Below are 55676 nucleotides of genomic sequence, written 5' to 3' on the forward strand. Positions count from 1 at the left end.
GGCCTCGTTGCCGTAGGCCGACGCCGTGTCGATGCTGCGGTAGCCGCTTTCCAGGGCCGTGGCGATCTCCCGTTCGCCCACCTGGAAGCCACCGAAGCCCAGCCGGGGCATGGCGACGCCATTGTTCAGCGTGATCTGGGGGCCCGTCTTGGTCATGGCGCTGATCCTTTCGCGCGTCGGCCGGCCCGGTCGGCTCCGGCCCGGAGGGGGCGCTGTGAGTGGGTGTGCGACTGACGCGGGGGTGGTCTGTCATGGGTACAGGGACGGCTGACCGCCGGATTTCCGGTGGATGGGAGCCGGCGGTCAGCGGCCCGGGGTGGCAACGTCAGCCGAGGGTCTTCACCGCGGCGGTGGCGAAGGAGTGGTCCTGGTCGGGAGTGCCTCCGCCGACGCCGATGGCGCCGATCAGCCGGCCGTCGCGGTGGAGGGGGATGCCGCCGGCGATGAACAGCAGCGGCCGGTCGAGGGCGGTGGGCAGCGTGTGCAGGGGCCCGCCCGGCTGTACGGCGCCGACGAGGTCGACCGTGGGGGTGCTCAGCTGGACCGACGTGTAGGCCTTGGCGCGGCTGGTCTCACCCGAGATCAGTACCGCCTGCTCGTTACGGCGGAAGGCGAGGAGCCGGCCACCGGCATCCAGGACGGCGACGCTGACCGCGACACCGGCTGCGTCCGCAGCGTTGCCGGCGGCGTCGATGAGTGCGTAGGCATCCTGGGCGGTGAGGGGGGCGACAGCGGTGGTGCACATGGGATCTCTCCTTGGTAACGGGTTGTCGTCAAGAGGCGGTACTGGTCGTTGATGCGGTGGTGACTGTTCTGCCGGGCGTGATCAACGTGGTTGCCAGGCCCATGCGGACGGTGGCCGTGCTGGGCCGGATCAGTGAGTGACGACCGGGCGTTCGGCCGTCGGAGCGCTAATGACGGCGGTGTGCGAGCCGCCGCGACGTTCCAAGGCGGCGGAGAGGACGGCGATCAGCAGGGCGGCGCCGGCGAGGGCCGCGCCGACCCCGTTGGGGGCGGTGTAGCCGAGCCCGGCCGCGATGACGATGCCGCCGAGCCAGGCAGCCAGGGCGTTGCCGAGGTTGAAGGCGCCGATGTTGACGGCCGAGGCCAGCGTCGGGGCGCCGTGGGCATGGTCCAGGACGCGCTTTTGCAGGGGCGGGACGGTGGCGAAGCCCAGGGCGCCGATCAGGGTGAGGGTGACCGCGGCGGTGATCCGGTTGTGCGCGGTGACCGTGAAGAGGCCGAGGACGAGAGCGAGGGCGCCCAGGGAGACGTAGAGCATCGGCATCAGGGCACGGTCGGCGTACTTGCCGCCGACGAGGTTGCCGCCGACCATGCCGAGGCCGAAGAGCACCAGCAGCCAGGTCACCGATCCGTCGGAGAATCCGGCGACGTGCGTCATCATCGGGGCGATGTAGGTCACGGCCGCGAAGACTCCGCCGAAGCCGAGGACGGTCATCGCCATGGCGAGGAGGACCTGGGCGTTCTTGAAGGCGGCCAGTTCGTGACGCAGTTGGACGCCCTCCGGCTTGGGCACGTCGGGGACGAGGCGGGCGACGCCCGCCAGGCCCAGGACGCCGATGGCGGCGACGATGCCGAAGGTGACGCGCCACCCGGCGGACTGTCCGACCAGGGTGCCGAGCGGGACGCCGATGACGTTGGCGACGGTGAGGCCGGTGAACATCATGGCGATCGCGCCGGCCTTCTTGTCCGGGGCGACCAGGTCGGCGGCGACGACGGATCCGATACCGAAGAAGGCTCCGTGGGCGAGGGAGGCGATCACCCGGCCGATGAGCATGACGGCGAAGGACGGGGCGAGGGCGGAGAGCAGGTTGCCGGCGATGAACAGGCCCATCAGCAGCATGAGCATCCGCTTGCGGGGGACCTTGGTGCCGAGCACGGTCATCAGCGGCGCGCCGAACATGACGCCGAGCGCGTAGCCGGTGACGAGCAGGCCGCCGGTGGGGATGGAGACTCCGAAGTCGTGCGAGACCTGGGGCAGCAAGCCCATGATCACGAATTCGGTCGTTCCGATGCCGAAGGCCCCGATCGCGAGAGCCAGAAGCGCGAGAGGCATGAGGGGACACCCTTCCCGAAGATTGCAGGTGCGCTTATCTGAGTCGACAGTAATTGCACACGCCGAGTATTGCAAGGAGTGCTTGATGGCGTGCGAGGTGTATGGGCAGGAGCTTCCTACTGTCGTGGGGGGGGTCTGTCGTGCAGGGGCCGATGCGTGGACAGAGGAAGCCCCATGACGGCGATGGACCCCGAGGGCATCGGCCTGGCGCGGGGACGGTGCGCCCTGTCCCTGCTGCACGGGCAGGATCGAGACGCACATCGAGCGCGCGAGACGAAGCAGGTCGCACACGCCGTCGTCCTCAGCCAGAGCACCACCACACGCCTGGTCACCCGGCTAGAGGACCGCGCCCGCCCGAGCGTTACCTCTGCCCCGCCGACCGCAGGGGCATCCGCACCGACGTCACGCCGGCCGGGACCTTCTCGTTGACCTTGCCCCAGAGGGTGCCCGCAGCCAACCGATCCGCCAGCCGCATCCGCTGCCCTGCACGAACCGCATGCGGACGGACCCCGGCCGCGGGAAAACCAGGTGCGTCCCACCGCGGGGACCTCCTACCGTTCCCGGTATGCGCGTCGTCTTCACCAAGGGTCCCGGCACGAGCTACGACATCGCGGTGCACCGCGAGACCGGGGCCGAACTCGCCCCGCGCAACGGGCCCGGTGGGCACCGGTATCTGCCGCACGACCTGGTGCACTTCCTCGTGGAGGCGGAGGCCGGCATCAAGCTCGGGGTCTACGGGCGCCTCGCCGCGGGGGACAACGGCCTGTTCTGGCCCGCCGATCCCGCGGAGCGCGCCAAGGCGGCCCGGCGCCGCAAGTCGAAGCCGGTGAAGTCGTCCCCCGAGGCGCAGGCGGACATGGCCCGGTCGGAGCACCTGGCGGGCATCGCCGTGCCCGTGTGGGAGGTCCGGAACGGGCACGCGCAGTCGCTGCCCGCGTACGTCCCGGCGGGCGAGATCCCCGCGGAGGTCGAACGAATCGTGGCCCGGTTCGCGGAATACGCCGACCGCTGGCAGGCGCTGCCGGTAGGGGGTTCGCTGACCCTGACCTGGTGAGGTCGGCCTGGCGTCCCCTCTTCCCGGGCGACCGCCCCGTTGTCGGCGGCAGCGCGTACGCTCGGTGGACGGCTGTCGGTGATCAGGAGGTGGGCGGTGCGGCGGACGTACCTGCTGTGGACGACTGCGGCGGCCGGATTCGCCGTGGACCAGGTCACGAAGGCGATCGCCGCGGTCGCCGTGGAGGGCCACGAACCCAGGCACGCACTGGGCGGTGCGGTGACCTTCACCGCGTTCCGGAACCCCGGGGCTGCCGGCTCCTTCGCGCCCCGCGCGACCTTGGTGTTCGCGCTCCTTGCGGCCGTCGTGCTCGTCCTCGTCGCACGGGTCGCGCCCTCCGTCCGGTCCACGGGGTGGGCGGTCGGTCTCGGGCTGATCTTCGCGGGCGCCGGAGGCAACCTCGCCGATCGCCTGTTCCGCACACCTGGTTTCGGCCGCGGCGCCGTGCTGGACTTCATCCAGGTCGGCTCGTCGGGCATCTTCAACCTCGCCGACCAGTGCGTGACCGCCGGTGCGGCACTCGTCCTCATCCAGACCTTCCGCGGTGTTCCGCTGCGCACCGTCGCGTCGCGCTCCCCCGCGAGCGCGAGCCTGCCGCTGGAGCAGTGAGCACGCCCCGCCACCGTCAGGTGTCGAGACCCTCGAGCGTGGTGCGCAGCAAGGGCAGCAGGTCCTCCAGCTCGGCGGACGCCAGTTCGTCGAGCGTTCCCGCACCCCGGGCCAGCAGCACCCCCAGGAACGCGGCGACCGCGGTCTCGGCCCGCAGTCGGGGCCGGTCCAGACCGTTGGCGGCGAACCGCTCCCGCAGGGGGTCGACGAGCCGCAGATACAACTGGACGCGGGCGGCGTCCTGGACGACTGGGTCGCCTTCGGCCTGGACGGCCGACCGGAAGACGGGGCCCGCGCCGCGCCGGTCCGCCCGCTCGAGGAGTGCACGGAGCCGATCGGGTCGCAGCAGGTCCGGCGGGGCCGCGTCGCCCAGTTCCGCGCGCAGCACCTCCGTGTACAAGCCGCTCTTGTTGTTGAAGTACCGGGCGATCATTGCCGGATCGACACCCGCGCGCTCACCGATGTCGCGGATGGTGGTCCGGTCGAAGCCCCGCTCGCTGAAGAGTTCACCCGCCGCCCGGAGCAGCAGTTCGCGGCTGCGCGCGGAGTCCCGCCTGCGCGACGGCGTACGGTCGTTCACCGCCTCGCCTCCTTCCGGGCCGCGTCCTCGCCCACCGTCCGGGACACGGGCACCACCGCAGACGCGGTGGCAGCGGCACGCTTGAGCCGCGGCGGGAGCACGGCGGTCACCAGGATCATCGCCGCCCACACGCCGCAGGCCAGCAGTGCGGCCGTCCGGTAGCCGTCGCCGGTGGGCAGCATGCCGCCCGCGACGGTGTGAGCCTCCAGGACGGTGGCGCTCAGGACGCTTCCGGTCGAGTAGCCGACGTAGCGCAGCACCTGGTTGAAGCTCATCGCGCTGCCTGTCTCGTGCGCGGGGACGGATCCCACGATCATGCCCGGCATGACGGCGAACATCCAGCCGATCCCGAACCCGGCCACCGCCATGATCGCGAACAGTTCCCACAGCTGTCCGCGCACGAGGGCGAAGGCCAGCACCGCGGCCAGCGAGACCGCGCACCCGAGCGGCAGCACGAGGGCGGTGCCGACGCGCCGGGCCACCAGCGGCACCACGCGGCCGGCGGCCATGCTGGCGAGCGAGAACGGCAGCAGCACCAGCCCGGTGAGGGCCACCGAGGCCCCGAATCCGTAGCCGGCCGCACGCGGCGTCTGCACGAAGCGGGTCACCAGCGACAGCAGCAGGTACATCCCGAGGCCGGCCACCAGGGCGGTCGCATTGGCGGTCAGCACGGTGCGGTCCCTGGTCAGCCGCAGGTCGACCAGCGGCCGCGCGGTGCGCAGTTCGTGCACGACCCAGACCCCGAGCAGCAGTACGCAGACACCCGCCAGGGCGAGCAGCCGCGGCGAGCCCCAGCCCCAGAGCTCGGCCTCGCTCAGGGCGAGCAGCAGCCCGGCGAGCCCGGCGCCGAGCAGCAGCGCACCGGGAACGTCCAGCCGGGGCGCGGCACCACGTGGGGACGGCGGCAGCACCACGACGGCGGCCACCAGCGCGGCGACGCTCACCGCCGCCCCGAACCAGAAGCCGGCGTGCAGCCCGAAGGACTCCGTGATCACGCCGGTGAGCGGGTAGCCCAGACCGACCCCGGCGACGGTGGTGATCGACAGCAGGGCCACCGCGGGCCGCGACCGCCGCGGCGGCAGGGCGTCCCGGGCGGTCGCGATGGCCAGCGGGACGAGGCCGAGCCCGACTCCCTGCAGCGCCCGTCCGGTCACGAGGCAGCCGAAGCCCAGCGGCAGCGCGGCAAGGAAGCAGCCGGTCAGTACCGCGACCAGGGCGCCGAGGATCACCGGGCGGCGGCGCGGGCCGTCACCGAGGCGGCCCATGAACGGCGTGACGACGGCTCCGACGAGCAGCGTGACGGTCAGCGACCACTGGGCGTCGCTGAGGGAGACGTGCTCCTCCGCGGCGATCGTCGGCACCAGCGGGGCACCGAGGCTGCTCACCACGGCGACCAGCATGCCGAGCGAGACCAGCACCGGCACCAGCGCTCGCTGCCGCCCGGTCCGCGGGTCCGCTGTCGCGGGACTGTTCACGTCACTCCTCGATGTCATCAGTCGAAGTCATCAACTGAAGTCATCGGGCGATGACATTTATTCCCGGGCGGCAGGCGGGCAGGTGGCTACGCCGCGCCGGCGCCGGGGGACCGCACGGGAACAGGCCGCCCTGTGAGGAAGTGGAAGCCGCCTCCGGTCACCGTGGTACCCGGTGGGCGCCGGACGGTCGCTGCGGAATCGCCCTCCGTATTCGCCGGCACCGGCCGGCCGGCGACCCTCCTTGTGCCGGCAGGTCCCGGGCGGGCCGCGAAGAAGCACGGGTGGCCCGCGCTCCGCGCAGCGTGCGGCGGCGGGTCGGGTTCCTCTTGCCTGACGTTTTGTCAGAATGTCGTCGGGGGCGATCCCAGGCCCGGGCCACACTCGTGCCCGGGGTGCGAGGAAGGCGAAGGAACGAAGTGGACCTCGGCCAGTACAAGGACAATGTGGCGCGTGCGGCCGAGGAGGCCCGCGACTGGTTCTTCCACCAGTACCTCCCGGCCTGGACCGCCGTGGCCGCGGACCCGTCCGCCGATCCCCGGGTCGTTCTGGACTTCTGGGTCCCTCCGCTCAGCGTCTCGGTGGACGACCCCGACCCGGCCCGCGCCGTGTACGACTGGTGCACCGACCCGGACGCGGTACTGGTCTACCTTGCCGCGCAGCAGGAGCCGTTGCGGGCCGCCGGATACACCCACACCGATGTTCCCGACAGCCGAGTGACCGCCTACAGCTCGCACTCCGCCGGGATCGACGTGATCTGGTCGCGCCGTACTGCCGACAACACCGAGATCGAACGCCTCGGAGTCCACTTCGAGGTCCGGCGTCACTCCTCCGGTACCTGGCGCATCATCGCCATCGCCGCCCACCCGACCGACGCCGACCGCATCGCGGACACCTTCGTCGCCCTGACCCCCTGATCCGCCCCCTACGCGGGGCCCGACGTCAACGGCACGTCCACACTGACCCGTTCACCTCGTACCGCCCCTAGCGGGGGTCGAGCCCGAGCCGGCACGTCGGACAGGTCGCCGCCCGCCGCGCACGGCTGCCCGCCCCGGCCGACACGAGCGCCGCGACGGCCAGAACGGCGGCGGCGGCCACCAGACCGAGCCACGGGGGCCTGACGGCCGACGGCCACGCGAGGTAGAAGATCAAGCCCGCCGTCAGGTGGACGGGCGGCGGGAACGACATCGGGTGGAACAGCGCCAGGACGGCGACGACCACCGCTCCTACCTGTGACACGGCCAGTGTGCCGAAGAACGTGCCGACGCGATGGCGCACCACCGGCGGGACCCGTTGCTCGCAGGTGCGGCAGTACCGCTCGGTGACCTCGACCACCATCCCGGCCACGCCCCACCCCCAGTGCATTCCGGCCAACGGGATCGTCCCAGCGCCCGCCCCGGCGGTCAATGCGCGGCACCCGTCACAACGCCGCGGAACGCGCGGGTGCTAGCGTCCCCGCATGCCCGAACTGAGCGCACCCACAGGCCGGTTGCATGCCTCATGGCTGGCCGCGCGTGACGAGTGGTCTCCCGGTGCCCACCAGGACGGATCGGGCCTGCGCCTGGCTCCCGACGGCGACCTCGGCAGCCCCGAGGTCTTCTCGGAGTGGGTCGCACGGCTGCGGCGGCAGGCGGACAGGTCCGCGCCCGTCGGGGAAGGGCGCGTGCATGCCACCCATTGGTGGATCACCGAGGGCGACACCTACCTGGGCGCCGTTGATCTGCGGCACTACCTGAACGACCTCCTGCTCGATGTCGGCGGGCACATCGGCTACAGCATCCGGCCCTCCGCACGCAGGCGCGGCGTGGCGACATGGGCCCTGGGTGCGGTGCTCGCGGAGGCCCGTGCGATCGGCCTGGACCGGGTCCTCGTCACGTGTGACGACGGAAACGTGGGGTCGGCACTCACCATCGAGCGCAACGGTGGCGTCCTGGAGGACGTCCGCACCACCGGCACGGGCCTCAAGCGCCGTTACTGGATCACCCTGTAGCCACCGGTCCAGGGGGACGGCGAGGGCGCGCCACCCGGAAGCCCGCACAGTGCGGCTTCCGGATGGCTGCCCCCTGCCCCGGTCAGTGGTGCGCGTGCTGCCCCGCGGAGACGTCCGCGTCCTGCGCGGCGCCAGCGGCGTGATGCGGCTCGTAACCCGGGATGGTCCCGTCGGGTTTCGCGACGAGGAACAGGCCGGCCATGCCCATGTCCGAGTGGCTCTGGACGTGGCAGTGGTACATCCACGCGCCGGCGCCGACGTGTTCGCCCGCGATGATCTGGAAGCCGAAGGAGTCGGCGGGCCCGGTGATCTTGTTGTCGACGACCCGGCTGGGGTCGTCCGGGCCGGTCAGGAGGCCCGTCCGGTTGTCGGCCCAGCGATGACCGTGCATGTGGAAGGTGTGGTAGTACTCGCCGTGCGTGATCATGACGATCTCGACCCGGTCGCCCACCGTCGCCTCGAAGTTCGGGGTCTCGTGCGCGGCCCTGTTGTTGATCGTCATGTCGTTGAAGACGATCGTGAACTGCTTGTCCGGCAGGATGTCGCCCTTCCTGCGCACCACGACCGGGCCGTAGAGGCCCTTGCGGATCCCGCCCGTTCCGTGATCGGTGCCGACGACGTGGTCGTGGTAGTGCCAGTAACCCGCGCTGCCCGCCTGCCATGTGCCGTCCTTGCGCCGGCCGGGTGCGTGGGTGCGCCAGGTGTACGTCCGCGTGCCGCCGGGCTCCACGTGGCCGCGGTTCATCCGGGTGCCGTCGCTGGCGACGTCGTAGTCCACACCGTGGACGTGGAGGCTGGCGTCCACGTCCGTGGTGTTCTCGAACTCGATGTGCAGCGTGTCGCCCTCGACGAGTTCGATCAGCGGGCCGGGCACGGTGGCCTTGCCCTTCTCCAGGCCGTATCCCATCCGACCGTTCGGCAAGGTCTCGGCGTAGAGCTTGAGATGGCGGACCTGGCCGCCGGCCGGTGCGGTGGGCGGCGGTGACTCCGCCGAGGAGGCGGGTGGCGCGGACGCCACCGACAACGAGGCCGTCCCGGCGGCGGCGACCACGCCGCCCGCCAGCAGCCGCCGGCTGAAACTCCTTCTGTCCATGGCCATTCCGGACACTCCAGTGCCGTGAGGGGACGGACGGGGCGCGAGGACCCCCAGGGACGGCCACACCGTAGAGCAGTGATCTTCGTTTATCCACACCCAGGACAAAGATGGTGGGATTCCGCCTATTGCTGTTGGCGAACCGTCGAAAGCCGTCTAGCTTCATGCGCTGTTGCTGTGCCACAGAAGTGACCACAGAGGAGTGCGAACCATGCAGAGCGCACCACATCACCGGTCGAGATCGCGGCGCGCCGCGGCCACCGTCCTGGTGGTCGGCACCATGGCGGCGTCCCTGATCGGCGGCAACGCCGCCACGGCCAGGCCGTATCCAGAGCCGGCACCGGCATCGTTATCCCTGCCGTCCCCACCGGGCGGCAAGAACGTCAAGGTCCTGGTGTTCCACGCGTCGGCCACCGAGGAGTCGCCGACCGTCGACGCGGGCATCGAGGCCATCGAGGCGATCGGCCTGTCGGGTCCCGCCGCACAGCGGTTCAAGATCGTGGCGACCGACGACGCCTCGGTCTTCACCAGCCCGAAGCGGCTGGGGACCTTCAACGCGGTGGTCTTCCTGACCGGGGGCGGCGACGTCCTCGACCCCGAGCAGGAGGCCGGCCTGGAGTCCTACATGGAGACCGGCGGCGGCTTCCTCGGCATCCACGACGCGGCCAGGACCGAACCGTATTCGGACTGGTTCACCGGGCTGATCGGAGCCCGGCCGGCCGCCACGAGTCCGGACGGGGTCCAGCGCGCCACGGTCGAGGTCCCCGACCGGGTCCATCCCGCCACCAGGGACCTGCCGGTGGAGTGGAAGCGGCCCGACCAGTGGATCAACTGGGCGGGCAACCCGACCGGCAAGGTGCACACCGTCGCCAAGGTGCGGGAGGCGAGCTACCGGCCGGGGACCGGCGCCAACGGCGCCGACCACCCCGTCTCCTGGTGCCGCGACTACGACGGCGGCCGGTCCTTCTACACCGGCATGGGCGGCACGGTGGAGTCCTTCGCCGAGACCGACTTCCGCGACCACCTGCGCGGCGCCCTGCTGTGGACGACGCGGCTCTCGCGCGCCGACTGCAAGGCCACCATCGACGCCAACTACGCGGCGGTGCGGGTCACCCAGCCCAACCAGCCCGGCCGGCAGGACCAGATCGGCGAGCCCCACGGCATGGTCGTGGCGCCCGACGGACGGGTGCTGTACATCGGCCGGGGCGGCGGCGTGAACGGCGCGCCGGTCGTGACCGACTGGAACAGCCCCGACATGGGGAAGGGTCTCGGCCAGATCCACGTGTACGACCCGGCGACGAAGAAGGTGACGCTCGCCGGCGCGCTGACCGTCTTCGGCAACAAGGGCGGCGGCGACGAACTGACCAAGGTCGAGGAGGGGCTGCTAGGTATCGAGCTGGACCCCGCCTTCGAGAGCAACGGCTGGGTGTACCTGCACTACACCCCGCACTCCGGCCTCGACCGCGACCGCCATGTCGCCGAACGCCGGGTCTCGCGCTTCACGCTGGACCTCGCGAGCAACACGCTGGACCTCGCCTCGGAGAAGGTCCTGCTCAAGTGGCCCGTCCAGGTGCACAGCTGCTGCCACGCCGGCGGCGGGATGGCCTGGGACTCCAAGGGCAACCTCTACATCGCCACCGGCGACAACAACTCGTCCGGATTCAGCGACGGTTACTCCGGCAACAACCCGCAGCCCAACTTCAAGGGCCTGTCCTTCGCCGACGCCCGGCGCACGGCGGGCAACACCAACAACCTCAACGGCAAGATCCTGCGCATCCACCCGGAGCCGGACGGCACGTACACGCTGCCCGAGGGCAACCTCTTCACCGGCAAGGAGCAGGACGAGGGCGGCGGCAAGACCCGTGGCGAGATCTATGTCATGGGGGTGCGCAATCCCGCCCGCATCTCGGTCGACAAGAAGACCGACGTCCTCTACGCGGGCTGGGTCGGCCCGGACGCGGGCGCGCCCAGCACCACCTGGGGACCGGCGAAGTACGACACGTTCGCGGCGATCACCAAGGCGGGCAACCACGGCTGGCCCTTCTGCATGGGCAACAAGCAGCCCTACCGCGACCGCAACCTGCCGGATCCGTCCAGGCCGCTGGGCTGGTACGACTGCGACGCCCCCAAGAACGAGTCGCCGAACAACGACGGCCTGGTGAACCTCCCGCCGGTCACGGGCAACACCATCTGGTACTCCCCGCAGGGCGGCGCGCCCGACTTCCCGCGGAATGCCGCCGGCGTGCCCAGCTACAAGAACGAGGAGGCCACCTACCTGCTGCCGTGGCTCAAGGGCGGCGGTCAGGCGACCATGGACGGCCCGGTCTACCGCTACGACGCCAAGACCGCCGGCGCCGACGCGTGGCCGCGGTACTGGGACGGCAAGTGGTTCGTCGGTGACTTCTACGATGCGGACAACCCGCGGCACGCGGTGCTGACCGACCCCAAGACCGTCGGCAAGGGCGGACTTCCGGTCACGGCCGAGTCGCTGAAGAAGATCGTCCCGGTCGGGCAGGGCGGCATCCGCAACCTGATGGACTGGAAGTTCGCCCCGGACGGTTCGCTGTACGTCCTCGACTACGGGCGCGGCTTCTTCACCTCCGACTCCCAGTCCGCGCTGTGGCGTGTGACGTACAAGGGCGGCGACGCGACCCCCGCCGCCGCGGATCTGGCCAGGAAGGCGGCCGAACAGTGAGACGGCGACCTCTACGCCTGTGGACGGCCCTGCTGGGCACGCTGCTGTTGATCATGGGGCTGACCTCGACGACCGCGTACGGGCGCAGCGACGACCGTACGGCGGCGGGCGGGACCGCGGCCGCGGCCCAGGTGCTCACCTGGACGGCGAGTTCGCGCACCGACCGGTACGCGAGCTTCCCGACCACCGCGGTGGCCGGCCCCGCGACGCTCGTCTTCGAGAACAGCGCGGCCACCGGCAATGACATCGGCATGCCGCACACGCTCACCTTCGACGTGTCGGACCCCGAGTACAACCACGACGTCCCGGTCAACATCCTGGCCAACCCGAACGACGACAGCGACGGCCGGCACACCGTCGACGTGACCCTCACCCCCGGTCGCTACCGCTTCTTCTGCAGCATCCCCGGCCACGGGCAGATGCAGGGCATCCTCACGGTGACCGAGCCGGGTGACGAGGACACCACCGCGCCCACGACGGCGGCCGAGGTCGCGGGCCAGAAGAACGCCGACGGCGCCTATGTCGGTTCGGCCACGGTCACCGTGACCGCGACCGACGACGCGTCGGGCGTGCGCACGGTGGAGTACGCGATGGGCGACGACGGCCCGTGGCAGCCCTACACCACGGCGGTCGTGGTGGACCAGGTCGGCTCGCACACCGTCCGCTACCGCGCCACCGACCAGGCGGGCAACGTCGCGGCCGAGAAGTCCGTCGACTTCGGTGTCGTCGCACCGCCCACCGACGACACCACCGCTCCGGAGACCTCGGCGACCGTGAGCGGGGAGAAGGACGCGCAGGGCGACTACCTCACGATGGCGACCGTCACGGTCACCGCCTCGGACACCGGGTCGGGCGTCAACACCATCGAGTACGCGATCGGGACCGGCGGCGCCTGGCAGGCGTACACCGGCCCGGTGATGGTGCATCAGCTCGGACCGCAGACCGTCCGCTACCGGGCGACCGACAAGGCGGGGAACGCGGCGGCCGAGAAGTCGGTCTCCTTCACCGTCGTGGCGCCGCCCACGCAGGACACGACCGCGCCGGAGACCTCGGCGGCGGTGGCCGGCACCAAGAACTCCAACGGCGCGTACGTCACGAGCGCCAAGGTCACCGTCACCGCGACCGACGCGGGCTCCGGCGTCGACCGGACCGAGTACTCGCTGGACGGCGGCCCGTACCTCGCGTACACCGCTCCCGTCGTCGTCGACCGGATCGGCTACCACACGTTCTCCCACCGGGCGACGGACAAGGCGGGCAACACCTCCGCGGCCCGGCAGGAGGCCTTCACCATCGCGCAGGGCGGCGGCGTGCCGGCGCCCGACTGCCCCGAGTACGACGAGCGGCTGACCGTGATCGTGGGCACGGTGGACTCGGGGGTGCCGAACCGGCTCACCCGCAGCCGCTGCACGATCAACGAGCTGATCGAGGACGAGAAGGACTGGTCCTCGCAGGCGCTGTTCCTCAAGCACGTCGACGGCGTGCTCGACAAGCTGCTGGCCGACAACGTCGTCGACCAGCGGGAGTTCAACAAGATCACCAAGGCGGCCAAGCAGTCGAAGATCGGCAAGCCCGGGCAGACGCAGGGCTACCGCGATCTGTTCGACGGCACGGAGGCGTCCCTGGTGAAGTGGGAGCAGGTCGGCGGCGGGCGGTTCACCCTGTCCGGCGACCGCGCCATCACCAGCAGCACGACGGTGCCGGGCATGGGCATGCTGTGGTTCCCGGAGCGCACGTACGGCGACTTCTCGCTGAAGCTCCAGTTCCGCGACGACGCCCCGGGCACGGGCAACGCCAACGGCGGTGTCTTCGTGCGCTTCCCGAACGTCCACGGCCACCCGGAGGAGTCCCGCCCCGAGTGGGTCGCCATCAACTACGGGCACGAGATCCAGATCCTCGACCGTCCGGACGGCGACATGTACAAGACCGGCTCGGTCTACGGCTTCGACCGCGTGGGCCTGGGCGGTGCCGGCGTCACCGAGAAGGGCACCTGGAACGACTACGAGATCCGCGCGGAGGGCCAGCACTTCACGGTCCTGCGCAACGGCGTCGTGATCAACGAGTTCGACAACGTCGGCGGCCAGGTCTTCACCCCACCGCGCGCGGGTGACCCGGGCACCGACGGCCGGCGGTACGCCACCGGCTACATCGGCCTCCAGGTCCACAGCACGACGGACGTGATCTCCTACCGCGACATCCGCATCAAGGAGCTGTAGCCCGGAGCCCCCTCGGGGGCGGGCACCGTTGACGGACACCGCGCGGGCGGTGTCCGTCGACGGTGCGAACGGGGTCACCGGCCTTGCGCGCCGGGTGGCGTGCGTGCCGCATCGACGGCCAGGCCGTCGAGGAAGACATCCAGCCCGGTGAGGAACCGCCGGCCGGCGTCGACGGCGTACATGGAGCGCAGCGAGGTGTCCGCCTCCTCCGGCGCGTGGCCGGCCTCTGCCTGGGTCAGCAGCGCCTCGAAGGAGGACTCGGGCAGGCTGTCGCGCGCCTGCTCCTCGATCGTGTGGCCGAGCACGTAGTAGAAGAGGGCGAAGGCGAGCGTCGACGCGCGCTCGGGGGCGATGCCCGCGTCCAGCACGGTCGACGTCAGCGCCCGTCCGGCGCGGAGGGTGTGCGGCTGCGTCACGAAGGTCCCGGCGACCAGTTGGGCCCCGTCGCGGCGGGACCGCAGCGCCTCGCGCAGCGCGCCGGCGAGCGCCCTCAGGCGCTCACGCCACTCCAGGGCCGGGTCGGGGAGGTCGACGGTGGACAGGATCTCCTCCGCCATCGCGTCGAGCAGCGCCTGCTTGTCGTCGAAGTGCCAGTACAGGCCCCCGACGCGCACGCCGAGCGAGGTCGCGAGCCCGCGCATGGTGAGGGCGTCGAGACCGACCTCGTCGAGGAGTTCGAGCGCCCGGCTGAGAACTTTCGCCCGACTCAAACGCATGCCTGTTCCCTACGGATGGTGGCCGGTCGTGGAGACCGCCTCTGGTGGCCCGGGAGGACCGGTCGCCCGGTCCTGCGGACGCCAACCCTACTGATCGAGAGCCGCGGCACCGGACGCACCGGCCGGCTCCGTCACAGGGGCTCCACCAGGCCGGCGCGCCACTCCGGCGACGGATCGGAGCCCAGTTGGCTCCAGTACTCACGGCCGGCCACGATCCTGCCGTCCCGCACCGTCCAGAACGACGCCACCCGGTGCACGCCCATCGTCTCGTGCGGAACCTCCACCTCGGAGACGACCTCTTCGCCTTCGGCAACGACCCGCAGCACCCGGATCGACCACCCCTCCGGATACTCCGCGTTGATGCGCACATACCGCTCCCGCCCGACGATCCGCTCGCCGCTGACCGGCCACTCCACCACCAGGTCCTCGGCCAGCAACTCCCCCAGCCCGGTCCAGTCCCGGGCTTCCATGCGTTCCCACAGCGCGCGAACGATCTTCGAAGCATCCATGGCCTCATCCTGGCAGCCGGCACCGACAGGCGTCAGGGCATCGCCGGCGCGGGCCCGGTGGTGATCCGCTCGCGCTGGGTACGGCCGCGGGCCCCGATGAGGACCGTGGCGACGAGGGCCGCGGCCGACACCGCGGCCGCGATGAGGGAGACCTCGTGCATGGCGCCGAGGAACGAGGGCCCAGCGGCCCGGGCGACCACCGGGTTCCCCGTTGCCAGAGCCGAGGTCAGCGAGTCGGTCGCGGCCGCACGCGCACCGGCCGGGACTCCGGCGAGCCGGCCGCTCATCGCGCCCGAGAAGCGCGACCACAGGATCGACCCGAGGACCGCCACACCAAGCGCACTGCCGAGCTGGCGCAACGTGTTCAGCAGCGCGGACCCGGCACCGGCGCGCTCGGCGGGAACGGAGGAGGACGCCAGCGTCGTCCCCGGGGAGAGGACCAGGGCGAATCCCAGCTGCAGCGCGAAGGCGTCGGCCATGAACCAGGCGAGGTTCGTGTGCGCGCCGAGCCCGGCGACCCCGGCGAAGGCGACGGTCATCAGGCCGAGCCCGGCCGCCATGGTGAGCCGGGCCCCGGTCCGGCGCGTCACACGCCGGGACAGCGGGGCTCCCAGGACGAGCCCGGCCGAGAGCGGAATCAGCAGGAGCCCGGTCCGCAGTGGCGAGCAGCCCCGTTCGACCTGGAGGTAGAACGTGGTGATGTACAGGTAGCCGAAGACGACGAACGACCCGAGGGTCAGGGCCGTCGCGGCGACGGTGAACGACGTGTGCCGGAACAGGGCGACGTCGACCAGTGGCTCACGGTGACGGATCTCCATGAGGACCAGCCCCGCGAGCACGACCGCACCGGCGAGGACGGGCAGCCAGGTGCCGGCCGAGCCCCAGCCGCTCCCGCCGACGTGGACCACCCCGTAGACCAGCAGCGCGATCCCGGCGAGCGACCCGGCGACGGGCACCATGCGGAGCCTGCCGGTGCCGCTCCCCCGAATCCCGGGTATCCAGGCCACAGTGGCCAGGAGCGCGAGCAGTCCGAAGCCCGCGACCAGTTCGAGGACCGAGCCCCACCACAGCCCGGCGCTGAGCATCGCCCCGCCGAGCAGGGGGCCGAAGGAGAGGGACAGGCCGGACGCCGCGGCCCAGATCGCGATGGCCCGGGAGCGCTGCTCCGCGGGGAAGATGCGGAGGATCGCGGCGAGGCTGGTCGGCATGATCGTGGCGGCGGCGACGCCCATGAGCGCCCGCAGGACGATCACCCACGCGACCGAGTCGAGAACGCCGCAGACAGCGGTGGTCACCGTGAACGCGGCCGTCCCCAGGACCAGGAGCCGCTTGAGCCCGAACCGGTCGCCCGCGTTCCCCGCCACCAGCAGGAAACCGGCGAAGGTGAGCGTGTAGGCGTTCAGCATCCACTGCTGCCCGCTGCCGCTCGCCCCCAGAGCCGCCTGCATCTCCGGCAGCGCCACGTTCAGGATCGTGCTCCCCAGCAGTACCGCCGACACCGCGAGCGTGAGCGCGAGCAGCGCCCGCCCGGGCCGGGCGGCGATCGCCGCCGCCGTCGCCGTCGTGGTCGGGCTCGTCATGGTGACACCTCTCATCCCGTCACTTGAACACTGTTCTACTTGAACACTGCTCAAGTTACGAGGCCGAACCGCCGAGGTCAAACAGCGGGCAGGACCGGACGCCGCGACGGGGTGAAAACACGTTCGGCGTACAGAGGTCTCAAGCTTTCCTATTCGGCCACCGATACAGCCGGTAGCAAGGGGGGTTACGAGGAAGGTTGGTTCCTGTGACGTCAGCATCGACGCCGCAGTCAGTCGCACGCCTGGACTCATTGCCGGCCGCAATCAAGGACCTGCAGGCGGGCCGGCCCGTCATCGTGGTCGACGACGCGGACCGCGAGAACGAGGGCGATCTCGTCATGGCCGCGCAGTTCGCGACCCCGGAGACCATGGGGTTCTTCGTCCGGTTCACCGGCGGCCTGATCTGCGCGCCGATGGCGCCGGAGATCGCCGACGCCCTGAAACTGCCGCTGATGGTCCCGCCCGGGCCAGGCAGCGGGGCCCACACCCCGGCGTTCACGGTGTCCGTGGACGCCGCCGGTGTCGGGTCCGGGATCTCCGCCGCCGACCGGGCACTCACCGCGCGGACGCTTGCCGCGCCCACCACCCACCCCGACCAGCTGATCCGGCCCGGACACGTGTTCCCGCTGCGCGCCCGGCCCAAGGGCATCGCCGAACGGCGCGGCCACACCGAGGCCACCGTCGACCTGCTGCGCCTGGCCGGGCTGTCACCGGTCGGCATGATCAGCGAGGTGTGCGCGGACGACGGCTCGGTCGCCGCGCCGGACCGCCTCCGCACCTTCGCCGACGAGCACGGTCTGACCATCGTCTCGATCGAGCAGTTGTCGAGCCGGCTGCGGCCAGCCGGCGCCACGACGGCGTGACCGGATGCACCGCGCGACGGTCTTCGACCTGGACGACACGCTGATCGACAGCGGGGACGCGTGGGCCCGTGTCTGCGCGGCGTTCGCCGCCCGCCACGGCCACCGCTGGGGGCCGGCGGACGACATCGCCCTGCACGGCAACGGCGGGTGGCCCGCGTACGTCGCGGGCCTGTGCGGCGGGGCCGCCGGCCCCGCCGAGGTCGTCGAGACCTGCACCACCGCGATGGCCGGCGAGATCGCGGCCGGCCGGGTCCGCGCCCTGCCCGGGGCGGTCGACCTGGTCCTCGAAGCCGAACGCCACGGCCCCGTCGGACTGGCCAGCGCCAGCCCGCGCCGCTACGTCCTGGCGGACCTCGGCAAGCTGGGGCTGGCGGGACGGCTGCGTGCCGTCGTGTGCGGCGAGGAGGTGACCCGGGGCAAGCCGGCCCCGGACGCCTACCTGCTCGCCGCCGCAGACATCGGCGTCCCGGCGTCCGCCTGCCTGGCTGTCGAGGACTCCCCCAACGGCATCCGCTCGGCCGCCGCGGCCGGCATGTCCGTCCTCGCCATCCCGCGCGGCGGCGCTCCGCTCCCCGCCGCCGTCGCCCACCTGCCCGCCGCGCAGGCCCCCGACGCGGCGGCGGCCCTGCCCCTCCTGACCCGCCTCCTGACGCCCCGCCCCGGACCACTGGTCCGCGAAGCCGGCCCCTGAGCCGGCACCCGCCGCCGGTCCGGGGCCCACGCCCCGGACCGGCGCTCCCGGCGCTGCGCCTTCTGAGCCAAGTGCGGCTTCCCCGAGACCGGTGGCACGCGCGCTCACGACTACGGCGACGGCCATCCCGCCGGACAGGCCGAGTACGAACGAGCCTGCCGAACGGGGTGAACCGGCCTCAGGAGCGGGGCCGCACGGCACGTCCCGGCGCCGGTGCGGTAATTCCCTGCGGCCCCTACTTCCCTGCTGTAGGCTTGAGTTACCGACGCGGGGTGGAGCAGCTCGGTAGCTCGCTGGGCTCATAACCCAGAGGTCGCGTGGTTCAAATCCCGCCCCCGCTACGAATATTCGGCCCCCTCCGGCATCGCGCCGAAGGGGGCCGTCTCCGTACGGAACGCGAGGCATCCGTGACCCGAGAGCTGTACAACGTCCGGCTGGTGCCCGCGGAGGACGCGCCCACCCCGCTGACCGACGAGGAGGAGCAGCGGGCGCAGAACACGTTCTTCCACGAGCTCGGCAGCGTGATCGCCGATCGCGGATGGGTGCGCTTCCCCGCCTATTCGCGTGAGGAGCGGCGGCGGCTCGTCGCCGTCGCCCACCGGTTGAGCGCCCATTGGGGCCGCGAGGTCCGCGTGGAGGCCGAGGACCACTGCGCCCTCGTCCTCTTCCTGCCCGGGTACGGCCCGCAGGCACCCGCCGTCCCGCGCGCCGCGGACGGCGAAGCCTGACGGGCCGGCGAGCTCAGCGCAGTGACTCGGGCAGTTCCTCCCGGTGGAGGATGCCCAGCCGCTGCGTCGCGCGGGTCAGTGCCACATAGAGGTCACTGGTGCCGAACCGCCCCGGCTCCACGACCAGGACATGGTCGAATTCCAGGCCCTTGGCCTCACGCGGGCCCAACAGCACCACCGGATGCGTCAGATCGGGCTCCGCGCCCGCCGTCACCCCGTCGAGCGGGGCGGCGATCTCCTCGTGCAGCGCGGTCGGCGCGATCACCGCCAGGCGCCCGTGCTCGGGCGTCAGCTCCTCGACGGCCCGCGCCACTGCGCCCGCCAGGTCCGCGCCCGCGTCCCGGATCCACGGCTTCTCACCGGTGGAACGCACCGAACCGGGCGGCTCGAACGAGGGGTCCTTCGCCTGGACGACCCTCGCGGCGAGCTCCATGACCTCCGCGGGCGTACGGTAGTTGACCCCCAGCCTGACGTGCTCGAAGCGGTCACCGACGTACGGCTCCAGGATCTTCTCCCACGAGCCGACCCCGGCCTCCTCCGAGGTCTGCGCCGGGTCACCGACCAGGGTCAGCGAACGGGTCGGCGAGCGGCGCATCAGCAGCCGCCAGGCCATCGGCGAGAGCTCCTGCGCCTCGTCGACGATGATGTGCCCGAACGCCCAGGTCCGATCGGCGGCGGCACGCTCGGCCGCGCTCCGGTGATCGGCCTCCTCGTGCCGCTCGGCCATCCGCTCGGCGTCGATGATGTCGTGGGCGGCCAGGCGCTCGGACTCCTCGTCCTCGAACTCGTACGTCTCCGAGCCCCGGGACAGCTCCAGGACGCCCTGCGCGTAGGCGACCCGCTCCTGCCGCTCGGCCTCGGCCGCGGCACGGGCGGCGCTGTCGTCCGTCCCCAGCAGTTCCGCCGCCTCGTCCAGGAGCGGCACGTCGGCCGGGGTCCACTCCCCCTCGTCCGGCCCGCGCCGGACGGCCTCGGCGTCCTCCGGCGACAGGTACACCGGCTGGGCCAGGTAGCTCGCGAGGAAGTCCTCGGGCGTGAGCGCCGGCCACAGCTCCGCGACGGCGGAGCGGACCTCCGGGCTCGCGGCGACACCCTTGCCGAGCTGCGCGATGTCGTCGGCGCCGAGGAAGTTCGGGCCGCCGTAGGGGTCCGCGCCGATCCGTTCGGCGAGCTGCGCGGTGAGCGCGTCGATCACGTGGAACGCGAAGTAGGGGCGGGCGAGGTTGTGCGGCAGCCGGGTCTCGCGGGCCGCCTCCCGGGCCTGGTAGGCGATCTCCCAGTCCAGGACGAGTTCCCCGTCGTCGTGTGCGATGACCACCGGCGCGCCGGGCTCCGGCAGCTGCTGCCGGTCGCGGACGGCCAGGGCGAGGACCTCGGCCATCCCCGCCCCGCCCTTGACCGCGGCCGCGCGGGGGCTGTCGGTGCCGCGGGCGTGGACACCCGGGAAGAGCTCGGCCTGCGTGGCCAGCATGACCCCGGTCTCGCCGAGCGCGGGCAGCACTTCGCCGATGTAGCCGAGGAAGGCCGCGTTGGGGCCCACGACCAGCACCGCGCGCTTGGCAAGCAGCTCGCGGTGCTCGTACAGCAGGTAGGCCGCACGGTGCAGCGCGACCGCCGTCTTGCCCGTGCCGGGACCGCCCTCGACAACGAGGACACCGCGGTGCGGCGCACGGATGATGCGGTCCTGCTCCGCCTGGATGGTCCGCACGATGTCGCCCATGCGGCCGGTGCGGGCGGCACCGAGCGCGGCCAGCAGCACGGCGTCCCCGCTGGGGTCCTCGAATCCGCTGCGTTCCGCGTCGCGGAGATCGAGGATCTCGTCGTGCAGCTCGGTGACCGTGCGGCCCTCGGTGGTGATGTGCCTGCGCCGGCGCAGATCCATCGGGGTGTGCCCGGTGGCGAGATAGAACGGCCGGGCGACCGGCGCCCGCCAGTCGATCAGCAAAGGCGTGTGGTCGGCGTCGTCCTCACGGATTCCGATACGGCCGATATGGTGCACGGCACCGTCGCGCAGATCGATGCGGCCGAAACAGAGCGAACCGTCCACCGCGTTCAGGGCCGCCAGCAGACCCGAACGCTCCGCGACCAGCACATCCCGTTCGAGACGCGCTTGCAGACCGTTCCCCACCGGCGTCAACGCGTCCTCGACACCGTGTGCCGCGACCCCGCGCAGGGTGTCGACACGGTCGTAGACCCGGTCGATGAATTCCTGTTCCCTCTGCAATTCAGCGTCCCCGCGAGTTGACAAAACGGCTCCCTGCCCGATACGGTGTTCCAAGTGGCCCCCAGTGAGGGGCCTTTTCTGTTGATGCACAGAACTCCCCAATATACGCGACGAAATCCCCGGCCCGCAATTGCCGACCGGGGATTCACTGTTTCCGGCGGCTTCCCCGGCGGGCCCCGCGCGGGGAAATCGCTTGGTCAGGACCCGGGGCGGGCTCTACTGTCGCGTGCATCGGCGTGTAGCTCAGCAGCAGAGCACCGGGCTCGGGACCCGGAGGGCGCAGGGGCGGAACCTGCCACGTCGGCGTATGGACAACAACGCTGAGCAGCAGCCTCCCTTCGCATCGGATGGCGCGGCCTATCCGCGGAACAGGCGCGCGCAGGCCTTCCTCACCGCGCTGACCCACCACGACGCCGATACCCGGCGCCGTGCCGCGGCCCGCGTCGAGCGCTGGCGGGCGGTGATCGACGGAATGGCCGACGGGCGTCTGGCCATCGGCTCGCGCACCCCGGTGGCCGGACTGCCCGCGTGGGTGACCCCGAAGGTTCTGCGGGGCGGCTTCGCCACCCCGGACCCGAGCGCGGAAGGCCCGCTGCTGCCGTACGAGCGCGAGGCCGCGCGCTCGGCCGGTGTGCCCGCCGACCGCTCGGCACTGTTCGCGCACTGCCTCACCGAACGGGGACTGGACCGGCTCTGGGCGCTGCTCGACAGCGGCCGCTACGAGGTCGCCCTGCCCGAGGAGGCCGCCCTGCTCACGGTGGCCTGGCTGGTGCGCGCCGGCGACGTGACCGCCGCGGCCGGCCTGGTCCGCGTCCTGGAACCCTTCGCAGGACGGCTGCGCTTCACGCCGCGGCCGTCCGCCCTGCCCCCGCCGGACCCCCGCGCGGTGCACCGGTGCACGGTAGGCGACGCCGGTGGGACGCTGGCACGGCGCCGGCCCCACGCCGCCGTCGAGACCCAGCGCGAGGCGCTCACGGTCTGGCAGCCCTTCGGCGACGAACTCCTCACCCACTGGCTGGAGACCGCGGGCACCGGCAGCGTGCTGGACCACGTCCCCGACGGCACCTGGCGGGAACGCGGCGCGGACCTCCTGCGCCGTTACCGGGACCTCGCCGCCGTCCACACCCGCTGCACCAAGCACCGCGACCCGACGGAGAATCTGGGGATCCTGCTCGGCGCCCTGGAGGAGACCGTCGCCGGGCGGCCGCTGGCCCCGCGCCGGCTGGGCCTGCTCCGGCACGCGGTGGAGTCCATGGTGCGCCGTCGCGGCCTTCCCGGCTCCGAGCGCCACACGCGGCTGCGCACCCGGCAGGCGGTCCAAGCGGCCCTGCCCTCCCACCACGCCCTGGCCCAACTCGTGGCGCGCAGACTCTCCCTGCTCCCCCAGGACATCGGCGCGGCCGACACGGCACGGCTGGTCGCGGCCGTCACGGAGCACGAGGCGGACGAAACCGGCCTGCCCGCAGGCACGGCGGTCCCGCCGGCGATCCGGCGTGTCGTGGAGGCGGCGTCGAGCGCGCCCGTCGGCACACTCGTGGAGCGCGGTGTGGTGCCCTCGGCCGAGGTCCTGGCCGAACTGGTGCCGCAACTCGTCGCAGCGGCCGGCGCGCAGGCCTACCCGGACCCCGCGCTGCGCACCCTTGCCGCCGCGAACTACCGGGCGTTCCGGAACCGCCGGTCGCTGCTCCTGCACCACCTCGCCCATCAGGTGCGGATCGAGGAGCTGCCCTGGGTGCAGGCGGTGGCGGGGTACCGTGTCGCGGAGGAGGGCCGGGAGCCGGCGCACATCGTCCTGCGCGAACTGGGGGAACTTGCCGTCCAGGCGTTTCCCGGCACGCTCCTGCCCAATCCGCTGGTTCGCGAACTGAGCGTGCTGGCCCGGCAGGCCGAGTCCGGCGCGCCGTTCGTCGAGGAACTCGCCGCGGACATCTTCGAAGGCACCTTCACCCCGAAGTTCCTCGCGGCGGCGCGGGTCGCCGCCGAACTCCTCGGCGGCACCCTGTACGAGCGGTACTACGCCGTCGACTACGCGGCCGTCCGCAACCTCGCGATCACGGAGACGGGCAGGGCCATGACCCGTACCGGTGGCCAACCGGCCGCCGGTTCGCGCGCGTTCGCCGAGCTGTGCGCCTTCCGGGCCGGCCGCGCGAGCGCGGAGGGGTGGTCGGTGGCGGCGAACGGCATGGTCATCGAGCAGGCCCAGATCCTCACCACGCACAATCTGGCCACGCTGGTCGGCCGTGTCGGCATCACGCCCCGGCCCGGCTGGGACGACCTGGCCCGCCGCTGTTTCACCAGCGTGTGCCGGACCACGGCCCGGATCCACAACAACCCGCGACCGCTGCCCACGATCAAGGACGCCGCCTACGCATGGCGGCAGATGCTGTTCCACCTGTCGCTGTGCCCGCCGGCGGTGCAGGAACGCGTCATCGCGGACCTGGACGAAGAGGCGGCCCGGCAGCCCGGCCATGTCGCGGCCCGGCTCGCCCCGGCGCTCACCGGGCTGCGGCAGGTCGCCGCCGGGGGCAGCGCGGACAGCGGCACCGGACGCCGCTTCCTCGGCTGGACGACCACCGGCCACTGGATGCGGTGAGCGGGACCGGGGCATGCCCCGGTCCCCCTCCTCACAACTCCTGGCGGGCCACGGTGCGACAAGGCCACGGCAGCTCGCGAAGCGGGGGCCGGGCACGTCTCATGGCGAATGCAGCCGTTCAGCCGGCACAGCTGGAAGACGTCGCTCTCGGTGTCGAGTTCGAGCACCCCACTTGCCGAGGGGTCGACGCGCTCACTCGTGGAGCCGGACGTGAAGGGGACAACGATCCGGTCGCCACCGGGCATGGTGACCGTGAGCGCCGGAACCCCACGCGTCCGCGGCGACATCCCTGAACGCGGGTGCGCAGCCGACCGCGTCAGGTCGGCAGGTGCAGGGGGATGATGTCCAGCTTGCCTCGATGACGCAGCGTGGCGGTGTCCGCAGCCGAGAAGGTGCGCAGGACCCGCGAGGCGACCTCCACGCCGCGGGCGAGGTCGTCGCGGATCAGGATAGCGAGGTGGTGCTCCACGAGGACGTAGCTCCCCTGCTCCGGTTGCAGAGTGCTGCCGCCCAGCTCGGCTGTGCCGAGGTCCGCCTCCTGGAGAGCGGCGTTCAACTCCCCTGCGACCTGCGGGCCGAAGCGCTCCGGCCGCCCCTTGACCGGCAGCGTGAGCGACAAACGCCAGGACTGGCTGCCCGACAGCGGGCTTGGGCCGAACCACCGGGCCACAAGCTCGCCTTGGGGCAACCCGGCCAGAGTCTCCACGGCCCAGCAGGCCTCTGTCCGGTCCATGGGATCGCCGACCGCGCGCAGAAGAACCGGGTCGGCAAAGCCGGCCGCGGTGAGCGCATCGGCCAGTGCCGGCAGGTGTTCGTGTCCGTCGGCGGCAAGGCAGCGGTCGAGGGCCCCGCGCACTGCCGGCTCCACGAGCGCGGGTGCAGCGGCCATCGCGGCCGTGCGTTCACGGGCGTACGTGAGGAGTGCCGACCACGCGGCGAAGGGGAACTTCTCGGAGGACGGAGTCCGCAGGGAGTACAGCGGCAGACCGTCGGTGCTGTCCTGGTCGACCGCGTCGTACCCGTCGGCCAGGGTCGTCCACGCCAATCCCGTTCCCCTGAGATCCCGCAGGTCGAACCACTCGCGTGTCTCCTCACGCACCCTGCCGGTGCCGCCGGCCCCGGGACGCATGGACTCGAACGCGGCGTCCACCAGGGGCGTGATGGTGTCCAGGTCGTCGTTCTCGTCCAGGAAGGCGAAGCGGCACAGCAGCGCCAGCATCGGGCCGGGGTGACGTAGTTCCGCGTCGTGGAGGGCAACGGCGCGGCACAGCAGATCCAGTTCCCGCCAGGGCATCACATGCGGGTGGAAGTGGGCCTGGTCGTCCCAGCCGACGTTCGCCGGCTCCGGGAGACCGGGTGCCTCCACATCGAGGTCGACGTACTCGGCGGGGGTGACGTCGAGGACCAGCGCGAAGCCCCCGCCGGTCGGGAACCGCGTGATGTACGCCTCTTCGTCCTCGGCATCGTCGTCGCGGACGTCGGGCGCATCGTCGTCGAAGAGATACAGGGGCCAGAAGTCCGGACCGGCCATGCGGGCCGCCAGAGCGTCATCGAGAGGCATGCGGTCAGGCTAGAGCGCGGGACCGACACAGCTCCCTGCGGAAGCGCCGGAGCCTTCGCGACCGGCCGCATCCTCCCGCCTCCCGGAAGGACTGCGCGATCGACGACCGGGGGCGGCCCCGGCGTTCATCCGCGGCTCTGTCGCCGCCTGGGGCGAGGACGGCGGCACGCCCACAGCGCAACCGGCGGGGCGGAGGCGGAGACCGCGCTCGGCTGCTGCCGGCGGACCTGCTCGCCGCGATGCCCGCACGCTTTCGGCAACTGCCTCGGCAGGACGTCCCGGGCATCCGTGGCCGGCGCACGTTCGGGGCGGGACCGTCGGGCCCTTGCGCGTCCCGGCTGCGGGGACGGGCGGAGGGTCAGCCGCCGCCCGTCCCCGTCGAACCGCCCTCCCCCAAGGACCGGAACGCGAACCCGGCCGGGGACAGCCGACTCAGGCCGTGGACTCGGACGGTGACTGGTGCAGGGAGTTCACCGCGTCCGGGTCCTGCCAGAAGGTCGTGAGCAGGCTGACGAGGGCCGGTGCCGCTTCCAGCAGCGGTGCGACATGACCGGCACCGGGCAGAACGGCCCACCCGCCGCGGGGCAGCCGGGCGGCGGCGGCCGCCGCGGCGTCGGGCAGCCAGGTCGCGTCGTCGGCACCGGCGACGAACAGCGTCGGCGCGGGAACGGAGGTCAGGGTCGGGGTCAGGTCCTCACGCTCGAGGCTCGCCGACCGGATGGCACGGGCCATCCCCCGCCGCGCCGGCCCGGAGAAGGCCTCGGCGATCAGCGCGGCCGCCCCGGGATCGGCGCCCTCGCCCAGCAGGGCCGTGGTGAGCGGGCCGAGCACGGGGCCGACCGCGCCCACGGCACGGTAGATCGGCACCAGCAGGTTGATCTGCCGCCGTTCCGGGGCGGTCAGCGCGTGGACGGGCGCGCCGATGGTGGCCAGGCTGCGGACGTGCCGCGCATGGGCGGCGGCGAAGGTGATGCCGACGTGTCCGCCCCACGCGTTGCCGACCCAGTCCACCGGCTCGTCGATGCCGAGGTGCCGGAGTACGTCGAGGGCGGCGCCGGCGCAGTCCTCGAGGGTGAACAAGTCCTCGGGAGCGGCACTTCGGCCGTGGGCCGGGCCGTCGACGATCACGAGCCGGCGCGTGGCGGCCAGCGGCTCCCGGACGCGGACCCAGGTGGTCGAGTCGACGAAGAGGCTGTGCCAGAGCAGTGCCGGCGGGCCGGATCCGATCGTCTCGACGCTCAGTGGTCCGAGCCGGGTGGGTACGGACTCGACTGCACCGGGCGAAGGCCGGTCCATGGTGCCCTCCAAAAACGTTTCGGTAGCCGAAGCTTCGGTAACCGAAGTATCCTTCGGGACCATGGCCTCGTCAAGCGATCTCCCTGTCGACCGGCTCGCCGTCGGCCAGCTCCTGGTGCGACTGCTCCGGGAGTTCAGGACCGAGATGTTCGCGTCGGCCGCGGCGCGTGGCTACGGCGATCTGCGCGAGCCGCACCTGCAGATCTTCGGCAACGTCGGCATCGACGGGATCCGCCTCACCGACCTCGCCGCGCGGGCGCAGTTGAGCCTGGCGGCGGCGTCGGAACTGGTCAACGAGCTCCAGGATCTCGGCTACCTGGAACGGCGTCCCGATCCCAGCGACCGGCGGGCCAAGCTGATCTTTCCCACCGTGCGCGGCCGCCAGGCCCTGGACGACGCGGGCGGCCGGGTCGCCGAGATCGAGCAGCGCTGGTCCGCCGCGGTCGGGCCCGAGCACTTCGCGGCGGCCTGCCGTACTTTGCAGCACCTCCTCGACGCCCTCACCGGGACGCAGGACGGCCACGCGTCCGCGACGGCGCCCAAGGGGCCCGCGGCCAGGCCCTGATCACCAAGGCCGCCGACTCCGGGGCGAACGGCGCGGCGAAACAGCGGCGCCCCCCCCGGGGGCATGGGCACCGCGCGCGAGGGTAACCGAGCAAAAGCGCCGCAACAATGGGCGTCTACAATCTCCCCGCAACGGCCCGCGCGTCCGTGGCCGAGAGCGGGCAGCTTCTGCCAGACCCGAAGGGTATTCGGCGTTTTGATACGGATAGAGTCAGTTACCAAGCGGTACCCGGACGGCACGGTGGCAGTCGACGGGCTCTCACTCGAGATACCGGACCGCTCCATCACCGTCCTCGTGGGACCGTCGGGCTGTGGCAAGACCACCACGCTCCGGATGATCAACCGGATGGTCGAACCCAGCGAGGGAACGATTCTCCTCGACGGCGTCGACATCCAGAAGCAGCCCGTCAACACCCTTCGCCGGTCAATGGGTTACGTCATCCAGAACGCCGGGCTGTTCCAGCACCGCACCATCCTGGACAACATCGCCACCGTTCCCCGGCTGCTCGGCTGGGACAAGCGGCGCGCACGGACGCGGGCGGCCGAGCTGATGGAGCGGGTAGGGCTCGACACCTCGCTCGCCAAGCGCTACCCGTACCAGTTGTCGGGCGGCCAGCAGCAGCGTGTCGGTGTGGCGCGGGCGCTCGCCGCGGACCCGCCGGTACTGCTGATGGACGAGCCCTTCTCCGCCGTCGACCCCGTGGTCCGCAAGGGCCTCCAGGACGAACTGCTGCGCATCCAGGAAGAGCTGGGCAAGACCATCGTCTTCGTCACCCACGACATCGACGAGGCCATCAAGCTGGGCACCACGGTCGCGGTGCTGCGCACCGGCGGCAGGCTCGCCCAGTTCGCGCCGCCCGCGGAGCTGCTGTCCGCCCCCGCCGACGCGTTCGTCGAGGACTTCCTCGGCACCGACCGCGGCATCCGCCGGCTGTCCTTCTTCTCCTCCTCCGCGCTGGAGTTGAGGACCGAGCCCGTGGTCGCCCTGGACGCCGACGCCCAGCAGATCGCCGCCCGCACCACCGCGGACGCGCCCTACCTCCTCGTAACGGACCTGGACGGCAGGCCGCTGGGCTGGAGCGAGCCCGGGCTGCTGACCGCGGGGGCGATCGATCCCGCCCGCCTCCTGCCCTACGGGCGGCCGTTCGAGCACGGCCGGGAGTCGCTGCGGGCCGCGCTCGACGGCGCCGTGCTGTCGCCGACCGGCTGGTCCGTCGGCGTGGACGGCACCGGCCGGGTCGTCGGCGTGGTCTCCCAGCAGACCATCAGCGAGGCCATCCGCGGCGCCCACGCCGGGGACCGCGCGAACCGTACCGACGCCGAGGTCGCGGGATGAGCGGCTTCTTCGACATCCCGAGCGACCTCCAGCACAGCTGGTTCGGCCTGATCGGCCTGCATCTGCGCGAGGCGCTGCTGCCGGTGCTGGCGGCGCTGTTGATCAGCCTGCCCATCGCGCAGCTCTGCGTCCGCTACCGCTGGGTCTATGCCCCCACGCTGGGTGTGACGACCGTGCTGTACGCGATCCCGTCGCTGGCCTTCTTCGTGGTGCTCATCGACTACACGGGCCAGACCGAACTGACGGTGATGATCCCGCTCGCCGTCTACAGCCTGGTCGTGCTGGTCCCGGCGATCGTCGACGGCGTCCGCTCGGTGCCGCAGGAGACCCTGGCCGCGGCCACGGCCATGGGCTTCGGCCCCGTACGCCGTTACGTCCAGGTGCAGTTGCCCATCGCGGTGCCGGCGATCATCGCCGGCCTGCGGGTGGCGGCCGTCTCCAGCATCAGCCTCGTGAGCGTCGGCATGCTGATCGGCAACCAGGGCGCGCTGGGCAACCTGCTCAACGACGCACAGATCTACCACCGGCCCGAGCTCGCGGTGAACTCCGTGGTGACGACGGCCGTGCTGGCGGTCGTGGTCGACGCGGTCCTCGTCGCCCTGCGCCTGCTGCTGACCCCCTGGATGCCGAAGGAGAGCGCGGCCCGGTGAACGTACTGCACTTCATCAACGCCTTCTTCAGCGACAGCGCCCACTGGCACGGCTACGACGGCATTCCCACCCGCGTCGTCGAGCACATCCAGTACTCCCTGGAGGCACTCGCCCTCGCCGCCGTCATCGGACTGCCGATCGGCCTGGTGACCGGCCACTACGGACGCGGCGGCAACACCTTGGCGATGACCGCCACGGCCGGCCGCGCGCTGCCCACCTTCGGCCTGCTCGTCCTGGTCGTCACCTGGCTGGGGTTCGGCCTGGGGCCGGTCATGATCCCGCTGGTCGTGCTCGCCGTGCCGCCGATCCTGGTGACCACCTACGAGGCGATCCGCACGGTCGACCCCTCGTCGGTCGACGCGGCCCGGGGCACGGGCATGGAGGAGTCGAAGATCCTCTTCCAGGTGGAACTCCCGGCCGCGCTCCCGCTGATCCTCAGCGGCCTGCGCTCGGCCGCCATCCAGATCGTCTCCACGGCCACCATCGCCGCGTACGTGGGCCTCGGCGGCCTCGGCCGGTACATCATCGACGGCCTCTACCAGCGCAACTACGAGAAGGTCGTGGGCGGCGCCACCCTGGTCGCCGTGATGGCCCTGGCCACGCTCGCGGTCTTCTGGGCGATCGCCCGGCTCACGGTGTCGCCGGGAGTGCGCCGCCCCGCCTGACGCCGGCAGCACCACACACGAACGGGCCCGGGGCGATCCTGAATCGCCCCGGGCCCGCGCGTGTCGGGGTTCAGCCGCCGGTGCGCGCCAGCGCCAGCTCCAGCACCACCAGCAGCGCGTCCCGCACCGAGCCGCGCTCGCGGGCGTCGAACACCACCACCGGGACGTGCTCGGCGACGTCCAGCGCCCAGCGGACCTCGTCCAGCGAGTGCTCGACGCGTCCGTCGAAGGCGTTGAGCGCGACGGCGAACGGGATCTGCCGGTGCTCGAAGTAGTCGACGGCCGCGTAGCAGTCGTCCAGGCGGCGGCTGTCGACGATGACGAGACCGCCGACCGCGCCCTCCACGATGTCGTCCCACATGAAGCCGAACCGCTCCTGCCCGGGCGTCCCGAACAGGTACAGCTTCAAGGTGGGGTCGATGGTGAGGCAGCCGAAGTCCATGGCCACCGTGGTCGTGGTCTTGCGCGGGGTCTGGCTGAGGTCGTCCACGCCGGCCGCCACCTCGGTGATGGCGGCCTCGGTGGTCAGCGGCTCGATCTCGGAGATGGAACCGACGGCCGTGGTCTTGCCCACGCCGAAACCGCCCGCGATCACCATCTTGACCGGCAGCGGCGGTCGTACGACGGCCTGCGCGGCCGTGCCGCCACCGGTCAGCGGTTCGGTCGGTGTCACGGAGTAACCCCCCGGGAGTCGGAGACGGCCCGCAGGCCGTCGATAACCCTGCGCAGGACGGATGCGTCATGGGTGGCACCGAAGTCGGGCACATGGACCGTGAGCTGTCCCGCGGCGCGCAGGTCCTCGGCGAGGACCCGCACCACGTTCAGATGCAGCCGCAGCCGGGCCGCGAGTTCCGCGATGGACTGCGGCTGCCGGCAGGCGGCAACGATGTCGTGCTGCTCGAAGGTGAGTTCGTCCAGCGTCTTGAGCCCGGCGACGGTGGCGACCACCTGGGTCTCCACCGGAACCGGCCGGGCGGTCGCGGGTGCCACCCGGCCGGCCGTGAGGAGGAACGGGCGGACGGCAGAGGCCGGGCCGACCGGCTCGGGGACCGGAGGTGTCGCGCCGTCCTCGCCGGCCGGTGTGGGACCGTCCGCCATAAGTCGTGTCTTCCTCTCCGGACCGGGCGGCCGCCGCTCAGCGAGCCGAGGCGGCGCCGACGGTGTTCTTCAGTTCGAGCACCAGTTGCGGGCTGAGCGCGGTGCCGGCCCGGTTGGCGAACAGCGTCATCTCGTACGCGATGTTGCCGAGTTTCGCCTCCTTGTCGGTGACGACGCCGAGCACGGCGCCGCTGCCGATCGCGGAGACGATGACGTGGCCGCCCTCCAGGTCGATGATGACCTTGTTCAGACCGCCGAGGCCGTAGTTGCCGGAGGCGCCCGCGGCCAGGCTGGTGATGCCCGAGACGATGGCGGCCAGCCGCTCGGAGTGGGCGCGTTCGCGCAGCTCCGACACGGCGATGAGCAGCCCGTCGGAGGAGACCGCGATGGCGTCGACGACGCCCGCGGTCTCCGTGGCGAAACGGTTCAGCAGCCAGTTGAAGTCAGCTGCGGCGGCCTGCAGGTCGGTCGTCGGCGTGTCACCTGTCGGCGTGCTCACTGCTCGGCTCCTTCCGGGTGGTGGTTCGGGCGGTGCGCAGGAGGCGCCGCCGCGTTTCCGGGTTCGGCACCGGTGGCGGCGGTGCGGTCGTCTCCTACGAAGTGGGTGCCGGTGTCGCTGTCGCGGTGCGCGCGCTCGACCGCGGCCTCGAACTCCTCCAGCGCGGACCGCACGGCCTCGGCGTCCTCGGGCTGCGCGGGCTGCGATCCGGACGGCTGCGCGGCCGTACCGGCGGTCGTCCGCAAGGTGGCACCGCGGACCCGGCGGCGCAGGGCGGGCTGCCCGGCGGAGTCGTCGGCCGGCGTCTCCTTGCGGGGCCCGGGCACGAGCGGCCGCTTCTCGGCGGCTCCGTTCGCCTCCCTGCGCGGCACACGGCGTGGGAGCGGAGCGCCGTCACCGGTGCCGGCATCGGCGGTGCTCCGGCTCGCGGCCGCATGAGGGCCCGTGGACGGGACCAGGTCGGTGACCGGGGCCGCCACGACGGGCCTGGCGGCCGGTGTGACCGGCGAAGAAGCCGGCGCGCTCGCGGCCGGGCTCGTCGCCGGGCCTGTGGAGTCCACCGCGCTCATGCTCAGCAGCAGGGTCGCGGGGATCGCGACCTCCGCGGTCACACCGCCGCCGGGGGTACGTGACAGGGTCACCCCCACCTCCCAGCGGCGCGCCAGCGTACCGACCACGAACAGGCCGAGGACCTTCGTCGGTACGAGGTCCAGGCGCTCGCGGCGGATCAGCCGGGCGTTCTCCTCCTCGAGGGCCTCGGCGCTCATGCCGAGGCCGTGGTCGGCGACCGCGATCAGGGCGTCCCCGTCCCCGGAGCGCACCGTCACCTCGACGGGGCTGCCCGCCGGGGAGAACGAGACGGCGTTCTCCACGAGTTCCGCCACCATCAGCGTGAGGTCGCCGATGATGTCCGGCTCGACCATGGCCTCGGTCTCGGCGTAGAGCCGCACCCGCTGGTAGCCCTCGATCTGGCCGAGCGCGGCGCGCACCACGTTGGTGAGCGCGGTGGGGCCCGAGTCCAGGACGGTCTCCCGGATGCCCGCCAGCAGCATGAGGCTGTCGGCGTTGCGGCGCAGGCGGACCGCGATGTGGTCGATGGAGTAGAGCCGCTCCAGCAGGGCCGGGTCGGTCTCGCCGCGTTCGACCGCGTCGATCAGCGCGAGCTGACGCGTCGTCAGGTTACTGACCCGGCGCCCCACGTTGCCGAACATCTCGGCGACGTTGCGGCGGCTGAGCACCTGGCGCTCCAGCAGCGCGGCGGCGGTCGTCTGCACCTGGTTGAACGCCTGGGCGAGATCGCCGATCTCGTCCCGCGCCGTGACGGGCACGTCGCGCACCCGCGGCGGGCCGGCGTCCTCGGCGTCGTCGTCGGCCACGCGCGCGAGCTCGCGGCTCGTGGCGGACGAGACCCGCTGCGCGGCCGCGGTGAGCGCCTGCACGGGGCGGACCACCGACCGGCGGACCACGACCGACAGCGCCAGCCACACCAGGAAGCCGAACAGTGCCACGGCCAGCAGGAGGGCGGCCCGCCACCACGCGTCGCCGGAGGCGGTGTCGGCGGTGTCGGCGATCTGGTCGATGAGCGAGGAGGTGATCCTCAGCCGGTTCTCCGCCTGCGCCGGATAGGCCGGGTAGTCGGCCAGCGCGCCGGTGAACGCCCGGTGGACCTCGGCCGGGGTGTCCGCCTGCAGGGAGCTGGGGTCGATCTGGAGCTCGGCGTACGCCTGCGCGATCAGGCGCTGGGGCACGGTGCGCTCGATGCCCCCGAGCTCGTCGGCCTGCTGCTCGCTGGCGAACCGGGCGAAGCGGTCGGCCTGGTAGATGTACAGCTGGTAGGAGCCGACCGCGGCGTTGAACTCGATGAGGGCGTTGGCGTCACCGGTCGTCGCCGAGAACACACTTGTCTCGAAAGAGCTGTGCGCGGCGTCCGCGCGCAGCAGGGAGTCCAGCAGATTGCCGGTGAAGGTGGCCGCGAGCGCCGCGTTGCGGTCCAGGCCGAGGCCGTCGATCAGGCCCTTGGCCACGCCGGTGTAGGCGGGGTCGATGTTGTCGGCGGGCAGGTAGCTCTGCTCCACCGTCTCGCGCAGGGTGGTCAGGCCCTCGATCTCCCGCAGGGACTGCGCCTCGGATTCGGGCAGCCGGTCCCCGAAGGTCCGGCGCACCTTCTCCACCTGCGCGTCCACCGAACGCTGCGCCGTGCGGTACGCGTCGGTCGAGGGCCGCGCGCCGGGGCCGGCGGCCTCGAACCGCACCGAGAGCAGGATGGCCTGCTGGTGCTCGGCCTCCACCCGGTCGGCCAGGGTCGCCACCTGGGTGCTGTCGCGGACCAGTTGGGCCGCGGCCGCGGCGTCCCGCGCCCGCCCCACCTGGTCGGCGATGAGATAGGTGAGCAGCACGGCCACCACGGCCAGCGGGACACCCACCAGGACGTTGAGCTTGCGCCGGAAGGGCCAGCGGTCGGCGAACCCCAAGGGCCCGCCGCCCGGCGCCGGGGCAGCCGGGCGTGCGGGCTCGTCCACCTGCACCGTGGGCACCTGGCCTCCTTCAGGGGGTGTGGTCGATGGTGCGCAACGACATCGAAGCGGCCCCCGCTGACAGCTGTGGCCGATGCAACAGCGGTGAATGTATCGCGCCTTCGAAGCCGCGTTCGCCACGGCTCATGTCAAGAGTTCGTTACAAGGCAACCGTTCACTCTCCACATTTGCGCATCAAGGAGGCTAATCGGTGACCCGAGTGCTCTTGACTGGGCGGGAACCGGCTGGGTTGGATCAGGATCGTACGTGTGCCCGCACGCCGCACGGCCTGCCACAACCCAGCCCCCACCAATCGCCGAGCCCGGATCGAGAATTGTGACTTCTTACGCGAAGAGCACCAGGTCAAGCACGAGCAGCCGCAGCGTGGCCGCCCTCGCACTCGCGGCCGCCACGGCACTCGTCGCCGGGTGTTCGTCGTCCTCCGACGACAAGTCCGACAACCCGCTCTCGGAAGGCAAGCCCGGCGGCGACACCGTCGTCGTCGGCTCGAACAACTTCGCCGAGAGCATCCTGCTCGCCGACATCTACGGCGAGGCCCTCAAGGCCAAGGGCATCAACGTCACCTACAAGCCCAACATCGGCAGCCGCGAGACCACGTACGGCCTGCTCAAGAACGGCTCCATCACCGTCCTGCCCGAGTACAACGGCGCCCTGCTGGCCTACCTCGACAAGGACGCCACGCCGAAGACGGTCGAGGAGACCACGGCCGCCATCGGCGCCAAGCTCGACCCCAAGCTGACGCTGCTGGAGCCCGCGCCGGCGCAGGACAAGGACTCGGTCACGGTGAACGCGGCCACGGCCGCGAAGTACAAGCTCACCGCCGCCTCCTCGATCGCGGACCTGAAGGCCATCGCCAAGGACCTGGCCATCGGGGCCTCCCCGGAGTTCCAGACCCGGCAGCAGGGCCTGGTCGGCCTGAAGGACGTCTACGGACTGGAGTTCAAGTCCTTCAAGGCGCTGGACGCGGGCGGCCCGCTGACCGCGGCGGCGCTGACGAAGAACACCGTGCAGGTGGCGGACATCTTCACCACGGACCCGACCATCGCCAAGGAGAAGTTCGTGGTCCTCCAGGACCCGCAGAACCTCTTCGGCTTCGAGAACGTGCAGCCGCTCGTCTACAAGTCCGGGCTGGACCAGAAGGGCGTCGACGCCCTCAACGCGGTCTCCGCCAAGCTCGACACGGCCGCCCTGCTCGACCTGGACACCCAGGTGCAGTCGCAGAGCAAGGACCCGCTGGACGTGGCCCAGGCCTGGCTGAAGTCCGTCGGCCTCGGCTGACCCACGGCTCCATGGACACGACTCTGAACGGCTCGACGCGGGTGCCCCCGGATCCCGAGGGCGCCCGCGTCGAGCTGGACGGGCGTGGCCTGACCGTGCCGGACGTGGTGCGGCTGGCCGACGCCGCCGCCACGCCGGACGTACCGCCCGGCGCCCTCGACCGGGTCCTGCGCTCCTGGCAGGCGGCGGGCCGGCTCGCCGCCTCGGGACGGCTGTACGGCCGGGGGACGGGCGTGGGCGCCCACCGCTCGGTGCCGGTCACCGCCCAGGACGAGGCCGAGCACGGTCTGCGCCTGCTGCGCAGCCACGCGGGCGGCGCCGGCGCGCTGCTTCCGGCCCGCCAGGTCCGGGCGATGCTCGCGGTCCGCGCCAACCAGCTGCTCTCCGGCGGCTCCGGCATCCAGCCCGCCTTCGTCACCGGCCTCACCGACGCGCTGCGCCTGGGTGTCCACCCGGAGGTCAACGAGTACGGCGGCCTCGGCACCGGCGACCTCACCGCCCTCGCCCAGACGGGCCTCGCCCTGATCGGCGAACGCCCCTGGCTGACCGGCCGCCCCGGCGGCCAGGAACCGCAGACGGACGAGGACGCCCTCCCCGGCGATCTGCCGCCCGGGTTCCCCGTGCAGCGGCGCCACCGGAGTTCCCGGAAGCGGCCCGACGACGCGAGTCCCGCGGAGCCGTCCTCGCAACTGCCCGCGCCCGTCGTGCCCCAGCCCGGCGACGCCCTCGCGCTGCTCAGCAGCAACGCGCTCACCCTGGGCCAGGCGGCCCTCGCCTGCCACCACCTCGACCTGCTGCTCCGTGCCACGCACGCCGTCGCCGCGCTGTCGCTCGCGGCGGTCTCCGGCTCGCTGGAGGCGTACGCGCCCGAGGTGCACGCCCTGCGCCCCTATGCCGGAGTCGCCCGTGCGGCCGCCGAGGTGCGCAGGCTGCTCGGCGTGCCCGGCAGGCCGTACGGCGCCGGCCGCCGGATCCAGGACCCGTTCGGATTCCGTGCCTTCCCGCAGGCCCACGGCCCCGCCCTGGACGCCGCCGACGCCCTGCGCCGGATCGTCGAGGTCGAGATCAACGTCCCGTCCGAGAACCCCCTGATCTCCTCCGACGGCACCGCGGCCCATCATCACGGAGCCTTCTACGCCGCCCCGCTCGGGCTCGCCCTGGACGGGCTGAACCTGGCCGTGCTGCAGACGGCGCAGCTGTCCACCGCCCGGCTGACCGCCCTCGGCCGACCCGACCTCACCGGCCTGCCCGGCTTCCTGGCCACGGGGCCGGCCAGCAGTTCGGGCGCGATGATCCTGGAGTACACCGCCAACTCGGCCCTGGCGGAGCTGCGCTCCTGCGCGACGCCCGCGTCGGCCGGCCACGCGGTGCTCTCGCACGGTCTGGAGGAGGCCGCGAGCTTCGCCTCCCAGGCCGCCCGGCAGTCGCTGCGCGCCGGGGACGCGTACACCACGGTGCTGGCCTGCGAACTCGTCACCGCGGTACGGGCGCTGCGGCTGCACCCGGCGCCGCCGGCCGCGCTTCCCGCGTTCACCGTGGCCGACGCCGTGCTCCCGGCCGGGACCGAGGACCGGCCGCTGACGGCGGACGTGACGGCCGCGGCCGCACTGCTGCCGGTGCTCGCCGGGCTGTGAGGGCGGAACACGTCGTCACCCGGAACGGGGCAGCCCGGACCGTCCGGTGATCTCCGCGGCCTGCCGGCGTGCCTGCGCATGCGCCTCCTCCAGTGACGCGCGGTGCTGCGGGAGCAGGTGCCGGAGCGCGTCCATGGTGCGGGCGTAGGTGAGTTCGGGTGTGAGGGAACGGACGTCCAGGGCCAGGAGGTTCGGGTCGCCGAGCACCGTCCGCAGCGCCGGGACGAGGAAGTCCTTGCCGTGCTGGGGCGCGCCGGGACCGTAGCCGCCGCCCCGGGCGGAGACGACGACGGCGGGGCGGCCGGCGCTGCGGGCGCCGCCGGCCACACCGATCGTCCTGCCGACGATCATGATCTGGTCGAGCCAGGCCTTGAAGACCGACGGCATCGAGTAGTTGTAGAGCGGCACGGCGAAGAGGTAGGCCTCCGCGCCGAGGAACTCCTCGACCAGTTCGTCCTGGAGGAGCACGGCGGCCTTCTGCTCGGGGGTGTGCTCGGCGGCGGGGGTGGTGCGGGCCGTGATGCCGGCCGCGTCCAAGTGGCCGACCGGGGTGAGCGCGAGGTCGCGGCGGACCACGTCGCCGCCCCAGGCGGCGGTGAAGGAGTCGGCGACCTGGCGGGAGACGGAGGCGTCCCCGGAGGCGGAGGCGTCGATACGCAGCAGGTAGGACATGGTGGTGGCTCTTTCGTACGGAGAGATGGATGGGCGAGGTCAGGGCATGGGACGGTGCGGGGGGACGGCGCATCCGTCCGGGCCGCACGCGTCGCCGGCCGCACCGAGGACCTCCAGCGGCCGCAGCGCGGGGTGGGCCGCCTCCCAGGCCCGTTCCATGGCCACCAGCAGCGCTTCGGTGCCGACGGCGCCGGGGACGGCGTGCGTGCCGCCCAGCGTGATGAAGGGCATACCGCGGGCTCCCAGGCGCTCGGCCGCGCGCTGGTCGGCGGCCACCCTGGCCCGGTAGCGCCGTTCGTCCAGCACTTGGGCGGCCTCGGCGCGGTCCAGCCCGGTCCCGGCGGCGAAGTCGAGCACTTGGCTCTTGGTCCACAGCTCGCGGCGCGCCCCGAAGTGGGCGCGGAACATCGCCGTCCACACCTCGCTGCCGCGGCCCTGGTCCGTGGCGAGGGCGAGGAGTTCGTGGGCGTAGTCGGTCGGTCCCAGCGTCCGGTCCAGCGCGTGGTAGGGATCGAGTCCTTCCGCGTGAGCGGCGCCCTCGATCGACGCGAAGATCCGCTGCGCGTCCCGCGCGGGGACGTTGTGCTGCCTCAGCAGCCGCCGCTGGGAGACGCCCTCCCGGGGCAGGTCGGGGTGGAGCTGGAACGACCGGTGGACGACCTGGACCTCCCCGGCGTGCTCGAAACGCTCCAATGCCAGCCGCAGGCGGTGGTCCATCAGCCCGCAGTAGGGGCAGACGATGTCCGACCAGAACTCGATCCTCATGGTGGGCTCCTCCCGAAACTCACTATCTGTTCGTAGCCCCACTGTGGATTAGGATGACAAGCGATACAAAAGGCACATCCATGTGCGTGGACCACCGCGGAGAGGCGGCTGACGTGGGAACCGGCGGCGAGCTCCGGCAGGGGCGCACGAATGTACGGGCGAACGTGCGGCGCGTACCGGGCCCGTGTGCCCGCTGGGACGACCAGGACGCCGACTTCATCCGCGAAGTGCTCGACCTGGTGGGCGACAAGTGGAGTGTGCTGATCATCGGCACGCTCTCCGACGGACCGGTGCGCTACTCCGAGCTCGCCCACGCCATCCCCGGCATCTCCCAGCGCATGCTCACGCTCACCCTCAAGCAGCTCCAGCGCAGCGGTCTGGTCGACCGCACCGCGTACGCCGAGGTCCCACCCCGCGTCGAGTACTCCTTGACCGATCTCGGCAGCTCACTGCTGTCCACGGTGCTGGAACTGGCGGCCTGGTCCGCCGACAGGCACGCGGAGATCCGGCGGCACCAGAACGCGTTCGACACGGGCAACGCATAGGCGTCGGCGGGTCGGCGTTCCCTCACGCCACTTGCGGTGACGGAATATCACACGACCCTCACGCATCCACCCTGACTCGGCCGGGCATATCTACAGATAACTCATCAGATTCGGCACCTTCGGCTGGTTCCACCGCCCCGCGCTCCGCGCACGCGGCGGCTGCCACTGGGAGGGGTGGGCATGTGGGCATCGTTCACGTGATCTTGGCCGTCCTGGCCCTTCTCCTCATAGGCGTCGGGTGGCGGCTGCTCCGGTATCCCGGCGGCTGGCACTTCGCGTTCTCCGGAAACCACGACAAGCACAGGGACGGCCTGAACCGCGAGCGGCGGGCCGTTCGCGAACTGCGCAACAAGGCCCGGCGGGAACTGGCCGTCGCGGAGGCCCAGGTGGCCCGCGCCGAACAGGCTCACCGGAAACGCATCATCGACGCCGAGCGGCGGCTGAAGGGCCTGCGCCGGCAGGGCCAGGGCGCCTTGCTCGCGACACTGGGGCATCTGTCCCTGCACGAACACGTGATGGTGATCTCCGGGACGGGGACGAAAGTCCTGCCACTGGGCGGCACGCAGGTGCAGTTCGAGCGCAGCGACGTCGGCCGCCACATCTACCTCAGGCGCCCGGACGGCGTGCACTTGGAGTCCTACGCCGTCGACCAGCACAGCGAGGACAGCGTGCGGCGCTTCAGCGTGCGCATCGAGAACCAGGTCGCCAAGGAGAACCGCTTCCTCACGGAACGCGCCGCGTCGATCAAGAAGGCCGAGGACGAGCTCAAGGAGGCGCGGGCCGACACCCTGCCCGCCGAGCGGGCCCGCCGGCATCTGGGCGTGGTGACCGCACGCCAGAGCCGCGACAGGGCACTCGACGACGCGCTCGACCGGCTCGAGACCGCCCGCGACCAGTGGCAGGCCCTCACCGGCCGGCGTCCTCCGCGTTAGGGCGTCCCCTTCGGATCATCTGATTGCTCTACTCCTGGACGTGCCGTTCGGCCTCCAGCATCCGGTGAGGGCGAGTCGCATCGGGCCGCGAGGGTGACCTCGGCGGTCCATGACCAAGGCTCCCGGGGCGGCTCCCAGCTCACCTCGACGTGGGTGTCGTGGAAATCGCGCGCGAGTTCCGTCACCATCGCCGCCGCCGCAGACCGCGCGTCTCGTGGGTCGGTGTCGATCGGCACGTCCAGCCGTCCGCAGAGCATTCCGCTTTCGGTGAGGACACTGGTGCGCCAGCCCTTTGACGTCGCCAGGAGGACGATCCCCTTCGGAATGCCCCAGGCCGCCCGCTTCTTCTCCTTCTTGCGTCCCGCCATGTCGCCATCCAACATCGTCGGGGTCGTGGTGATGACTCTGGGTGGAGGATGAACTCCGCGACGCGGTTCGGTGCCTGTCTCGCACAGCAGGCTGAATCGTTCTGGACGCATCGTCGAATCGCTCAGGGGCCGCACTGGCAGGGGCCGACGCGTTCCGCCGCACACGCCACCCCGCACGGCCGCGGAGGCCGCATCGGCGCACCATGGGAGTGACGAGCCGAAAGAAGGCTGATCACATGTGTCTTTCCCCGGGCAGCCCCTCCGAGGTGGCCGGCGCCACCCCCCGCCCCGCCCACGGGCCCGCGGTGGACCCGATGCGTCTCGAACCGGTCGACGAAGTCGAGATCACCATCCTGGTCGACAACGTCTACGACGCGCTCCTGACCGGGGATGATGACACACGGCGCCCTTCCCTTGCCGTCGGTGTCGAGGCGGCGCCGCACTTCGAGGAGGGCCGCACCTTCGTCGGGCTCACCGCCGAGCACGGCTTCTCCGCCCTCGTCACGACCAAGCGGCTCGGGCACGCCAGCACCCTGCTGTTCGACACCGGGCTCTCGCCGACAGCGATGGTCGGCAACGCCGACCGGCTCGGGGTGCGCCTGGACGAACTGCACGCGGTGGTCCTGAGCCACGGCCACTTCGACCACGCCGGGGGCCTGGCGGGGCTCGCCGCCCGCCTGCGCTCGGCCATGCCCATGATCGTGCACCCCGAGGCATGGACCCACCGCCGCACGGTCGCGCCGGGTGGGCAGATCCTGCCGTTCCCCACCGTCAGCAAGAAGGCCCTGCGCGAGGAGGGCTTCGATGTCATCGAGCGGCGCGTGCCCTCGCTCCTGCTCGACGACAGCGTCCTGATCACCGGCGAGGTCGACCGGACCACGGAGTTCGAACGGGGCATGCCGCCGGGCCACCAGGCGTGGACCGGCGACGGCTGGACGCACGACGCCAAGATCATCGACGATCAGGCGCTCGTGGTGCACCTCCGCGGCCGCGGGCTGGTGGTCCTGACCGGCTGCGGCCACGCCGGCGCGGTCAACATCGTCCGGCACGCACAGCGGCTCACCGGGGTCGAGCGTCTGCACGCCCTGGTCGGCGGCCTGCACCTGAGCGGTCCGGCCTTCGAACGGGTCATCGGGCCGACGATCAGCGCGCTGACACAGCTGGCGCCCGGGCTCGTGGTCCCCGGCCACTGCACCGGCTGGCGCGCGCAGCACGCGCTCGCCGCCGCGCTTCCCGCCGCCTGGTCCCAGAGCTCGTCCGGCACCTCGTTCCATCTCGCCGGCGCCGCCGCATGACCCTCGCTCCGGCTGGGCCGCGCAGCAGGCCTCAGGAGGCCCCGGGCGAATCGTTCCCGGGCGCGTCCAGCCGTCCGCGCAGCGCCTTCGCGATCTCACCGGCGGCGGCCAGCTGCTGCGCCGTGAGGGGGTCGACGAACAGTTCCCGGACGGCCTTGAGGTGCGGGAGCGTGGCCCGCCGGAAGCCCTGGGCGCCCTCGGCGGTGAGCACGACCTCGGCGCCCCGGTTGTCGGTGGCGCACTCCACGCGCCGGATCAGCCCGCGGCGTTCCATGCGTCCGAGGTGGTGCGACAGGCGGCTGCGTTCCCAGCCGACGGCGGTGGCCAGTTCGGAGGAGCGCAGTTGGTGCCCCTCCGCCTCCTGCAGTGCCAGGAGCACCGCGTAGTCGCCGGTGGACAGTCCGGAATCACCCTGGAGCCGTGACGCCAGCTCCGAGCGGAGCCGTTCGGTCGTCTCGACGAAGTCGCGCCAGATCCGCAGTTCTTCGGTGGTGGGCAACCGCCCGTGTCGCCGTTCCATGCCGACCGCCCCTCTGTTTGACATGTCAATCATATCGATGCATGCTTGACACGTCAATCACCGGCCGCCGGGAGCGCGGCCGTTTCCGGGGGCGGGGAGGAGAAGATCATGCCGGGCACTGCCTTCGAACTGGGCCTGAACTCGTTCGGCGAGGTCGCGACGGACGGCGGTCGCGTGCTCAGCGACGCCGAGACCGTCCGGCTGCTCGTGGAGGAGGCCGCTCTCGCCGAGGCCGCGGGACTCGACGTCTTCAGCATCGGCGAGCACTACCGTCCGGGCCACGTCGACACCGCCACCCCCGTACTGCTCTCCGCGATGGCCACCGCCACGGAGCGCATCAAGCTCGGCACGTCCGTCACCGTGCTCAGCACCAACGACCCGGTGCGCCTGTACCACGCGTTCTCCACCCTGGACGCCGTGTCGGACGGCCGGGCCCAACTCGTCCTCGGGCGGGCGTCGGTCACCGAGTCCTTCCACCTCTTCGGCCACGACATCGCCGACTACGACCGGCTCTTCGACGAGAACCTGGACCTGTTCATGCGCCTCCAGCGGGAGGAGACGGTGACCTGGTCCGGCACCGTCCGCTCACCGCTGGTCGACCAGCACCTGCGTCCCCGGATGCGCAGCGGCGGGATCCCCACCTGGATCGGTGTGGGCGGCAGCCCCAACTCCACGATCCGCGCCGCCCGGTACGGTCTGCCGCTGATGCTGGCCATCATCGGCGGGCGTCCGCAGCGCTTCGCCGGCCACGTGGAGCTCTACCAGCGGGCGCTGGCGGAGTCCGGCCACCCCGCCCTGCCCATCGGCCAGCACTCGCTCGGCCTTGTCGCCGACACCGACGAGGAAGCGGCAGACACCTGGTGGCGGTACTGGGAGCCGGTCGTGACCGCGCTCGCCGAGGAGCGCGGCTTCTACAGGCCCACACGGGAGCGCTACGAGGAGGAGATCCGCGACGGCGCGCTGTACGTCGGCTCCCCCGAGACCGTGGCGCGCAAGATCGCCCGGACCGCCCGCGACCTGCACCTGAGCCGCTTCGACCTCAAGTACGACATCCTCCGCCTGCCCCGCCGGGCCCGTGCCCGCACCATCGAACTCCTGGGCCGCGAAGTGGCCCCGCTGGTCCGCGAACTGCTCACGAAGGAATCCGCTGATGTCTGATCTCGTTTTCGGCCTCGACACGTTCGGCGACGTACCGGTCGACGGCACCGGCGCCCCGGTCTCCCACGCCGCCGCCATCCGGCAGGTCCTCGACGAGGCAGTCCTCGCCGACCGGATCGGCGTCGACGCCATAGCCCTCGGCGAGCACCACCGCCCCGAGTACTCGGTGTCGACCCCGGAGACCGTGCTCGCCGGCATCGCCACGCGCACCGAGCGGATCAAGCTCGCCTCGGGCGTGACCGTCCTCAGCTCCGACGACCCCGTCCGCGTCTTCCAGCGCTTCTCGACCGTCGACGCCCTCTCCAACGGGCGGGCCGAGGTGATCCTGGGGCGCGGGTCCTTCACCGAGTCCTTCCCTCTGTTCGGATACGACCTCAGCGACTACGACGTGCTCTTCGAGGAGAAGATCGAGCTCTTCGCGAAGCTCCTCGACGAGAAGCCGGTCACCTGGAGCGGCACCACGCGCGCGCCGCTGAAGGACGCCGACGTCTTCCCGAAGACCGAGTCGGGCCGCCTGACGACCTGGGTCGGCGTGGGCGGCTCGCCGCAGTCGGTCGTCCGCACCGCGCGCTACGGCTTCCCGCTCATGCTCGCCATCATCGGCGGCGCCCCCACGCGCTTCGCGCCGTACATCGACCTGTACCGGCGCGCGGCGGAGCAGTTCGGCACGACGGCCCACCCGGTGGGGATGCACTCCCCCGGTTTCGTCGCGGACACCGACGAGGAGGCCCGCGAGGGGTTCTGGCCCGGCTACAAGGTGATGCGCGACCGCATCGGCAAGCTGCGCGGCTGGCCCCCGGTGCGCCGCGAGGAGTTCGACGCCGAGGTCGAGCACGGCTCGATGTACGTCGGATCGCCCGAGACCGTGGCCCGCAAGATCGCCGGCGCCGTCGGCGACCTCGGGGTCGGCCGGTTCGACCTCATCTACACCGTGGGCCCCCAGCCGGCCGGCGCCCGTATGCGGGCCGTCGAGCTCTACGGCACGAAGGTCATCCCCATGGTCCGCGACATCCTCGCGGGCTGACGCCGGACGCCACGCCAAGAACCGCGAAGAACCGTGAGGAACGGAGACGACATGAACACCGAGGGCGTGCGCACGATCGGCATCCTGGGCGCGGGAAAGGTCGGGACCGTGCTGGGCCGGCTGGCCCTGGCGGCCGGTCACCGGGTGCTGATCGCGGGCTCGGGCGACCCCGCCGCCATCGCGCTGACGGTGGAGGTCCTCACCCCGGGCGCCGTCGCGGTCACCGCCGCCGAGGCCGCAGCCCGCGCCGACATCGCCGTCCTGGCGCTGCCGCTGGGCAAGTACCGCAGCGTCCCGGCCGAGGCGCTGCGGGGCAAGCTCGTCATCGACGCGATGAACTACTGGTGGGAGGTCGACGGCATCCGCGACGACCTGACCGACCCCAGGACCTCGTCGAGCGAGACCGTCCAGGCGTTCCTGTCCGGGTCGCGGGTGGTGAAGGCGTTCAACCACATGGGGTACCACGACCTGGAGGACGGGGCACGGCCCGCGGGTGCGCCCGGGCGCAAGGCGATCGCCATCGCGGGCGACGGCCCCGACGACCTCGCCGAGGTCGCGAGCCTCGTCGACGCGCTCGGCTTCGACCCCGTCGTCGCCGGGCCGCTCGCCCAGGGCGTCCGCCTCGAACCGGGAACCGAGCCCTTCGGTGCCAATGTCGACAGCGCCGAACTCACCGCCATGCTCGCGCGGTTCCCGGAGACCGAGCGCGGTCGCACGGTCACCGAGGCCCGGGCGGCCGGTCCGGCCGCGGACCCCGTCGGGTAGCCCCTCGCGCGCCCGGCCCCGGACGCGCACCGCGGTTCAGCGCATGTCGGGGCAGATGAATTTCTGTGCCGCCCGGACGATGCGCCGTGCCTCCGTGGGGGCCACCTGGTGCCCCGCGTGGCTGAAACGGTCGGCGGTCCTGGCGATCACGGCGCCTCGGTTGACGTCGGCCGCGAGGAGTACACAGATGTCCCGGCCCGCCCAGATGGCCGGGTCCATGCCTCTGGAGTCCAGCGCGGGATCGATGTCGCCGATGGCCTTGAGGTAGGCGTCGCGGTGCGCGGGAGCGGGATACGACGGGACGGCGCCGCCGGCCACCGCGTCCGCGAGGACCTTCTCGGAGACGTGGGTCCCCGAGGAGGCCGGCTCGGACCGCTGCGTACCGGCGGAGCACGCGCAGACGGTGATCAGCATGGTGGCCGCGACGGCAAGGCGGAGAATTCTCATCGCTCCACAGAACCGGATCGCCGCCGCGGATGTCGGCCCACGGGGCCACGTGGCCGGGCCGCTCAACCGAATGGCGCACACCAACCGGCGGAACGATCAGGACGTGCGGTGGACGGCCCGCCGGTCCGCACTCACACGGGGACGACCAGGTCGAACCCGGCCTTGCCCTGGGCCACACCGTTGATCTGCAGTTCGAGCTCGTGGCTTCCGGGGTGGAACACGCGCGTGCTGATCCGCTTGAAGGAGTGCCGCCGGCTGATGGACGCCCGCTCCCCCGCGCCCAGGGTCCTGGTCGTCAGTTTGAAGACCTTGGGGGCGGTGGTGCCGTTGGCCTTCCGGTAGCGGATGACGTAGTCGATCGCCAGCTTGGCCGGGGTGTCGCCCGTGTTCTCCAAGTGGAAGGTGAAGGTCAGTTCCTCCCCCACGGTCACCCGCGTCGCGGTCAGTTCGGGCCCGGTGAGGGCGACGTCGGCGGCGGGTTCGAATCCCAGCAGGGCCAGGGCGCCCGGGTGGCCCTTCTTGATCGCCGTGCGCAGGGCGTGCCGGATCAGCCGGGGCGTGTGGTCGTCGGGGTCCGCCGCCCAGCGTGTGACCACCTCGACGGCGAGGTCGGGGTCGCCGTGGCTGATGTCGTTGACGTGGTTGGCGACCGAGCGCCGGACGTACTCGGAGGGGTCGCGGTACAGGGCGTCGAGGATGGGCAGGGTCGCCCGGGGCCGGGCGGTGATCCCCGGGACGCGGACCGCCCAGGGCAGCCTCGGGCGGGTGCCTTCCGTGGCGAGGCGCCGGACGTGCTCGTCCGGGTGGCGCACCCACTGCTGGACGATCGCGAGAGCGCGATCCAGGTCGGCCATGAGCACACGCCGGATGGCGAATTCGGCGGTCAGCCGCGGAGTGAGGTCGGCGAGCAAAGCCAGCGCGGAGTCGAAGGCTTCCGGCTCTGCCGCCTCCAGGGCGCGGGAGACGACGGCCTCCGTGACGGGCCAGATCATCCATCCGGTGAATTCCGGGTCCTCGAGCGCGGTGCGGACGACCGCCTCGGTGCGGGGGTACCCGTCGGGCAGGTCCCCCAGCAGGGCGTCGCGGAGCAGGTCACTGCGTTCCCGCAGCGCCAGTGCGTCGAGACCCGCGGCGGCGGAGCGCACGGCGGCCGCGCCCCGGGTCCCGTTGGCCTTTTCCATGCAGAGGCCGAGTCCCGCCGCGGCGGCCTGGCCCAGCAGTTCTTCCGCGAGGGGCACCGGGGCGGTCCTTTCGGTTGTCCCGGCTCGGTACATGTGGCCGGGGGTGAGTGGCGCGCGGCCGACGGCACGAACGCGCGCACAGTTGCTTCGATCCTAGCAGTCACTCGTGGCGGGCCATGACGGGCTCGGCCGCTGGGCCTGCCGGCTGCCCGCGGATCCGGACGCGACCGGCCGGATCCGCCGCGCGGGCTCTCTTCCCACCGCACTCACGCGCCTCCCAGCAGGGCCTCCAGTGCCGCGGCCGTGTCCGGATGCCGGGCGATCAGCACCGCGCCGGACGGACCGGGCTCCGCCGTCGACCACGTCCCGTCACAGCCCAGGAGGTCCGCCACCGCGTCGCAGGTGGCGGGGTGGGCGGCGAGCAGCACACCGGCGCGGCCGCCCCCCGCGGGCAGCGCCCGGGCCAAGGGCTCCGGCCCGGGCTGTGCACGCCAGGGCGGCACCCACGCGTCGAGTGCTTCGAGCCGGCCGGGGAAGGTCCGCCCCGCCTCGCGGATCAGCAGCGGGGCCAGTTCGGCGCCGCTCGACCGCAGATGGGAGATCAGGAGCGGCAGCCACGGCAGGAGCACCGGATCCGGCAGCCGACCGAACGCGTTCGACACCGCCTCCACGACGAAGTCGGCGAGTCCCGGAACGGGCTCCAGGCTGTGCAGGAAACCGCTGAGGTAGCGCGGGTAGGCGGGCACCACCAAGGGGTTGCCGAGCAGTTCGTCGCACCGGGCCCGGAGGTCCGCGCGGGAGAGGGTGCCCAAGTGCACCTGGGCCGCCCACAGCAGCGCCGTCCTCGACGGATCCCGCGGGTGGGACTGCGCCACCGCCAGCTCCAGTTGGGTCCGGTCGCAGCCGAGCGACAGCGCCAGGCTCTCCATGCCGAACAGGAAGCCCAGCATCGCCGCGACCTGGCCGACCGTGGCGTCGTCGTCGGTGAACGCCGTCGGCAGCAGGGTGCAGTAGTGGGCGTATCCGGTCTTGGTGAAGGACTCGATCCACGGCGGCAGCACCGGCTCGCTCGTGCGGTAGTAGGCGAGCAGCCGCCGCACCCTGCGCAGCACCTCGGGCGCGCCGTCGACTCCGCGTTCGGCGGAGAGCACGTCGAGGGCGTGGTTGCCCAGTTCGTCGGCGATGCGGCGGCTGCGCAGGTACAGGGTCGCGTCCTCGACGCCCTCCAGGACCGTCGCGGCGGTAGCCTGCGGGCCGTACGCCTTCCGGCGCAGCCGCTGCTCCAGTACCTGCTCGATGCTGACGCCCTCGTAGCCGAGCTCGATGAGCGCGCGCTGGTGGGTGCCCAGGGCCACGTCCCAGGACTCCTGGATCGGCTGCTCGCCGAGCTTACGGTCGCCCATGATCGGCCGCGCCGTGCCGTGCGGCATCAGGTAGCGCAGCATCCACAGCACGTCGGAGCACGACGCCAGTTCCGGGCGGCCGGCGATGTCCAGCAGCGCCCGTTGCACACCGCGCTGCTGGAGCCTCAGGCCCAACGGTGCGAGGCGGTCGTGGACGTCGCGGGCCAGGGGCGGCAGCGCGTCGTAGCCGACCTGCCCGATCCGGTCGCCCCCCATCATGATCTCCACGAGCCGGCGCACATCGCGCCGGCCGGGCACGGCGTCCTTCTCGATGCAGGTGACGGCCGCGTCCTGGAAGTCGTAAGGCGTCGGTCTGGCCCGGTCGCGCATGCCGGCCAGCAGGATCGACGTCTCGAACACGGCGATGGCGTCGGCGGTGGAGGCGAGGTACCCGTTGCGGCGCGCGGCGCGGACGATCTCCACCGACCAGCCGAGCAGTTCGGCCTCGTCCAGCCGGTCCAGGACGGGCGGGCGCCGGAGGAAACCCGTCAGCTGGTCGGAGGGCGGTACCTCCGGCACCGGGGCCGTCGCGGCCTTCTTGGCCGGTGTCTTCTTGGTGCCGGCCTGCCCGCTCAGGCGGTACGGCTTCACGTGCGTCCGCTTGAGGTTCTTCGCCCAGACCGTCGCGGCGATCGACACCGACCCCGCGGCGAGGCCGAATTGCGCCTCGATCGCCGCGTGGCTGGACGGGATCAGGCCGTGCAGCCACTTTGTGCCGCTGCGCGGGCCGATCTCGAAGGTGTCGGTGCCGTCGACGCCGAACTCCGCGACCCGGCTCGCCGCGTGGAAGGCACCGCAGACATAGAGGCAGTCCGCCGGATCGGTGCCGGTCGCGGCCAGGTGCTCGCGCATCCTGGTCCACATGTGGCGCTCGCGGTCCTCGTCCACGCGCACCCGGGCGGGGTCGCCGGGCGCGAGGCGCCGGAAGAGGCTTCCTATCAGCAGCATGACCTGCCGGTACGTGTCGTGGTCGCTGTCGCCGAGCGGCAGTTCGACGTACTGGTGCCACCACTCCGACCAGTGCCGGACCCGGCCGTGGCGCAGCAGGTGCTCCTCCAGTTCGGCGAAGCGCGGCCGCAGGTCGCCGATCTCCACACCGATCGCGTCGCCGTGCAGCGCCGCCTCCTCCTCGGCGGGCGCCGCGTCCGGATCGGCGGGCCCGGCGGGGAGCTCCGCCCGGGCGTCCCACTGGAAGACGTGGTCGGAGGAGCGGTCGACGAGGACCAGCTCGACACCCGGGGTGTCCAGGGCGTAGGCGATCGCCTGGTACTCGGCCGACGCCTCGGTGATCGGCGCGACCACGGACAGCGGAGCCCAGTCGGCGGGGAAGCCGTCGACCTGGGTGGCGAACGCCTGGACCGCCACCGGGAGCCTGCAGTTGCGCAGTTCGGTCAGCAGCGGTGCCATGTCCTCGCACAGCTCCAGGTAGACGACCTTCGGCTGCTTCTCCCGCAGGCGGCGCGCCATCGCGACCGCCGAGGCGGGCGAGTGATGGCAGACGGGGAAGATCTCCAGCGGCTCGCGCACCGCGCGGTCGACGTCGTCGACGATGCCGAGCAGGATGCTCTCCAGGGTGCCGGGCCCGTCGTCGGCGAAGGCCGTGGCGGCCTCCTGCAGCTGTGTGCGCAGCGCCTCGAAGGTCCCCTCGTGCGCGGCGCTCATGACAGGGTGGCAATCGCGTCGCGGCCGCCCTCCAGGAACTCCGGCCAGGAACCGCCCTCCTCCTTGCTGCGCGGCTCGACGACGCCGTGCAGGTACTTGTTGAGGATGGCCAGGTCCTCGGGCGCGCGCCGGGCCAGGGACCCGACGAGCGAGGAGGCCAGCGTGCGGGCGGTCAGGGCGCGCTCGCCGAAGAAGTTGCTGTGCAGGATCGAGTCCTCGAGCACGCCGATCTGCTCGGCGGTCGACAGCGCGGACTCCAGCTTCTCGTCGTCGCTGCCGGCCGCGGCCGCCGAGGCCCGCAGGTCGGCGAAGCTCTGCAGCAGCACGTCGAGCAGCGTCGGCGGCACGTCCAGCTCGATCCGGTGGCGGCGCAGCAGTTCCTCGGTGCGGAAGCGGACGATCTCCGCCTCGCTCTTCTTGTTCGTCACCACGGGGATGCGCACGAAGTTGAAACGGCGCTTGAGGGCGGAGGACAGGTCGTTGACGCCCCGGTCACGGCTGTTGGCGGTGGCGATGACCGAGAAGCCGGGCTTGGCGAAGACGATGCCGTCGCTGTCGAGTTCGGGAACCGAGATGTACTTCTCGGAGAGGATCGAGATCAGCGCGTCCTGGACATCGCTGGTGGAGCGGGTGAGTTCCTCGAACCGGCCGATCGCCCCGGTCTCCATCGCCGTCATGATCGGAGAGGGGATCATCGACTCCCGCGACTGGCCCTTGGCGATCACCATGGACACGTTCCAGGAGTACTTGATGTGGTCCTCGGTGGTGCCGGCGGTGCCCTGGACGACCAGGGTGGAGTTGCGGCAGATCGCGGCCGACAGCAGTTCGGCCAGCCAGCTCTTGCCCGTGCCGGGGTCGCCGATGAGCAGCAGGCCGCGGTCGGAGGCGAGCGTGACGATGGAGCGCTCGACGAAACTCCGGTCGCCGAACCACTTCTGCGAGATCTCGCGGTCCAGGCCGTCGGAGCGCTCGGAGCCCAGGACGAACAGGCGGACCATCTTGGGCGACAGCCGCCAGGAGAAGGGCTTGGGGCCGTCGTCGACGGACTCCAGCCAGTCGAGCTCCTCGGCGTACTTGGTCTCGGCGGGGGCACGCAGCAGATCGGACATGGGGAGGGGGCCTTTCATGAGCTAGGCGAGGAACGTCTTGAGCTCGTGGACGAGCTTGCGGATGTGGCCGGAGAGCACGGGCGTGCCGAGGGCCTTGAAGCGCTCCCGGAACCAGGGGTTGACCTCCTGGCGGCCGGAGCTGGTGACGGAGCCGACCGGGATGAACTTCACCCCGGAGCGGTGGACGGCCTCGATGCCCTCGAACAGCGGCTGCGAACGGTCGAATTCGTAGAAGTCCGAGATCCACACCATCACGGTGTTCCGCGGCTCGGTGATCTTCGGAAGGGCCATGGCCATCGCGACGGGACCGTCGTTGCCACCCCCGAGGCGGGTGCGCAGCAGCACTTCGAAGGGGTCGCTCACCCAGGGGGTGAGGTCGAGGGCGCGGGTGTCGTACGCGATCAGGTGGACGTCCACCTTCGGCAGCCCAGCGAAGATCGACGCCAGAATGGTGCAGTTGACCATCGAGTCGACCATCGAACCCGACTGGTCCACCACGACGATCAGCCGTTGCGGGGTCGTCTTGCGGGCGGTGTGCCGGTAGTAGAGGCGGTCGACGTACAGCCGCTCCTCCTCCGGGCTCCAGTTGGTGAGGCTCTTCCAGATGGTCCGGTCGAGGTCGAGGTTGCGGAACACCCGCTTGGGCGGGACTGAGCGGTCCACGGCCCCCACCGTGGTCTGCTCCACCTGGGTGCGCAGCACCTCCGCGACCTCGTCGACGAAGCGGCGGATCAGGGACTTGGCGTTGGCCAGGGCCAGGCCGGAGAGGTTGCTCTTGTCCCGCAGCAGTTGCTCGATGAGCGACATGCTCGGGGTGAGCTGAGCGGCGAGCTCGGGGTCGGCCAGCACCTCGCGCAGCTGCATCCGCTTGACGAGGTCGGCCTCGATCGCGCCGAGTTCCGGGCCGATCGCCGGGATCAGCCCGCCGGGACCGGGTGTCGCGACCCCAGGGCCGGTGCCCGTGGACGCGGCGCCCTGGCCCCCGGCGGGTCCCGTTGTCCTCGCGCCCCGGCCGCCGCGCAGCTCGCCGGGCCGGCAGCCGAGGGCCCGTTCCAGCCAGCCGGCGTCGGCCTGCCAGCGTGCCAGCTGCCCCGCGCTCACCGAGCCGGAGCCGGTGGCGAAAACGTTGAGCAGCACCTTGGACACCAGCGCCGCGCGCCGTACTTCGGCGGCCCGGTCGCGCGCGTCCTCGCCGGTACCGGGGTCCGGCGCGGGGCCCCGCGCCATCAGGCCGTCGAACTCGGCGGCCAGTTCCGGGTGCCGCTGCACGACCGCGTCGACGGAGGTCTGCGGGTCGAGGAGCGCGGACGGCAGACCGATGTCCTCGACGACGGCGAGGCTCGCCGATTCCAGCGCGGGCTGCTCCTCGTGGTCGAAGAGGCGGGCCAGGAGCCGCCAGTAGAGGACCTGACGACGGCTTTCCTCCGCGGCCGCCTCATGGCTGTGCGCCGGGCCGGCCGTGGAGCCGGTGATCTGCTCGGTCATGTGCGCAGCAGCCTTCCTGCGCGTTCCCGCAGCACGGCCACGGCGTCGGTGGCGGCCTTCTCCGCCTTGGCACCGGCCTTGTCGGTCGTGCCTCCGGCCCACCCTCCGGCGTGGACGGCGACCGCCTTGTTCCGTACGGTCGTCTCCACGGCCAGGGGCTGGACACGGAACGTTCCCGCGTCCCAGCGGAGCAGCCCGATGCACGCGCCGGACGCGGCGACGGCCTCGGGGGTGAGGGGCCCGGCGACCGGAATGCGGTCGGTGTCGACGGCGAGAGACCGCCCCGCGACGGTGAACACCAGGTTCTGGTCGTCCTTTTCGACGGCGTAGCCCTCCAGGAAGACGGGGACGGCGATACGCGCCGGGTGGCGGTCCAGAGGCGCGGTCGCCGTCTCGCCGGCGGTGGGCAGCGAGACCCGGGCGGTGGTGAAGGCCTCGGCCGGCTCCCCGGGATTCGCGTGCTCGTCGCTCCAGAGCAGGTCGCCCTCGGCGGTGACCGGCATGCCGGCGAGGTCCATCGAGCGGCCCTCGCCGGCGGCGGCGAGGAGCGACATGTGGGGCCGGAGCAGTTGCCAGATGCCGGCGCCGACGATCGTGTCGGGCTTCGGCACGGACACGCCGGCTCGCACCAGGCGGGCCGCGCCGCCGTCCGCGGGCTCGAACACCGCGTGGACCTGGGCCTGTGCCGCGGTGTCGTGCTCCTGGAGGTCGACGCCGAGGGGCAGGAGGCGGCCGGTGACCGTGCCGGCCGGTCGGGCGTCGGCGGCGCCGGGCAGGGTCAGCAGCATGGCGCGTGACCACAGGTCGGCCCAGCGGCGCAGCGGGAAGTGCTCCATGGACGCCCCCGGGCACGAGGCCGCCAGCTCGGCGGCGAAGCCGTCGAGCAGCGTCGCGAGTCGCCGCAGGGCCGGGTCCGGGAGCATCGCGGAGACCACGGGCGTCGAGCCGGAGACCACGTCGTGGTCGAGGCCCTGCCACCCGGAGCGCGCCAGGTCGCAGAGCCAGGAGCGGGCGGCGGCGCGCAGGTTCGCGGCCTGCTGCCCGCCGGGGGCCGCCGGGGCGGCGTCCTCGACGCGGGACCGCCCGGTCGCCTCCGCGACGCGAGCCGTCAGCGCGTCGTGGACGGAGCCCAGCAACGCGGTGCGTGCCGCGGCCAGAGCGACGAAGTGGTCGTCGCCCGCGACTCCGCCCGCCGCCTTCTCGGCCGCCTCGGAGACCCCGGCGGCCAGCGGCGTTCCCGCGACGGCGTGCGCGAGTTCCGTCAGGCCGGCGGCCTGTGCGGGCTGCGGCCGGAGCAGCCCGGCGACGAGGACCCGGTCGAAGGCGTCGACGGCCGCCAGGGCCTCGTCGAGCCCGTCAATGGTTTCGAGGAGCAGGTCCGCGCGCATCACGCCACCGCCCGGGTCGGCGGGAACCACTGCATCTCGGGCAGCGGTGCGGTGGTGGGGGCGAGTTCCAGGTAGGCCAGGTGCCGCAGGAACCGGCTGAAGACGAGCGCGGCCGCCTGGGTGTCGCCCTGGGCCGGGTGTGCGGCGGTCATGGCAGCGGTGACGGTCTCCGTACTGGGCTCCCCCGTCGCCGTCTCGACCCGCAGATAGCGCGCCACGCGGGCGGCCCCGTACTGCAGGACCGCCTCGCTGATCAGCGCCCGGATGTGGTTGCAGAAGGAACCCCGCGCACCGCCGCAGGGCCGGTTGTTGTTGGTGCTGCAGGCGAACGCGTAGCTGCCGGCCGAGACCGACGAGACGTACACCCGCTCGACGTCCGAGCCGCTGGACACCACGCCCTGCAACCGCCCGTCGGCCAGCTCGACGAACGGAACCTTGGCGAGCTTGCGCGGCCGTGCGGGTGCCGTCACCCGCGCCGTGCTCGACCTCTCCCGATCTGACAACGCCCATCTCCTGTGCACCAAGGGGGAATCCACGCCGCACCGGCGGGACACGACTGAACATACGGGCGATCACTGACAACGCGGTTCGCGGAGGCGGGCCGGCGGGATCGGACGGGGTGTCAGAGGGTGCGGGTAGCCTGCGGGGCAGTTGGCGGAAGACAACGGGCCCGATACGGATGAGGACGCGGCATGGCACCTGAGCGCATAGGCAAGGTCTCCGAGACCCCGATCGGTCTGAAGGGGGGCGGAGAGGCCGTGCTCACTCTCGCGAACGTCGCTGTCGCCGCTCTGCACCCGTATGAGGACGACCCGAGGTACGAGGTGCTGGTGGCGGTCGCCGGGCGGAATCTCCCCGTGGTCGCCCTGGTGCGCAACGCCCTGGGCGGCCGGGACCCCGGCAACACGAACGTCGCCGAGACGGCCCTGCGCAGGCTCGGGTTCACCGTCCTGGTCAAGCGCAGGTTCGACAACGCCACGGGGGAACCGGTGCGGCTCACGCGGGCGCAGATCGACGGTTCCTCGACCTGACCTGCCCGCCGAGGATGCGTCAGGTCCTTCGTGCGGCGGCCCCAACCGTCCGCGCGCGGCCGCAACAACGACCCGCCCCCACGCCCATCACACGGTCTCCGTATGATCCCCACATCTGATCCACATGTGGAGCCACCCGGGGGACCCGTCATGACCTGGTCGATCACAGCCATGTGGCACGCGTGGACGGCGCGCCGACAGGGCTGGGACCCGGAGATCGTGCGCGCGCTGCGACTGCCCGTCCCCTCCCCCGTCCAGGACACCGCCCGGGGACTCGTCCACGCCGGACGCTGGAACGACGCCCTCGACCACATCCGGCAGTCCACCGGACACAACCGCCGCGACGCCCGCTGCATCGCCCGCGCCCTCCAGTACGGGTGGCGCCTCCCCGTCCCCCGCGCCGCCCGGCAGCCCCGCGGTCCCCGCCGCTGAGACAGGGGGCACCGGCGCGCCGCGCCCGTCGCTCACAGCCCTTCCGCGGTCAACAGGGCATCCATCCACTTCTCGGGCAGCAGGACCGAGGTGCCGGCCTGCTCCGCCACATCGCGCTGCTCATCGGCAAGGAGCCGGGGAAGGCAGCGGAGCGGCAAGTGCGGATTGCCTGCCGCCACGGAACGGACCCATGGTTCGACGTCGACGGCAAGTGCTTCCAGGGTCTCGGCCGGCAGAGCGGTCGCCGCGGCGGCGGCCCGCAACTCCGCCCGCTCAGCCGTCGCGAAGCGCGCGTACGCCTGCGTGGGGAAATCAGGTCTTCCCAGGATGCCGGGCCTCACCTTGCGGTGATCACCGTGCTCCCGGACGATGCGCTCGAGTTCCGCGGGTGAGGGGGACGCCGCGCACAGCGCGGTGATCCGCTGGACGTGCGGGTCCGGATCGTTGAGCAGGCGATCGACGGCCGCGGCAGGGAGGTCCCGCACGCCGGAGGCCACGCCGTAACGCAGGAAGGACAACGGCGAGTCCAGCAGGGCCAGCCGCTCTTCCACGGATACCCGGTGCAGCCAGCGCAGTTCGTGCCCCATCCATGCCGCCCCGAGCAGCGCGTCGACGACGAACCACTCGTCGTCGCTCTCCGCGCCGGCGAGCACCTCCTCGTGCAGCCGGATCCGGGTCTCGTGCGGAGTGTG

The 55676-nt window shown here is 72.1% G+C and carries 52 protein-coding genes, 2 tRNA genes and 1 pseudogene (2 of these 55 only partly in view); 26 read left to right on the forward strand and 29 right to left on the reverse strand.

The window, feature by feature from the left end; translation table 11 throughout:
- The 3 genes from ACIP9H_RS06010 to ACIP9H_RS06020 form a co-directional block, all read right to left on the reverse strand.
- Positions 1–156: the beginning of an aldo/keto reductase gene (locus tag ACIP9H_RS06010; protein WP_401581542.1), read on the reverse strand. 660 nt of this gene lie to the left of the window's left edge; 156 of the gene's 816 nt are visible here — the first part of the coding sequence; its start codon is at positions 154–156; its stop codon lies beyond the left edge, outside the window.
- A gap of 169 nt (positions 157–325) precedes the next feature.
- Complete coding sequence (locus ACIP9H_RS06015; protein WP_401581544.1) at positions 326–745, reverse strand: heme-binding protein; 420 nt, start codon at positions 743–745, stop codon at positions 326–328.
- A gap of 129 nt (positions 746–874) precedes the next feature.
- On the reverse strand, positions 875–2077 hold the full coding sequence (locus ACIP9H_RS06020) for an MFS transporter (RefSeq protein ID WP_401581546.1): 1203 nt from the start codon (positions 2075–2077) through the stop codon (positions 875–877).
- A 565-nt stretch (positions 2078–2642) separates the two neighbouring features.
- On the opposite strand from ACIP9H_RS06020, the gene ACIP9H_RS06025 reads away from it, so the two are divergent.
- Positions 2643–3131 (forward strand): hypothetical protein, encoded by a 489-nt coding sequence (locus ACIP9H_RS06025; protein WP_401581549.1) that lies wholly within the window; start codon positions 2643–2645, stop codon positions 3129–3131.
- 96 nt (positions 3132–3227) lie between these two features.
- Positions 3228–3740 carry a signal peptidase II gene (locus tag ACIP9H_RS06030; RefSeq protein WP_401581552.1) on the forward strand — a complete coding sequence of 171 codons (513 nt, stop codon included), beginning with the start codon at positions 3228–3230 and terminating at the stop codon, positions 3738–3740.
- Positions 3741–3756: 16 nt separating this feature from the next.
- Here the strand turns inward: ACIP9H_RS06030 and ACIP9H_RS06035 are convergent, their stop codons facing one another.
- Both ACIP9H_RS06035 and ACIP9H_RS06040 read right to left on the reverse strand, forming a co-directional pair.
- Positions 3757–4320 (reverse strand): TetR family transcriptional regulator, encoded by a 564-nt coding sequence (locus ACIP9H_RS06035; protein ID WP_401581555.1) that lies wholly within the window; start codon positions 4318–4320, stop codon positions 3757–3759.
- Positions 4317–5795 carry an MFS transporter gene (locus tag ACIP9H_RS06040; protein WP_401581558.1) on the reverse strand — a complete coding sequence of 493 codons (1479 nt, stop codon included), beginning with the start codon at positions 5793–5795 and terminating at the stop codon, positions 4317–4319. The genes ACIP9H_RS06035 and ACIP9H_RS06040 overlap by 4 nt, the downstream gene beginning before the upstream one ends.
- A 416-nt stretch (positions 5796–6211) precedes the next feature.
- On the opposite strand from ACIP9H_RS06040, the gene ACIP9H_RS06045 reads away from it, so the two are divergent.
- Positions 6212–6709 carry a hypothetical protein gene (locus ACIP9H_RS06045; RefSeq protein WP_401581560.1) on the forward strand — a complete coding sequence of 166 codons (498 nt, stop codon included), beginning with the start codon at positions 6212–6214 and terminating at the stop codon, positions 6707–6709.
- Between the two features lie 67 nt (positions 6710–6776).
- Here the strand turns inward: ACIP9H_RS06045 and ACIP9H_RS06050 are convergent, their stop codons facing one another.
- A complete protein-coding gene (locus ACIP9H_RS06050) occupies positions 6777–7157 on the reverse strand; it encodes a hypothetical protein (RefSeq protein WP_401581563.1) in 381 nt (126 codons plus the stop codon).
- A gap of 94 nt (positions 7158–7251) precedes the next feature.
- On the opposite strand from ACIP9H_RS06050, the gene ACIP9H_RS06055 reads away from it, so the two are divergent.
- The gene (locus ACIP9H_RS06055; protein WP_401581565.1) at positions 7252–7782 is read left to right on the forward strand and encodes a GNAT family N-acetyltransferase; all 531 of its coding nucleotides are present in this window, start codon (positions 7252–7254) and stop codon (positions 7780–7782) included.
- Positions 7783–7864: 82 nt separating this feature from the next.
- Here ACIP9H_RS06055 and ACIP9H_RS06060 read toward each other — a convergent pair whose 3' ends face one another.
- The gene (locus ACIP9H_RS06060) at positions 7865–8875 is read right to left on the reverse strand and encodes a multicopper oxidase domain-containing protein (RefSeq protein ID WP_401581568.1); all 1011 of its coding nucleotides are present in this window, start codon (positions 8873–8875) and stop codon (positions 7865–7867) included.
- A 280-nt stretch (positions 8876–9155) separates the two neighbouring features.
- On the opposite strand from ACIP9H_RS06060, the gene ACIP9H_RS06065 reads away from it, so the two are divergent.
- A complete protein-coding gene (locus ACIP9H_RS06065; RefSeq protein ID WP_401582380.1) occupies positions 9156–11570 on the forward strand; it encodes a ThuA domain-containing protein in 2415 nt (804 codons plus the stop codon).
- Between the two features lie 53 nt (positions 11571–11623).
- Entirely contained in the window at positions 11624–13783 is a 2160-nt protein-coding gene (locus tag ACIP9H_RS06070; protein WP_401582381.1) for an OmpL47-type beta-barrel domain-containing protein, read from the forward strand.
- A 74-nt stretch (positions 13784–13857) separates the two neighbouring features.
- On the opposite strand, the gene ACIP9H_RS06075 is transcribed toward ACIP9H_RS06070, so the two are convergent.
- From ACIP9H_RS06075 to ACIP9H_RS06085, 3 genes are all read right to left on the reverse strand, one after another.
- The gene (locus ACIP9H_RS06075; protein ID WP_401581570.1) at positions 13858–14499 is read right to left on the reverse strand and encodes a TetR/AcrR family transcriptional regulator C-terminal domain-containing protein; all 642 of its coding nucleotides are present in this window, start codon (positions 14497–14499) and stop codon (positions 13858–13860) included.
- A gap of 131 nt (positions 14500–14630) precedes the next feature.
- Positions 14631–15008, reverse strand: coding sequence for a nuclear transport factor 2 family protein (locus tag ACIP9H_RS06080; protein WP_401581572.1), 378 nt, complete (start codon positions 15006–15008; stop codon positions 14631–14633).
- A gap of 32 nt (positions 15009–15040) precedes the next feature.
- Positions 15041–16588 carry an MFS transporter gene (locus tag ACIP9H_RS06085; protein ID WP_401581574.1) on the reverse strand — a complete coding sequence of 516 codons (1548 nt, stop codon included), beginning with the start codon at positions 16586–16588 and terminating at the stop codon, positions 15041–15043.
- Positions 16589–16794: 206 nt separating this feature from the next.
- On the opposite strand from ACIP9H_RS06085, the gene ribB reads away from it, so the two are divergent.
- The 4 genes from ribB to ACIP9H_RS06105 all read left to right on the forward strand — a co-directional run bounded on the left by ribB (position 16795) and on the right by ACIP9H_RS06105 (position 18870).
- Positions 16795–17451: a 3,4-dihydroxy-2-butanone-4-phosphate synthase gene (gene ribB / locus ACIP9H_RS06090; RefSeq protein WP_401581577.1), complete on the forward strand. Its 657-nt coding sequence runs from the start codon at positions 16795–16797 to the stop codon at positions 17449–17451.
- Between the two features lie 4 nt (positions 17452–17455).
- Positions 17456–18142: an HAD family hydrolase gene (locus ACIP9H_RS06095; RefSeq protein WP_401581579.1), complete on the forward strand. Its 687-nt coding sequence runs from the start codon at positions 17456–17458 to the stop codon at positions 18140–18142.
- A gap of 266 nt (positions 18143–18408) precedes the next feature.
- Positions 18409–18483, forward strand: a tRNA-Met gene (locus tag ACIP9H_RS06100).
- A gap of 66 nt (positions 18484–18549) precedes the next feature.
- Positions 18550–18870, forward strand: a complete 321-nt coding sequence (locus tag ACIP9H_RS06105; RefSeq protein WP_401581582.1) for a hypothetical protein — start codon at positions 18550–18552, stop codon at positions 18868–18870.
- Positions 18871–18883: 13 nt separating this feature from the next.
- On the opposite strand, the gene ACIP9H_RS06110 is transcribed toward ACIP9H_RS06105, so the two are convergent.
- The gene (locus ACIP9H_RS06110; protein ID WP_401581584.1) at positions 18884–21094 is read right to left on the reverse strand and encodes a HelD family protein; all 2211 of its coding nucleotides are present in this window, start codon (positions 21092–21094) and stop codon (positions 18884–18886) included.
- Between the two features lie 232 nt (positions 21095–21326).
- Here ACIP9H_RS06110 and ACIP9H_RS06115 point away from each other — a divergent pair.
- Both ACIP9H_RS06115 and ACIP9H_RS06120 read left to right on the forward strand, forming a co-directional pair.
- Positions 21327–21398 (forward strand) — tRNA-Pro (locus ACIP9H_RS06115).
- 3 nt (positions 21399–21401) lie between these two features.
- Entirely contained in the window at positions 21402–23687 is a 2286-nt protein-coding gene (locus ACIP9H_RS06120; RefSeq protein ID WP_401957772.1) for a hypothetical protein, read from the forward strand.
- A 316-nt stretch (positions 23688–24003) separates the two neighbouring features.
- On the opposite strand, the gene ACIP9H_RS06125 is transcribed toward ACIP9H_RS06120, so the two are convergent.
- Complete coding sequence (locus ACIP9H_RS06125; protein WP_401957775.1) at positions 24004–25248, reverse strand: hypothetical protein; 1245 nt, start codon at positions 25246–25248, stop codon at positions 24004–24006.
- A gap of 432 nt (positions 25249–25680) precedes the next feature.
- Complete coding sequence (locus ACIP9H_RS06130; RefSeq protein ID WP_401957778.1) at positions 25681–26544, reverse strand: alpha/beta fold hydrolase; 864 nt, start codon at positions 26542–26544, stop codon at positions 25681–25683.
- A 61-nt stretch (positions 26545–26605) separates the two neighbouring features.
- Here ACIP9H_RS06130 and ACIP9H_RS06135 point away from each other — a divergent pair, with 61 nt between their 5' ends.
- The 4 genes from ACIP9H_RS06135 (at position 26606) to ACIP9H_RS06150 (ending at position 29759) form a co-directional block, all read left to right on the forward strand.
- The gene (locus ACIP9H_RS06135; protein ID WP_401581595.1) at positions 26606–27109 is read left to right on the forward strand and encodes a MarR family winged helix-turn-helix transcriptional regulator; all 504 of its coding nucleotides are present in this window, start codon (positions 26606–26608) and stop codon (positions 27107–27109) included.
- 195 nt (positions 27110–27304) lie between these two features.
- Positions 27305–28444 (forward strand): ABC transporter ATP-binding protein, encoded by a 1140-nt coding sequence (locus tag ACIP9H_RS06140; protein WP_401581597.1) that lies wholly within the window; start codon positions 27305–27307, stop codon positions 28442–28444.
- Positions 28441–29094, forward strand: coding sequence for an ABC transporter permease (locus ACIP9H_RS06145; RefSeq protein WP_401581599.1), 654 nt, complete (start codon positions 28441–28443; stop codon positions 29092–29094). The genes ACIP9H_RS06140 and ACIP9H_RS06145 overlap by 4 nt, the downstream gene beginning before the upstream one ends.
- Entirely contained in the window at positions 29091–29759 is a 669-nt protein-coding gene (locus ACIP9H_RS06150; protein ID WP_401581601.1) for an ABC transporter permease, read from the forward strand. Before ACIP9H_RS06145 ends, ACIP9H_RS06150 begins: the two co-directional genes overlap by 4 nt.
- Before the next feature lie 70 nt (positions 29760–29829).
- Here ACIP9H_RS06150 and ACIP9H_RS06155 read toward each other — a convergent pair whose 3' ends face one another.
- From ACIP9H_RS06155 to ACIP9H_RS06170, 4 genes and pseudogenes are all read right to left on the reverse strand, one after another.
- Complete coding sequence (locus tag ACIP9H_RS06155; protein WP_401957783.1) at positions 29830–30432, reverse strand: GTP-binding protein; 603 nt, start codon at positions 30430–30432, stop codon at positions 29830–29832.
- Positions 30422–30857 (reverse strand): annotated as a pseudogene (locus ACIP9H_RS06160) (DUF742 domain-containing protein); the annotation flags it as partial. The pseudogene ACIP9H_RS06160 and the gene ACIP9H_RS06155, both read right to left, overlap by 11 nt.
- 37 nt (positions 30858–30894) lie before the next feature.
- Positions 30895–31356, reverse strand: coding sequence for a roadblock/LC7 domain-containing protein (locus ACIP9H_RS06165; RefSeq protein WP_319662430.1), 462 nt, complete (start codon positions 31354–31356; stop codon positions 30895–30897).
- Positions 31353–33890: an ATP-binding protein gene (locus ACIP9H_RS06170; protein ID WP_401957786.1), complete on the reverse strand. Its 2538-nt coding sequence runs from the start codon at positions 33888–33890 to the stop codon at positions 31353–31355. The genes ACIP9H_RS06165 and ACIP9H_RS06170 overlap by 4 nt, the downstream gene beginning before the upstream one ends.
- A gap of 315 nt (positions 33891–34205) precedes the next feature.
- Between ACIP9H_RS06170 and ACIP9H_RS06175 the strand changes: the two genes are divergently transcribed.
- Both ACIP9H_RS06175 and ACIP9H_RS06180 read left to right on the forward strand, forming a co-directional pair.
- Positions 34206–35168: an ABC transporter substrate-binding protein gene (locus ACIP9H_RS06175; RefSeq protein ID WP_401581607.1), complete on the forward strand. Its 963-nt coding sequence runs from the start codon at positions 34206–34208 to the stop codon at positions 35166–35168.
- An 11-nt stretch (positions 35169–35179) separates the two neighbouring features.
- Entirely contained in the window at positions 35180–36802 is a 1623-nt protein-coding gene (locus tag ACIP9H_RS06180; RefSeq protein ID WP_401581609.1) for an aromatic amino acid ammonia-lyase, read from the forward strand.
- A gap of 15 nt (positions 36803–36817) precedes the next feature.
- Here ACIP9H_RS06180 and ACIP9H_RS06185 read toward each other — a convergent pair whose 3' ends face one another.
- Both ACIP9H_RS06185 and ACIP9H_RS06190 read right to left on the reverse strand, forming a co-directional pair.
- On the reverse strand, positions 36818–37474 hold the full coding sequence (locus ACIP9H_RS06185) for an FMN-dependent NADH-azoreductase (RefSeq protein WP_401957789.1): 657 nt from the start codon (positions 37472–37474) through the stop codon (positions 36818–36820).
- A gap of 39 nt (positions 37475–37513) precedes the next feature.
- Positions 37514–38239: a DsbA family protein gene (locus ACIP9H_RS06190; RefSeq protein ID WP_401957792.1), complete on the reverse strand. Its 726-nt coding sequence runs from the start codon at positions 38237–38239 to the stop codon at positions 37514–37516.
- A gap of 164 nt (positions 38240–38403) precedes the next feature.
- Between ACIP9H_RS06190 and ACIP9H_RS06195 the strand changes: the two genes are divergently transcribed.
- Both ACIP9H_RS06195 and ACIP9H_RS06200 read left to right on the forward strand, forming a co-directional pair.
- Positions 38404–38784: a winged helix-turn-helix transcriptional regulator gene (locus ACIP9H_RS06195; protein ID WP_401581617.1), complete on the forward strand. Its 381-nt coding sequence runs from the start codon at positions 38404–38406 to the stop codon at positions 38782–38784.
- A 182-nt stretch (positions 38785–38966) separates the two neighbouring features.
- Positions 38967–39716: a hypothetical protein gene (locus tag ACIP9H_RS06200; protein ID WP_401957795.1), complete on the forward strand. Its 750-nt coding sequence runs from the start codon at positions 38967–38969 to the stop codon at positions 39714–39716.
- Here the strand turns inward: ACIP9H_RS06200 and ACIP9H_RS06205 are convergent.
- Positions 39713–40084, reverse strand: coding sequence for a hypothetical protein (locus tag ACIP9H_RS06205; protein ID WP_401957797.1), 372 nt, complete (start codon positions 40082–40084; stop codon positions 39713–39715). The genes ACIP9H_RS06200 and ACIP9H_RS06205 overlap by 4 nt on opposite strands.
- Before the next feature lie 236 nt (positions 40085–40320).
- On the opposite strand from ACIP9H_RS06205, the gene ACIP9H_RS06210 reads away from it, so the two are divergent.
- Positions 40321–41379, forward strand: coding sequence for an MBL fold metallo-hydrolase (locus tag ACIP9H_RS06210; protein WP_401957800.1), 1059 nt, complete (start codon positions 40321–40323; stop codon positions 41377–41379).
- Positions 41380–41410: 31 nt separating this feature from the next.
- Here the strand turns inward: ACIP9H_RS06210 and ACIP9H_RS06215 are convergent, their stop codons facing one another.
- A complete protein-coding gene (locus ACIP9H_RS06215; RefSeq protein ID WP_401581624.1) occupies positions 41411–41899 on the reverse strand; it encodes a MarR family winged helix-turn-helix transcriptional regulator in 489 nt (162 codons plus the stop codon).
- 108 nt (positions 41900–42007) lie between these two features.
- On the opposite strand from ACIP9H_RS06215, the gene ACIP9H_RS06220 reads away from it, so the two are divergent.
- The 3 genes from ACIP9H_RS06220 to ACIP9H_RS06230 are packed head-to-tail and all read left to right on the forward strand — an operon-like array spanning position 42008 to position 44846.
- Positions 42008–43057: an LLM class flavin-dependent oxidoreductase gene (locus ACIP9H_RS06220; protein WP_401957803.1), complete on the forward strand. Its 1050-nt coding sequence runs from the start codon at positions 42008–42010 to the stop codon at positions 43055–43057.
- Complete coding sequence (locus ACIP9H_RS06225; RefSeq protein ID WP_401581628.1) at positions 43050–44081, forward strand: LLM class flavin-dependent oxidoreductase; 1032 nt, start codon at positions 43050–43052, stop codon at positions 44079–44081. Before ACIP9H_RS06220 ends, ACIP9H_RS06225 begins: the two co-directional genes overlap by 8 nt.
- Positions 44082–44132: 51 nt before the next feature.
- The gene (locus ACIP9H_RS06230) at positions 44133–44846 is read left to right on the forward strand and encodes an NADPH-dependent F420 reductase (protein ID WP_401581630.1); all 714 of its coding nucleotides are present in this window, start codon (positions 44133–44135) and stop codon (positions 44844–44846) included.
- A gap of 36 nt (positions 44847–44882) precedes the next feature.
- Here ACIP9H_RS06230 and ACIP9H_RS06235 read toward each other — a convergent pair whose 3' ends face one another.
- The 7 genes from ACIP9H_RS06235 to ACIP9H_RS06265 form a co-directional block, all read right to left on the reverse strand.
- Entirely contained in the window at positions 44883–45293 is a 411-nt protein-coding gene (locus ACIP9H_RS06235) for a DUF732 domain-containing protein (protein ID WP_360907800.1), read from the reverse strand.
- Between the two features lie 131 nt (positions 45294–45424).
- On the reverse strand, positions 45425–46531 hold the full coding sequence (locus ACIP9H_RS06240; protein WP_401957806.1) for a DNA alkylation repair protein: 1107 nt from the start codon (positions 46529–46531) through the stop codon (positions 45425–45427).
- Positions 46532–46740: 209 nt separating this feature from the next.
- The gene (locus ACIP9H_RS06245) at positions 46741–49539 is read right to left on the reverse strand and encodes a DUF5682 family protein (protein ID WP_401957808.1); all 2799 of its coding nucleotides are present in this window, start codon (positions 49537–49539) and stop codon (positions 46741–46743) included.
- Complete coding sequence (locus ACIP9H_RS06250; protein WP_401957811.1) at positions 49536–50648, reverse strand: AAA family ATPase; 1113 nt, start codon at positions 50646–50648, stop codon at positions 49536–49538. Before ACIP9H_RS06250 ends, ACIP9H_RS06245 begins: the two co-directional genes overlap by 4 nt.
- Positions 50649–50669: 21 nt before the next feature.
- The gene (locus ACIP9H_RS06255; protein ID WP_401957813.1) at positions 50670–52133 is read right to left on the reverse strand and encodes a VWA domain-containing protein; all 1464 of its coding nucleotides are present in this window, start codon (positions 52131–52133) and stop codon (positions 50670–50672) included.
- Positions 52130–53521, reverse strand: coding sequence for a hypothetical protein (locus ACIP9H_RS06260; protein ID WP_401581644.1), 1392 nt, complete (start codon positions 53519–53521; stop codon positions 52130–52132). The genes ACIP9H_RS06255 and ACIP9H_RS06260 overlap by 4 nt, the downstream gene beginning before the upstream one ends.
- Positions 53521–53991, reverse strand: coding sequence for a hypothetical protein (locus ACIP9H_RS06265; protein ID WP_401581646.1), 471 nt, complete (start codon positions 53989–53991; stop codon positions 53521–53523). The genes ACIP9H_RS06260 and ACIP9H_RS06265 overlap by 1 nt, the downstream gene beginning before the upstream one ends.
- A 222-nt stretch (positions 53992–54213) precedes the next feature.
- Here ACIP9H_RS06265 and ACIP9H_RS06270 point away from each other — a divergent pair, with 222 nt between their 5' ends.
- Positions 54214–54552, forward strand: a complete 339-nt coding sequence (locus tag ACIP9H_RS06270; RefSeq protein WP_401581649.1) for a hypothetical protein — start codon at positions 54214–54216, stop codon at positions 54550–54552.
- 150 nt (positions 54553–54702) lie between these two features.
- Complete coding sequence (locus tag ACIP9H_RS06275) at positions 54703–54984, forward strand: hypothetical protein (RefSeq protein ID WP_401581652.1); 282 nt, start codon at positions 54703–54705, stop codon at positions 54982–54984.
- Between the two features lie 32 nt (positions 54985–55016).
- Here the strand turns inward: ACIP9H_RS06275 and ACIP9H_RS06280 are convergent, their stop codons facing one another.
- Positions 55017–55676 carry the final stretch of a hypothetical protein gene (locus ACIP9H_RS06280; protein ID WP_401581655.1) on the reverse strand. Its footprint extends 798 nt past the window's final position, so the window shows 660 of its 1458 coding nt (coding positions 799–1458); the start codon falls outside the window, past its right edge; its stop codon occupies positions 55017–55019.

Source organism: Streptomyces sp. NPDC088732 (assembly GCF_044751205.1).
GTDB lineage: Bacteria > Actinomycetota > Actinomycetes > Streptomycetales > Streptomycetaceae > Actinacidiphila.

What these genes read in the sequence shown, in the direction of transcription:
- ACIP9H_RS06015 (WP_401581544.1), bottom strand. Translation starts at nt 745, where the DNA reads ATGTGCACCACCGCTGTCGCCCCCCTCACCGCCCAGGATGCCTACGCA.
- ACIP9H_RS06020 (WP_401581546.1), bottom strand. Translation starts at nt 2,077, where the DNA reads ATGCCTCTCGCGCTTCTGGCTCTCGCGATCGGGGCCTTCGGCATCGGA.
- ACIP9H_RS06025 (WP_401581549.1), top strand. Translation starts at nt 2,643, where the DNA reads ATGCGCGTCGTCTTCACCAAGGGTCCCGGCACGAGCTACGACATCGCG.
- ACIP9H_RS06050 (WP_401581563.1), bottom strand. Translation starts at nt 7,157, where the DNA reads ATGCACTGGGGGTGGGGCGTGGCCGGGATGGTGGTCGAGGTCACCGAG.
- ACIP9H_RS06055 (WP_401581565.1), top strand. Translation starts at nt 7,252, where the DNA reads ATGCCCGAACTGAGCGCACCCACAGGCCGGTTGCATGCCTCATGGCTG.
- ACIP9H_RS06060 (WP_401581568.1), bottom strand. Translation starts at nt 8,875, where the DNA reads ATGGACAGAAGGAGTTTCAGCCGGCGGCTGCTGGCGGGCGGCGTGGTC.
- ACIP9H_RS06065 (WP_401582380.1), top strand. Translation starts at nt 9,156, where the DNA reads ATGGCGGCGTCCCTGATCGGCGGCAACGCCGCCACGGCCAGGCCGTAT.
- ACIP9H_RS06070 (WP_401582381.1), top strand. Translation starts at nt 11,624, where the DNA reads ATGGGGCTGACCTCGACGACCGCGTACGGGCGCAGCGACGACCGTACG.
- ACIP9H_RS06075 (WP_401581570.1), bottom strand. Translation starts at nt 14,499, where the DNA reads ATGCGTTTGAGTCGGGCGAAAGTTCTCAGCCGGGCGCTCGAACTCCTC.
- ACIP9H_RS06080 (WP_401581572.1), bottom strand. Translation starts at nt 15,008, where the DNA reads ATGGATGCTTCGAAGATCGTTCGCGCGCTGTGGGAACGCATGGAAGCC.
- ACIP9H_RS06085 (WP_401581574.1), bottom strand. Translation starts at nt 16,588, where the DNA reads ATGACGAGCCCGACCACGACGGCGACGGCGGCGGCGATCGCCGCCCGG.
- ACIP9H_RS06095 (WP_401581579.1), top strand. Translation starts at nt 17,456, where the DNA reads ATGCACCGCGCGACGGTCTTCGACCTGGACGACACGCTGATCGACAGC.
- ACIP9H_RS06120 (WP_401957772.1), top strand. Translation starts at nt 21,402, where the DNA reads ATGGACAACAACGCTGAGCAGCAGCCTCCCTTCGCATCGGATGGCGCG.
- ACIP9H_RS06125 (WP_401957775.1), bottom strand. Translation starts at nt 25,248, where the DNA reads ATGCCTCTCGATGACGCTCTGGCGGCCCGCATGGCCGGTCCGGACTTC.
- ACIP9H_RS06130 (WP_401957778.1), bottom strand. Translation starts at nt 26,544, where the DNA reads ATGGACCGGCCTTCGCCCGGTGCAGTCGAGTCCGTACCCACCCGGCTC.
- ACIP9H_RS06135 (WP_401581595.1), top strand. Translation starts at nt 26,606, where the DNA reads ATGGCCTCGTCAAGCGATCTCCCTGTCGACCGGCTCGCCGTCGGCCAG.
- ACIP9H_RS06145 (WP_401581599.1), top strand. Translation starts at nt 28,441, where the DNA reads ATGAGCGGCTTCTTCGACATCCCGAGCGACCTCCAGCACAGCTGGTTC.
- ACIP9H_RS06180 (WP_401581609.1), top strand. Translation starts at nt 35,180, where the DNA reads ATGGACACGACTCTGAACGGCTCGACGCGGGTGCCCCCGGATCCCGAG.
- ACIP9H_RS06185 (WP_401957789.1), bottom strand. Translation starts at nt 37,474, where the DNA reads ATGTCCTACCTGCTGCGTATCGACGCCTCCGCCTCCGGGGACGCCTCC.
- ACIP9H_RS06190 (WP_401957792.1), bottom strand. Translation starts at nt 38,239, where the DNA reads ATGAGGATCGAGTTCTGGTCGGACATCGTCTGCCCCTACTGCGGGCTG.
- ACIP9H_RS06205 (WP_401957797.1), bottom strand. Translation starts at nt 40,084, where the DNA reads ATGGCGGGACGCAAGAAGGAGAAGAAGCGGGCGGCCTGGGGCATTCCG.
- ACIP9H_RS06210 (WP_401957800.1), top strand. Translation starts at nt 40,321, where the DNA reads ATGTGTCTTTCCCCGGGCAGCCCCTCCGAGGTGGCCGGCGCCACCCCC.
- ACIP9H_RS06215 (WP_401581624.1), bottom strand. Translation starts at nt 41,899, where the DNA reads ATGGAACGGCGACACGGGCGGTTGCCCACCACCGAAGAACTGCGGATC.
- ACIP9H_RS06220 (WP_401957803.1), top strand. Translation starts at nt 42,008, where the DNA reads ATGCCGGGCACTGCCTTCGAACTGGGCCTGAACTCGTTCGGCGAGGTC.
- ACIP9H_RS06225 (WP_401581628.1), top strand. Translation starts at nt 43,050, where the DNA reads ATGTCTGATCTCGTTTTCGGCCTCGACACGTTCGGCGACGTACCGGTC.
- ACIP9H_RS06230 (WP_401581630.1), top strand. Translation starts at nt 44,133, where the DNA reads ATGAACACCGAGGGCGTGCGCACGATCGGCATCCTGGGCGCGGGAAAG.
- ACIP9H_RS06235 (WP_360907800.1), bottom strand. Translation starts at nt 45,293, where the DNA reads ATGAGAATTCTCCGCCTTGCCGTCGCGGCCACCATGCTGATCACCGTC.
- ACIP9H_RS06245 (WP_401957808.1), bottom strand. Translation starts at nt 49,539, where the DNA reads ATGAGCGCCGCGCACGAGGGGACCTTCGAGGCGCTGCGCACACAGCTG.
- ACIP9H_RS06250 (WP_401957811.1), bottom strand. Translation starts at nt 50,648, where the DNA reads ATGTCCGATCTGCTGCGTGCCCCCGCCGAGACCAAGTACGCCGAGGAG.
- ACIP9H_RS06255 (WP_401957813.1), bottom strand. Translation starts at nt 52,133, where the DNA reads ATGACCGAGCAGATCACCGGCTCCACGGCCGGCCCGGCGCACAGCCAT.
- ACIP9H_RS06260 (WP_401581644.1), bottom strand. Translation starts at nt 53,521, where the DNA reads ATGCGCGCGGACCTGCTCCTCGAAACCATTGACGGGCTCGACGAGGCC.
- ACIP9H_RS06270 (WP_401581649.1), top strand. Translation starts at nt 54,214, where the DNA reads ATGGCACCTGAGCGCATAGGCAAGGTCTCCGAGACCCCGATCGGTCTG.
- ACIP9H_RS06275 (WP_401581652.1), top strand. Translation starts at nt 54,703, where the DNA reads ATGACCTGGTCGATCACAGCCATGTGGCACGCGTGGACGGCGCGCCGA.